The sequence below is a fragment of the Marinobacter iranensis genome, assembly GCF_029207565.1.
Lineage (GTDB): Bacteria > Pseudomonadota > Gammaproteobacteria > Pseudomonadales > Oleiphilaceae > Marinobacter > Marinobacter iranensis.
On record NZ_JANCMW010000009.1, the window covers coordinates 57672 to 115342 of the forward strand.

Sequence of the window (57671 nt, forward strand, 5' to 3'; positions counted from 1 at the left end):
ACTTCCGGCATCCGGGTCTGGGGGATGACCTCACGAACCGGTTTGCCAATGGCAGCCCCGGGGTCTCCCAGCCCCAACAAGTGAGAGTAGCTGCTGTTGATCCAGGTAATACGGCTTTCGTGGTCCACGGCAATGGCGCCGGCGCTGGCCTCCTCAAACATAGGAAACAGGGCCTCGATCAGGTCCCTGGTCAGGCCACTCTTGTTATTCTCGGTAAACAGCTCTGTCATGTACCCTGTACCACCGGGTTGGATAATATTCATGGCTATACCCATGGCACCCGGCGAACCGGGTGCAGTGACGGAAGTATATGGCGCCCCCGGAACGGGGGCAAACAATGCCGGCCCGGAACACGAACAGGCCGGCCAATGCGTGCGTCAGTCGGGGATCTGCACCTGGTCATTGCTGAACACAATGCGGTCGCCAACATCCGGATTGACCGCAATCGGGGTCAGGTTGGCTGTCGACAGTGGTGTTGCGATATCGCCTCGCGGCACGGTTCTGACCACCTGGCTGGGTGGCAGTGCCTGCTTGTCGGCAAGGTTTGCCCACACCAGGTCCAGGGCCTGGAAGAAGTAGTGATGCAGGGGCACATACCGGTCCGCTATGCCCGGGAATCCATTGAGGACATCCAGGTGGTGGGCATTGAGAATTTCGTAATACCTCAGCTTGCTGCGATTGCCCTCAACCCGCTGGTTCAGGCCGAAATAGGGCCGGGAGGTATGGTTGATGGGCAGGATGGCATCGGCACGGCCGGTCACGAAAACCGTGGGCTTGCCCCGCAGGTTGCCGGTCGCACGGACCTGTTCGATACCACCGTCAATGCGCTCCGACAGCTCCGCAGCGTCACCCGACAGTGCCGTTCCTGTAACAACATCGGTCCCAACCGCAAGACTCCTCAGGCACAACAGTGCATCCAGACCGTAGTCCTGCTGGCTGGTACTGGGCGAGGCACTGACTGCAAGGTTGGTGGGCTGCCCTTCGGCACCGTCATACACCAGGTTGACCCCGGCGCTGGGCGGAATACCATTGCTTGCCGAGAACAGCGCAGCCTCCTGGGCGGCACTGAGTGGCGTCACCGCGCCGCCGGCACCGGTGGCCGCCAGGCTGATACCACACAGCCTGTCTTCCACCCCCGCTTCGCCATAGGCGTTGGCGTAGGTCATGGAGATACTCTGGGCGACTGCCAGCCCGAAATGGACAGGCGCCAACAGGTTCTGCTCGGGCTGGATACCCACTTCCTCTTCCAGGATACGTAGCGCATCCGATGCGCGGTCATCCGTGGTGGCACCGGCAACCAGGCCTTTGTTGGCCAACGAGTTACAGATGTTCTCCGCGATGGTGAAGTTGTTGAACGTGGCGTTTAATGGCGCGACATCGCGGACTTCCGGCGCGATGTTCGCACAACCCTGGTACACCGCCAGAGCGGTGGTGTAGTCCAGCAGGCTGCGACTGTGCCCGGCAAGCGCGGAGCCATTGCCCTGGCGGATAGTAAAGCTGGTATCCACCTGGGGATTAACGTTGGGCTCCGACACCGCCACACCATCAATCAGCCCCCGATCGTCCTGTTCCGCGGCACGGACGGAAGCACCACCACCGTTGGAAACACTGGAGGCGATCACCAGCGTGTTCTTAGGCTTCACTTTCACAACCCTGCGGCCGTTCCCGGTTTCCTGCCCGAACTTCTCGTTCAGTACATAAAAACCGAACTCAATCGACTGGAGTACGTGCTGGCCCCAGTCTGCTTCAGGATTGACCCGGGAGTGGGCATGCTTGTAGGCGAAGCGGTCGGGCCAGGCGGCGTCAAAATCCGCGCGGGCCTGATCATCCAGGTTGGCCCGGAATTGCACCGGCTCGTCGGCCTGCGTCAGGGTGCCATCAATACGCTGGGCAGCATTGGTGGCCAGGTTGTGGGAACCGGTACCGGTGCCCTTGTCAGTGTAGACCACCGCGCATCCCTTTTTCAGGCCCCATTCCCCGGCAGTACCAATGGCGCCGTAGATGCCACGGGAGCCAGACGAAGGCGCCGTTACCATGCAGGCCTGTTTGGGGTCAAAACTGTCAGGTACCTGAACCATGACCGTGACCGGAACATTACTCCCTTTCACGGTCATATAGGCCAGGTGCTCCTCGCCTGGAATCAGACCTTCACCCCCACTGCCAACCTGGGGACCAAAAAAATTGCCGTAGCCGCCGCCCGGCACCGTATCCACCAGAGCACGATAGTTGTTGTAGATTGCCAGGGTCCGTAATTCTTCCGGCGTAGGATTAATGGGGTCATCAAAGGCCGGTACCGTCGCGCTGCCAAGGCCGCTGGCGCCTAGGCCACCGGTCAGGAGATCGTTGGTAACGCCGTCATACTGGGTCGAATAGATATCACCCTGAACAAAATCAGGGAGCTTATTGAAGGGAGACTTGCTTTCGTTACACGCGGTTGCTGTGAGCGTGACCGCGCCAATCAACGTGCATTGAAGTAGCGTTTTCATAGTTGTTCCCTGTTGTTTTTGTTAGACAAGGGAACCCGGCGCACAAGAGAGACACCAGGCACCACAGCTGTACCCATGCGCATCCTGTGCCAACCATGCAGGATATTGATTTTTATCACTTTTTTATGGAGTGGCGCTAAAATCCGAACGCGGCTTCCGGATTTCCGGACAACAACAGCGGGGTAAATCACTATAAGCGCCCGTCAGGGGCGCATAAGCAGTGATGTCCTGATATACGGACACCGTCCTGATTTCAGGACACCCTGATGCCAGCCCAGCGAAGGCTTCCAGGCACGCCAGTCAGATCGTGGTTTCGTAAGCGACCGGATTTCTGTTCCTAGAGCGTCACAAAGGGGGCAACGGTCAACGCCAGGATTATAGCGATGGCAAGGCAGGCGACCAGGGTAGTGACCGGCCTGCGACGAAACCGGTGCCAGAACCCACCGACCCGGCCTGCGGCCAGGTCCTGTTCGTAAGCCTCACGCTGACGCTGCAAGCGTTCGCGTTGATAGTTTTCCAGTAATTCCCTGGCACGTCGGGCCTCATCATCATCGTGGACCCAGAATCCCCCCATGCTGATCCCCCAACGGCTGGGTGGGGTTTCGTAATAGGGCACGTCGTGCGCTTCAAACAACTCGCGAATCTCATTCGCTTCGTCGTCGGGAACGTGACGCAGGTTCATGAGGTGGTTGGTCATGTTATGTCTGGCACCAGGTTATGGGATACCCTTATCCTAGCATTCCAGGGAGGCTCTCACCGCCCATTTCATCAGGATAATCAATGCCAGACAGCGCCATTCGACGATTACTGGAGTTTGACGAGCAGGTTCTGCGCGACCGCGACCAGAACCCGGCATTCCTGCATCGGCGGGACCGCCGGTTCGCACTGGACTGTCGGGAGAAAGGCGTCACCCCGGCCCCGGCCCGGTGGCTTGAGCACGTCAGGCGCCTGGCTAACCGTGGCCCGAACGGCGACCCACTGAAACCATGGCGGCGAATAACCGCCGGGTTTGTCCTGGCCGGCCTCATCACCGGGATACTGGCCATGCTGGGGCTGCTGTTTTACGACGGCGGCCAGCGAATCAACCTCACGGTAATCCTGGCGTTTGTGCTGCTGCAGTGTGTGCTGGCGGGGATCACCACGGTCCAGGCCTTCGCTGGTTGGCAACCCTGGCACTGGTTGCTGCGAAAGCTGTCAGTGTCCAGCCGCTCCGACGCCCTGCGAGCACTGCAACCATTGCTGATGGCACGGGCGGCCCATGCCGGCGGGCTGATGTTTGGCCTGGCCGGGCTGCTGACATTGCTCGTGCTCGTCGTGATCCAGGACCTCGCCTTTGGCTGGAGTACCACCCTCAATACCGGCGCCGACAGCTATTATCGGCTGCTGGCGGCCATCGCCTCCCCCTGGCAGAACCTTTGGCCCGCCGCAGTTCCGGATCTGGAACTGGTGGAAGCCACCCGCTTCTTCCGCAGCCAATCCGCCGGCACCACCGACCCGGCCCTGTGGGGAAGTTGGTGGCCGTTCGTGGCGATGACCTGGGTAACCTATGTCATCCTGCCCCGATTGATTCTTCTGGTACTGGCAATCGTTCACCCTGGCCTTCGGGCCCGCAAGGCATTGGCCAACCACCATGGTTTGATCGCCCTCCAGTACCGTATGGAAACCCCGACTGTGGATACGGGTAATCGTCACAACGACGCCGCCGACCAGCCGGATATAAACACCTCCACGAGATTGCAGCCATTACCCGACGCCCCGGCCATTATTCGATGGGCGGGAGCCGGCATGCCCGAACTACCGCAAGCCCTCTCCGCCGATTATCAGGAGGTGCTTTCGGCCGGTGGCAGCGCCTCGCTTGAACACGACCATAACATCATCAACCTGGCCAGCCAGGCGCTGGCCGATATAGGCGCGCCGGCTGTGATCATCGTTACCCGCAGTTGGGAGCCGCCCACTGGCGAGCTCTCGGATTTCCTGCAACAGGCCCGTCAGGTATGGCCCAAGGGTACCACTATCGCATTGGTTCCCATGGCACCGGAACCGGATCAGCCACCACCGAACCACCACATAAACCAGTGGCTCCGGTTTGCCGAGCGCGCGGGAGATGAGAGGATAGTAATCAGCACCCCGGCAATAACACCACCGGATACCCGCATCCACAACGCATTGCAGGACGAACACAGAGAATGAACGCCCCCGTGTTTGCCGTGGTCGGCCATCCCAACAAGGGGAAATCCAGCATCGTGGCCACCCTGTCCCAGAACGATGCCATCGCCATCGCCCTGGAGCCGGGAACAACCCGCAAGCGCCAGTCCTATCCCCTGAACGTCGACGGCAAGACACTCTATACACTGGTGGACACACCGGGCTTCCAGCGCCCTCGCCGTGTGCTGGAGTGGCTGGAAGCCCACAGTGTGTCGGCCTCTGACAGGGCGGAAACCGTGAAAGCCTTCGTGATCCAGCACCGGCAGGGCGATAGCTTTAACGATGAATGCGAGCTTCTGGCCCCGCTTACCGAGGGTGCCGGCATCATCTATGTAGTCGACGGATCGGTTCCCTACAGCGCCCAGCACGAGGCGGAGATGACTATCCTGCGCTGGACCGGCCGGCCGAGCCTGGCACTGATCAACAGCATCGGCGAGGACGACTACAGCGACACCTGGACGAAAGCACTCGGCCAGTTCTTTCAGATTGTTCGCAAATTCGACGCTGTTCGCGCCCCTTTTGAACAACATGTAAGCCTCTTGCGGGCATTCGGACAACTTGAACCAAACTGGGAACAACCGCTGGAAAAGGCAACAACCTTCCTCTCAGCGCAGCGACGCCAGCGCAGGACCGAAGCCGCCACGCTTATTGCCCGGTCCCTGGAAGAGATGATGTCATTCCGCGAGAAACGCACCCTGACCACGCTCCAGACCAGCGAGATCTCTGACTGGGAACTGGCCGAGCAGCTACGTTCCAGCTGGTATAAGAACCAGAGAAAACGGGAACAGCATCTTCGGATTGCCATAGAAAAGCTCTACGACCACCACCGCGTGGAGAGACAGGAAGCCGAACTGGAGTGGCACAGTGACCACGACCTGTTCAGCGAGGACAGCCAGAAGGCCTGGGGCGTCAACCGGCGCTATCTGGCCACCGCCGGCTTCGGTGCCGGTGCCGTGAGTGGCGCAGGTGTGGATGCTTTGGCTCTGGGGCACTCACTCGGAGCCGGCGCATTGGTGGGCGGGTTAATCGGCGCCGCAGGCAGTTATTTCTACGGCGACCGCCTGACCCTGCCTGTACTCAACACCGGCGTATTGAAGAACGGGCTCCGCACCGCCACCTTTGGGCCTGTACAAGACAGTCAGTTCGGCTATGTTGTATTGGGAAGGGCGATCAATCACTGGTGGCACATCAGTCTTCGTAATCACGCTGGTCGCGACCTGCTGGATCTGGAGCCCGCTGATAACCACTGGCTGGAAACCCTCGACCGCAGGCAACGCCAGATCATCCATCAGGCCTTCGAGCGTTGTCGCAAAAAGCGTTCTCTGGATGATAAAACCAGGATGGCATTTGCCGCAGCCGTTGAGCAGGCAATGACCGCCTACGACAATTGGCGGTTGAACAGGACCTGACCGGGGTGTGTATACTAAAAGGCTGCTCCATCAAATAATGAGGGATAAGTATGAAAATTGTACGAGTTGAGGACATCATCGGCACAGATCGCGAAGTCACCGGGCCAGGCTGGACCAGCCGCCGCATGCTGCTTAAAAAGGACGGCATGGGCTTTTCGTTCCACGAAACCATTATCCCTGCCGGGGCCGAGCTGAATCTCTGGTATAAAAACCACCTGGAAGCGGTGTACTGCGTTGCCGGCAATGGCACCATCCTCGACAAGGAAACCGGCGAAACCCACGAGATTTCCGACGGCACCCTGTACGCACTGGACAAAAACGACCCTCATACCCTGCGTGGCGGAACCGAGGACATGCGCCTGATCTGTGCCTTCAACCCGCCGGTGACCGGTCGTGAAGTTCATGACGAAGACGGCGCTTACACCCTGGACACCAGCGACATTTAAAGCACTGCCGTCGTGGGTGAATGTTCAGACCCCACCACACCGCCACCGGTAGCACGCCTGCTCCCGGTGGCGGTTCTGCTTTGGCTGGCCGGTGTTTACCTGCGCATACCGATACTGGTAGCGCCGCCGCTGGCACCGTTCATCAGCGACGAACTCGGCCTGTCCCAGGCCCTGACCGGCGCACTCACCACCCTGCCCATACTGATGCTGGCCGTCGGCTCCATGCCCGGTTCCCTGGCCATCGCACGGCTGGGCCCGCGAAACACCCTGGCACTGGCCATGGTCATCATGGTGATAGGCTCCGCCGGCCGCGGCCTGTCGCCGGATACCGTCACACTGATGCTTGCCAGCGCCGTCATGGGCCTGGGCGTTGCCATGATGCAGCCCTCCCTGCCGGCGTTGCTGCCCCGCTGGCTGGAACCCCGCCACCTCGCCATCGGCTCCGCCATCTACATGAACGGCATGCTGATGGGCGAATTCATCGGCGCCGGCATCACCCTCCCGGTACTGATGCCGCTGATGGACGACAGCTGGCGGGCCACCCTGCTGGCCTGGTCACTGCCTGCGTTACTGGTGGCCGCCGCCCTGTTCCTGCCCCGCCGGGAAATGGCACGGCCAGTAGAAAAACCGGCATGGCTACCTGACTGGAAAAATCCGCTCACCCTGAGAGTCGGACTGCTTTTGGGCCTGTCCGGCTCCCTGTTCTTTGGGCTGAACGCCTACATGGGCAATCTGCTGGAACAACAGGGCAACTTCGACATGCTGGCGGACGCCCTGTTCTGGTACAACTTCGCCCAGGTGGGCGCATCGTTGCTGATGCTGAAAATGGCAAGAAGCTGGGTAGGACGAAAGCTTCCTATCATCGTGACTGCCAGTTGCAGCATCGTCGGTACAGTTGGCACATTGCTACTTAGCGGCTGGTGGACCATTGCCAGCGCGACATTCATGAGCTTGACGGCGGGTATTCTGTTAATTCTGCTGGTGGCGTTACCACCGGTGCTGGTGGAATCCAAAGAAACCGGTCGACTATCGGCAGGAAACTTCCTGGTCGGTTACACCCTGGCGTTTTCAGTCCCAATGATAGGCGGTTTGTTGGCAGACTGGAGCAACGACGCCCGATACGCGATAGGTTTCATCATTGCCTATTGCGTCCTGGTTCTTCCGCTCACATTTACCCTGGACCTAAAACGACAAAAGGGCCAGCCCCAAAGCTGACCCTCAAAAGGAAGCCCACTCCCAACTTGCTAGCCGTGGGGTGGGGGTACTGTTTTCCGCCAGAAATGGGTGTCTGAGCGAAGCGAGTTCCATTTCCAAGGAAAACAGTACCCTCACCCCGCGGCCACCCCCAAGTTCAGATGTAATAATCCTTCAACGGCGGAAACCCGTTGAACTCAATAGCACTGTAGGTTGTTGTATAAGCACCAGTGGAGAGCCAATACATCCTGTCACCAATCGCCAGATTCAGCGGCAGCGGGTACTTGTGGTGTTCGTACATGATGTCGGCACTATCGCAGGTTGGGCCCGCAATCACGCAATCCTCACCTTCACCGGATTTTTCCGTATAGATCGGGAACTTGATGGACTCGTCCAGGGTTTCGATCAAGCCACCGAATTTGCCAACATCGGTGAATACCCAGCGGTGCAATGCCGTGCGGGACTTTCGTGAAATCAGCACAACTTCACTCACCAGAATACCGGCATTGGAAATCAACGAACGGCCCGGTTCGATAATAATCTCCGGCAAATCATCGCCAAAATCCTCATCCAGGAAACGCTTGATCTCCTCGGCATAGGTTTTCAGGTCGTTGGTACGGGTGATGTAGTTGGCCGGGAAGCCGCCCCCCATGTTGATCATCTTCAGCTCGATGCCGTCTTCTTCCTTCAGGCGTTCGAAGATCACCTTCACCTTGCCCAGGGCCGCGTCCCATGCGCCGATTTCCCGTTGCTGGGAACCCACGTGGAAGGAGACACCGTAGGGCACCAGGCCCAGGTCACGAGCCAGGATCAGCAGGTCCATGGCCATGTCGGTCTGGCAGCCGAACTTGCGGGACAGGGGCCAATCGGCGGTCAGGGTGCCTTCGGTGAGGATGCGTACATACACCTTCGAGCCCGGAGCCGCCTTGGCGATGTTACGCAGGTCCGCTTCGGAGTCAGTGGCGTACAGGCGAACGCCCTTCTCGTAAAAGGTGCGGATGTCCTTTGCCTTCTTGATGGTGTTGCCGTAACTGATGCGCTCGCCGGTCACACCCAGGGCCATGACTTTCTCGAGTTCATACACCGACGCAATATCAAAGCTGGCGCCCTTGTCCCGGAGCATGGTCAGCACCTGCGGGGCCGGATTGGCCTTGACCGCATAATAGACCTTCGCGTACGGGAAGCCTTCCACCAGTTCCTCGTACTGACGGTTGATGGTGGCGGTATCAATCACCACGCACGGAGTGTCCTTGGTATCGGCAAAAGCCTTGATACGGGCAAAGGTCTCGGCGTCGTAATAATCAGTGATGATGGCGTTGGCAGACTCGGTCATGGATAGTGTTTCCCTCCACGGGCAAACGGGCATAAAAAAAGGCACCTCAGCAACGCTGCAGTACCCGTTAATAGCGCGATCATCGGGCTTTTTTTGCGGGCGGGATATGAGCATATCTACCCATAAGCACGGGCCTGCAAAAGCCCTTTCATCATACCGCCACCGGCCACAAAGGCGCCGGCCCGGTCGGGCCATTCGGGTCTTCAGGTGCGGCCTGGCGCTGCAGGTAATCCAGAATCGCATTTTTCAAATCACTGCCCTGACCCAGTCCCTGGTTCCCGAATAACCGGTTGAACTCGAGTACGTAGGGATATGCTTCCACCAGGGCAATATCGAAGCCAGCGTGGTCCACTTCAAGCTCCCGCGCAAGTCTTAGCGCCAGGTCTGTCACCACCGCCGGAACCGGGCCGTTATCGATACGCCCACCCCGTGACACGTTGTTGTAGAAGCCCTGGTCCGCCTGGGTGCGCCAGTAGGCAGATACTACCCGGTCCCCGACAATAACCACCCTCACATCCCGATCAATCGGCAGGTATTCCTGGGCATACAACACGTTGGTCCGCTCACAATATCGCTGCCAGTCCGCCCGGTTCTCTATCAGCCACACGCCTTCCCCCATGCTGGCTTTCGGCAGCTTGGCCACAAATGGCAATGCCATGGCGTCCCATACCGCCTGCTGTTCATGGGGGCCATTGGCTTCAATCAGTGTCCACGGTGTGTGCTCGGGCGCCACGGTCTGAAAGGCCCGGGTCATTTCCACTTTGTCGTGGCCGATGCGGTAGCTGGCAACACTGGGGAAAACGCGGCATTTCAGGCCGTGTACCAGGGCGTTCAGTTGCCAGTATTCCGGGAACAGAACCCAGTCTGCGTCTTTCAGCAGCTCCTTGTGCGCCAGGAACTGTTCGGGCTTGAGGGTTTGGGTGTCCGGGAAGCCCAGGGTGCGGAATATATCGAAGGAGACCAGTTTCATTGTGATGGGCGCATGGTTGAGTTGGTCGCATTTTATACAGGTTTGGGTTGGGTGCAATAGGTGGTTATTTCGGTTTTGGTTTTGGTTTTGGTAAGACTGGGCGGGTTGGGGGAGGGGTATGGGGGTGTTTTATTTTCAAATGAAAATGAACTCGCTTCGCTCAGACACCATTTTCTTTATTGAAAAATAAAACACCCCCATACCCTTAGGTAACGCCAGTTGTCGCGACAATTTACCCTGGTTTTGGCTGGGTTTGTTCGAGAACTTGTTACCGCTGGAACGGGGTCCGCCCGTAAAAATTCAAAATCAAAGCGCCGCCAAACCCTGGCTTTCCGTAACGACATCACCATTTGCCAGTAGAGCGGGGGGGTGGGGGTATTTTTCCGCCAGGAATGGGTGTCTGAGCGTAGCGAGTTCCATTCCCAAGGAAAAATACCCCCACCTCCCCGATCCCCCAAAAATCACCAGTCTTACCTAAAAAACCCACCAGCCAACTGCTAACCTCAAACTTGTGAGTAAAGGGAAAACCGCCATGCCCGATTTTGATGACAGTGCAAAGGAGCTACTGAAAAGGCTCTGTGAGGATTACGAGTCCGGGGCTACTGCACTGGCACTGACGATGCTAAAAAATCTGGCCACGTATCTGCGGGAGGCCAGACCCGACCCTGAAGAGCTGGCACGTTTATTCGGTGAACTCCGCACAGCCCGCCCCAGTATGATTGTGATTGGCAACGCCATCGGGAAAGTGGAGTCGCGGTTGGCCGGGGGTGACACGCCACTGGCTGCAGTTAACCAGGTTACCGGCGAACTGGAAAACGCAGGATCGGCCATAGCGAAGCATGCCCGCCAGCTGATTCCAACCGATGCCATAATCATGACTCACAGCGCCAGCTCGGTAGTGCTGGGGCTGTTTCGTTTGCTCGCCCGCGAGCGGCACGGCTTTTCCGTCATCTGCACCCAGAGCAGCCCCGGTCTGGAAGGGCATCAACTCGCCCGTACTCTGAACGATATGGGCGTGCCGGTTACGCTGATTACGGATGCCCAGATGGGTTTGTTTGTCACCCAGTCAGATGTGGTGCTTATTGGTTGCGATACCTGGCTGTCGGATGGGCATTTCATCAATAAAAGTGGAACGCGGCTGCTCGCCCTGGCTGCCCGAGCCCACGACAAGCCCTTCTGGGTGCTCGGGGACAGTTTCAGACACAGTGATCAGGCCAGTGACGAGGTTATCCTGGAAGAAATGCCGGTCAGCGAACTGCATGCACCGGAAGGGGACTGGATTACCCCCCGGAATATCTATTTCGAAACCATTCCTGAATCCCTGGTTACGGGCGGGATCAACGAGCAGGGCGCTTTTTCGTTCCCTGGCTCGCCTCGGCGCTAAAGGGATCTTCCGGCCAGGGATGTTTCGGGTAGCGCCCGCGCATGTCCTTGCGCACCTCCGGGTAGGCATTGCGCCAGAAACTGGCCAGGTCGGCGGTGACGGCCAGGGGGCGTTGGGCCGGGGAGAGCAGGTGGATCACAACAGGTACCCGGCCACCGGCCACGGTGGGAGTTTCTGTCCAGCCGAACAGAGCCTGGAGCTTGGCCGCCAGCACTGGACCATTCTCCGCCGTATAATCCAGCGTCACCGACTGGCCGGTGGGAACAGTCAGGCGGGTTGGCGCCAGCTCTTCCAGTGCCTGTTGCTGCTGGTAATCCAGAAGGCTGGCCAGGGCCTGTCTCAGGTTGAGCTTTTCAAGATCACGCCAACGGGTCATCCCAGCCAGGAATGGGCCAAGCCAGGTTTCCAGGTTATCCGACAGCCAGCGCTCACTGACGCCCGGCCAATCGTCGGGAAAACAGTGGGCCAGCAGGGAAACACGGGCAAGCCACTGTTCCGCGGCTGGCGTCCATGGCAGGCTTTTTACCCCCTTTTTGCGCACTGCCGCCAATAGACCCTGCTGCACCAGTTCCGGAGATGGCGCCGGCAAAGCCGACTCTTCCAGTACCAGTTGCCCCAATTTTCTGACCCGGCGGGCCACTACAGTGCCGCGGCTATCATCCCAGACCGCTTCTTCCTGTTCATGAATGTGACTGGCCAGGTCCTGCTGCAGTAACCCGGGGTCAACCGGTGCCGCCAGATAGATGGTGGCTTCCCGGGCCTTGCCATCCAGTTCGGCAGTGGCCAGCCACGGATGTCGTGCCAAAGGATCGTCTTCCCGCAGGACCGCACCACGGCCGTTGCTGAGCTGATAACGGGGGGCATCGCCATGCCGTTTACGGGCAATCCTGTCCGGGTAGGCCAGGGCGAGCAGGCGGCCCACTTTGTCATCGGTGGGCATATCCGCCGGCCGGGCCAGGCCAGCGGCCAGCCGCGACACTGACTTGCCAATGGCTTTCACCCTGACCGCGTCCACACCATGGCGGGGGCCCTGGTCGCGAAGTATCCGCACTCGCTCCTGCATGTCAGCGCCCACTGACCGACCTGCCAGGTCCCGCTCTTCCAGCAACGCCGCAAGCTCTGACGCGAGATAGCCATGACCAATTTCACGTCCCCGGAGAATCATCTGGGCCAGCCGTGGATGCACACCCATATCCCGGGCGGCCTTACCGTGCCCGGTGATGGCGCCGTCGTCATCCAGCATGTCCAGCCACTGCAACAGTTCCACGGCCTGCTGCCAGTGTGCTGCAGGGGGCGGATCGATCCAGTCGAGCTGCTCCGGGGACCGTGCGCCCCACTGGGCCAATTCGAGCACCAGGGGCGCCAGGTCCGCCTCCTGTATTTCCGGCGGAGTAAACCCGGCCAGGCCAAACTGGGTGGATTCGCTCCACAGCCGGTAGCCGACACCGGGCTCAATCCGGCCTGCCCGGCCCTTACGCTGCTCCGCCGAGGCCTTGGACACCCAACCCGTCACCAGTCGTGTCATGCCACTGTTGGCATCGAACACCGCCCGGCGCTGCTGACCGCTGTCGATCACCACCCGTATCCCTTCGATGGTCAGGCTGGATTCGGCAATGGCGGTGGCCAGCACCACCTTGCGATAACCTTCCGGCGCCGGCGCAATGGCCCGGTCCTGTTCGTCGTTCTTCAGGTTGCCGTAGAGCGGCGCCACAATAACGTTGCTCTTTACCTGCCCCTGAAGCTGCCTCTCTGCCCGCCGGATTTCGCCGGCCCCGGGCAGGAATACCAACAGCGAGCCCGTTTGTTCCGCCAGTGCTTCGTGGACCACCGACACCACCTGTTCCACCACCCGGCCATTGCGGGGAATTGGCCGATAGGCCACATCAACTGGAAACGCCCGCCCCTCGCTACTCAGTACCGGTACATCCCCCAGCAAACGGGCGACGGGTGCGGTATCCAGGGTTGCCGACATTACGATCACCCGCAAGTCCTCCCGCAACGCCTGCCGCGACTCACGCACCAGTGCCAGGCCAAGGTCGGCTTGCAGCGATCGTTCATGAAATTCGTCGAAAATCACGACCGCATAGGCTTCCAGCGCCGGATCGTTCTGTATCAGCCGCGTTAGGATGCCTTCGGTAACTACTTCAATCACGGTCGCGGAGGTCACCCGTGTATCCAGTCGCGTCCGGTACCCCACCGTCTGCCCCGGTTGCTCCCCCAACTGGCCCGCCATGTACCGCGCCGCCGATCTGGCTGCCAATCGTCTTGGTTCCAGCATCAGAATTTTCCGGCCCTTACGCCAGGCAGCATCCATCAAAGCCAGTGGCACCCTGGTGGTTTTACCGGCGCCTGGGGGTGCCTGCAGGAGGATGGTGGTTTCGGACTCCAACGTTTTTAGCAGGTCCGGGATGATGTTGTTGATTGGGAGCATGGTTATGCTTTTATTTGGCTACGTTCAGGACTGGTCGGGTTGGGGAGGGGCGTGGGGGTGTTTTATTTTTCAAGTGGAAAATGAACTCGCTTCGCTCAGACACCATTTTCTGTTTGAAAAATAAAACACCCCCACACCCTTAGGTAACTCCGTTTATTCTCTAAAGGGTACTATGGTCTAGCCTTGTCTTGCGCGAAACATTGATGCTCTTACCTCAACAGACGCGACAACTGCCAGTTACATGAGAGTGGGGTGGTGGGGTATTTTTCCGCCAGGAATGGGTGTCTGAGCGAAGCGAGTTCCATTCCCAAGGAAAAATACCCCACCACCCCGCTCCTCCACCCAACCTGTCAGTCCTGAACAGGGCGAAACCACGCAACTAATCAGGACTGCGAAGCCCGAGGATGGTTGGCCCTGGCCCACTCGTAGATCTCGCGAAAGGCCTCCACCAGGTCTTCCGGGTTGTGAGGGGGTTGGAGCACGGCAGCCATTTCACCTTCCGGGTTGATCAGAGCATAGTGACCGCTGTGGTCCACCAACAGATCACCGTCCACCTCCCGGTGGGAAAAGGCCGCATTCAGGCTCTTGGCGAGTTCTCTCAGCGTTTCCAGGTCACCCGTCAGGCCATGGAAGTTCTCCCCGAAGAAACCCACGTAGTCCCGCAGTTTTTTCGGCGTATCGTGTTCCGGGTCTGCGGTGATCAGCAGGTATTGCGGCTGGGGAAGGTCAGCCGGTAGCATCTTGTCGGTCTTGCGCAGGGTCGCCATGGCGGCCGGGCAGATGTCCGGGCAATTGGTGTAACCCACGAACGCAAAGGTCCATTTTCCCCGCAGGCTTTCATGGGTCACCGTCTCGCCCTGCTCGTTTACCAGTTCAAAATCCGCCACCTGCCGGCCCTGGTCATAGACATAGGCATTAATCTCGCTGAGTTCCGGCGCCGGTGATGGTTCCTCACTGCCCGCCAGGAATACCTGGCGACCCACCACAAGACCGAAGATCAGCACCACAACCAGCAGCAGGATAATCAGCGTCAGGCGAATCGAGCGGTTCATGAAATCTCCGGCAAATCAGTAATCAGAAAAACACAAAGTGGTCCACCAGTAGCACCACGAACAGGGCCATCAGGTAGGTAATGGAATACTTGAAGGTGTTCAGCGCCACCCGGCGATCATCGCCCCTGAGCAGGCGCACGGCATATTGCAGGAACCGCAGGCCCAACGCCAGGGCGCCTACCAGGTAAATCATGCCGGACATACCCGTCACGAAGGGCAACAGGCTGACGGCAAGCAACATCAGGGTATAGAGCAGTATGTGCAGCTCGGTGTATTTATTGCCATGGGTCACCGGCAGCATGGGGATGCCGGCCTTGGCATATTCTTCCTTGCGGTGTATCGCCAGTGCCCAGAAGTGCGGCGGCGTCCAGGCGAAGATGATCAGCACCAGCAGCAGGGCATGGCCTTCCACCTGTCCGGTTACGGCGGTCCAGCCCAGCAGAGGTGGCATGGCTCCTGCCAGGCCGCCGATGACGATATTCTGGGGCGTCATACGCTTGAGGAACAGGGTGTACACGCCCGCGTACCCAACCAGCGATGCCAGGGTCAGCCAGGCTGTGAGGGCGTTAACCTGCCATACCAGGATAACCATGCCGGCAACCGCCAACACCGAGGCAAACAAGAGCGCGTCCAGCGGCGAGATCTTCCCGGTGGCAACCGGCCGCTTGCGGGTGCGGGCCATGACCGTATCGATCTTCTGGTCAACAACGTGGTTGACCACGGCAGCTGCCCCGGCCAGCAGGGCGATGCCCAGGTTGCCGTACAGCAGCACTTCCCAGCCCGGGACCCCCGGAGTGGCCAGCAACATGCCGATGACCGAGGTGAGGATCATCATGGCCACTACCGTGGGCTTGGTCAGCTCCAGAAAATCCCGCCAGGAAATACCGGCAGCGCCGGACTCAGTGTTTGTCCCCTGCGCCGGCAGTGCCTTTGCGTGCTCGCTCATGCCGTCACCTCTCGTTCAGTTGTTGTTGTGTGTTTCGTGTCCGCTGTTTCCGGCAGGGCCCGCTGGTGGAATCGCCACAACAGATTGATCACTGCCAGCAAAAGCCCTGCGCCCATCGCATTGTGCGCCACTGCCACAGACAGGGGAATATGGAAAACGATGTTGGCCAGCCCCAAGGCGATCTGTGCTCCCAAAACCACGGCCACCAGTTGAACATGCCCTGCCAGCGGTGTGCGCTTTGTCCTGCGCCACAGTAATGCCAGAAAAACAGAGAAGTACGCAAGTACTATCATCGCTCCCAGGCGGTGACTGACATGAATGGCCACCCGACCATCAGCCGTCAGTTGTCCCCCGAGGTAGTTCGGCCCTACATGCTGGGTCACATCGAAACCGTGCTGGAAGTCCATGTCTTCAGGCCACCACTCACCCTGGCAGGTGGGCAGGTCGGTACAGGCCACGGCTGCATAATTGGCCGCTGTCCAGGCACCCAGGGCTATCTGCATGACGACCAGCATCAGCCCCCCGTATAGCCAGGGCCGAAAACGGTTCAGCCCTCCAGGCACAGCCTCGCTGAACCTTTCACCGGTTTGCTGCTGTTCGCCACGCAGGCGCAGGGTCAAAAGTGCCAGCAGACTCAGGGTGGTAAAACCACCCAGTAAATGCAGGGCCACCACCTGTGGCCAGAGCTTCAGTGTTACGGTCCACATGCCGAAAGCGCCCTGGAGCAGGATGAATGCCGCGATAAACAACGGCAGCCGGAATGGCACTCCCTCTCGCCGATGACGGACGGCATAGCCTGCAAGGCCGAATACCACCAGCCCCAGCGTGCCTGCGGCGTAGCGGTGAATCATCTCTGGCCAGCCTTTCTCTACGTCTACCGGCGTATCAGGAAAACGGGCATTGGCGATGGCCATACGCGACTCATCATGCGGTACCGTCAGGAACCCGTAACAGCCCGGCCAGTCGGGGCAGCCCAGGCCAGCGTCAACCAGCCGGGTCCAGGCCCCGAGCATAATCACCACCACCGCCAGCAGCGTCGCAAGCAGTGACCAGCGAGCCATCAGGCGCGCCTGGCGGGAAGGGCTGTTTTGAGTCTTGTTCAACGATGCGTCTCCCGGTAATGTCGATCAACCTATCTGCGACAACTTCAGAAGATGCTTGAGATCTTTCAGAATGTCCTTGCCAGTGTGTTCAGTTCCATAATGCATGATCACGTTACCAAAAGGATCCACCAGAAGAACCCGCGGCTGCTGGTCCGGGTTAACATCGGCGGGCCACTTCGGGTTACCACCATCGCGGATACTCAGGCGCTCCATGGAACTGTACTCGTCGTTCCAGCGTGCCGACAGATCATCCGGAACAGCCCCCAGCCAGGCAGACCGGTTCACCCGGTTGGCGTTTTTGCCCAAGGCAATATTGACCTGGCGGGTCAGGTACAGGAGTTTCTCGCAGTCGGCGGCACAGGTATCGGAGACCACCACCATCATCCATTCGGCATCGGGAATATCGGGACCGAAACGGTCAGTCAGAGGGTTGCCATTGGCTCCCTGCAACTGCATTTCGCCCAGTGGCGCCGGGGGCTGGATCAGCTCGCCATTGTTGCTATGGCCGGAGGGGTTCAGCCAGCCGGTGTAATACATGATGGTGGCAAAAATCATCGGGCCGAAGCCGATTGCAAACAGCAACAGGGCTGTTCGTCGGCCGCGACGAACCTGTTCAGGGGAAACCTTGTCATCGGGGTCTTTCTGGTTCATTCGCTCAGCCGTTGTCATTGTCATTACTGGCTCCTGTTTTGCGATAGCTCGCTACGAGCGTCAATATAACCAGCGCGACGGCCAGTGAAAACCATTGCAGTGCATATCCGTAATGAGTTTGCGGCCCCATCCTGTCCGGTGCCCAGTCGGCACGATACGCTCCCGGCTGTTCCGGCCCGGAAAGCCTGAGCACCAAACCGGCGATGTCATTCTGGATTTCAAGTGCCTGGGCGTGCGAGAGGGACTGCGTTCGCTTTGGCCAGCCCCCGGCGTCCGGGGGCACGGTCTTAAGCACAGGAGGTTCGGGAAACTCGCTCAGGCGCCCCTCAACGCGAAGCGTGCCGGTCGGCTGGCTGATATCCGGTAGCTGATCCCGCCGCCGTGGGGCCTGGACCCAGCCACGATTCACCACTACAGGGCTGCCTTGCTCGGGAAAGAACAGTGTCAGTACCTCATAGCCAGCGGCACCATCACGTGTGCGATTGTCCAGCAGCCACGACACCTCACTGTACCGGCCGGTTACCGTTACTGGCTGGCCAGTCGCGATTCCCAATGCCTGCTGCTCCGGCCAGCTCAGGTTACCCGCCTGCCGTTGCCACTGTTCCAGCCGTGCCTGCTTTTCACCGGCCCGCTCCAGTTGCCAGATACCCAGGCCCACAAGAAGGGGCAGGAAGAAACCGGCCAGAACCAGAAGACGCCAGTCAAAATGCCATTGGCGTCGTGAACGAACAGCTGGATCAGACATGCTCTGCTATAGTGGCCTCAGGATCTATATTCGCGTTTACAGGATTTCTCATGCTGAAGATTCTCATTGTGGTACTCATGCTGGCCGTTTTGGTGAGCCTGTTCAGCGGGCTGTTCTTCCTTATCCGGGATGGCGGGAAAACGAACCGTGTTCTGAATTCCCTGGCATTGCGGGTTGCCCTGAGCGTGCTGCTGTTGGCAGTCATTCTGATTTCGGTATGGCAAGGGGGCCTGACCCTGAATCCGACCCCCTGACAGGCGCTGTCAGATTACATAGACGAAGACAAACAGCCCGAGCCAGACCACGTCCACAAAGTGCCAATACCAGGCGGACGCCTCGAACCCGAAATGGTAGTCGCCCGTGAAGTGCCCCTTATGTATGCGTATTAACATGATCGTCAGCATCAGGGTGCCCAGTATCACGTGAGCGCCGTGGAAGCCGGTAAGCATAAAGAAGGTACTGCCGTAGATACCCGACTGCAGGGTCAGATTCAGGTCCTGATAGGCATGAATGTACTCATAACCCTGGACACAAACGAAAACCAACGCCAGGGCAATGGTGGCACCCAGCCAGAGCTTGACCTTTTTGCGGTGGTCTTCCTTCAGCGCGTGGTGGGCCACCGTAATTGTAAAGGAGGACGTGACAAGCAGAATGGTGTTGACCAGGGGCAGCCCCCAGGGACCGATGACACCTTCTGGTGGCGGATAGGCCTCCGGATTGGGTGTGTTGATCAGTGGCCATGTCGCCTGGAAGCCTTCCCAAAGCATGTTGGAACTGCCGCGATCACCCTCACCCCCTAGCCAGGGAACCGCGAAAACCCTTGTATAGAACAGGGCACCGAAAAAAGCCGCGAAAAACATTACTTCGGAAAAAATGAACCAACTCATGCCCCAACGGAAGGAACGATCCATTTGTGGGCTGTACAGCCCGGACCGGCTTTCCTTTATGACGGTGCCGAACCACCCAAACAGCATATAGGCCATGATCAGGGCGCCAATGAAAAACATCACCCAGGAGCCGGTGGTGCTTTCACCCTGCTGACCGTTCACCATAATCGAGGCGGCGCCGTATAGGGTAACCCCCAGGCCGACGGTAGCGACGATCGGCCACTTGCTCTGTTCCGGAACGTAGTACGTCTGGTTTTCCGCCATGACAATCTCCGATGGCTTATCCGTTATCGTTTGTTGTTGTGGTTGCCAGTCAGCCTCTGTTTCACTTCACTTCCGGCGGCGTGGCGAAAGTGTGATAAGGCGCTGGAGAAGGCACTGTCCATTCAAGACCTTCGGCACCGTCCCATGGATTGGCGGATGCTTTTTCACCGCCTTTAATGCACTTGACCACAATCACCAGGAACAGGATCTGGGTGGCACCGAACATGAAGGCACCGACGCTGGACACCATGTTGAAGTCCGCAAACTGCAATGCGTAATCGGGAATGCGTCGCGGCATACCCGCCAAACCGAGGAAGTGCATCGGGAAGAAGGCCAGGTTCATGCCGATGAATGACAGCCAGAAGTGCGTCTTGGCCAGGGTTTCGTCGTACATGTGACCGGTCCATTTGGGGAGCCAGAAATACGCCGAGGCAAAGATGCCGAAGATCGCACCCGGAACCAGTACATAATGGAAGTGGGCAACCACGAAGTAGGTGTCGTGATACTGGAAGTCAGCCGGGGCAATCGCCAGCATCAGGCCGGAGAAACCACCGATGGTGAACAGGATGACGAAGGCCACCGCAAACAACATCGGGGCCTCGAAGGTCAGCGAACCCCGGAACATGGTGGCCACCCAGTTGAACACCTTCACGCCGGTGGGTACGGCGATCAGCATCGTTGCGTACATGAAGAACAATTGCCCGGCGATGGGAATGCCCACGGTAAACATGTGGTGGGCCCAGACAACAAACGACAGCAGGGCAATGGCACCCACCGCGTAGACCATGGAGGCGTAGCCAAACAGGGGCTTACGGGAGAAGGCCGGGATAATGTGTGACACCGCACCGAAGGCCGGCAGGATCATGATGTACACCTCGGGGTGCCCGAAGAACCAGAACACATGCTGGAACAGCACCGGGTCGCCGCCACCGGAGGCATCAAAGAAGCTGGTGCCAAAGTTGATGTCCATCAGCATCATGGTGACCACGCCAGCCAGAACCGGCATGACTGCAATCAGCAGGAAGGCGGTAATCAGCCAGGTCCAGACGAACAAGGGCATTTTCATCAGGGTCATGCCCGGCGCCCGCATGTTCAGGATGGTGGCGATCACGTTGATGGCCCCCATGATCGACGACACACCCATGATGTGAACGGCGAAAATGAAGAAGGTGGTACTTGGCGGGCCGTAGGTGGTCGACAGTGGCGCGTAGAAGGTCCAGCCGAAGTTGGGAGCACCGCCCTGCATGAACAGGGTGGACACCAGAATCAGGAAGGCACAGGGAAGGAGCCAGAAGCTCCAGTTGTTCATCCGTGGCAGCGCCATGTCCGGGGCGCCCACCATCAGCGGTATCATCCAGTTGGCAAGGCCAACAAAGGCTGGCATGACCGCGCCAAAAACCATGATCAGACCATGCATGGTCGTCATCTGGTTGAAGAATTCCGGTTCAACGATCTGCAGGCCCGGCTGGAACAGTTCGGCCCGGATCACCATGGCCATGGTTCCGCCAAGCAGGAACATCGTGAAACTGAATATCAGGTACATGGTCCCGATATCTTTGTGGTTGGTCGTCAGCAGCCACCGTGTAATGCCCTTTGCGGGGCCGTGGTGATGATCGTCCTGGGCGTGGGTATCTGCAACCGCACTCATGAAAAACCCCCGTTACCGCCTTGTTGTTCTGGCTGGTGATATCATTAATCTGGCGAAATTGGTGGGGGCAGGTTGCAACCTCGGTTGCAGCCTGCCCGGTTCATCATTCCTGGTTCTTGTACTCAAACACTTCTTTCGGCGTCACCATGTCCCCGGTGTCGTTACCCCAGGCATTACGCTCATAGGTAATGACCGCAGCAAGGTCGACTTCGCTCAGCTGCTCGCCAAACGCCTGCATGGCGGTGCCGGATACGCCGTTAACCACAGTGTCCAGGTGCGCCTGCATGTCTCCGGTCGCGATTGCGCTGCCCTTGAGGGCCGGGAATGCCGGAGGCGCACCACTGCCATCGGCCTGGTGACAAGCGGCACAGGCGCTGGCATAGGCTTTCTCACCACGGGCCATCAACTCTTCCAGAGTCCAGTCCTTCTCGGTGAGCTCACGTTCCCGTTGGGCGGCCTCTTTCTGCTCGGCCACCCAGGCATCGTATTCGTCCTGGGGAACCGCTTTCACCACAACAGGCATAAAGCCGTGTTTTACACCGCACAATTCGGTGCACTGACCACGATAGATGCCCGGCTCGTCGACTCTGGTCCAGGTCTCGTTAACAAAGCCGGGGATGGCGTCCTTTTTTACACCAAACGCGGGTACCCACCAAGAGTGAATAACATCGTTTGCCGTCACCAGCAGGCGAATCTTGGCTCCCACGGGAACCACCATCGGCTTGTCCACTTCCAGCAGGTAATTCTCGGATTTATCAGTACGATTATAAATCTCGTCATCGCTGGTGGCGATGTTGGAGAAGTAGCCGAAATCATGCTCTATATAGTCGTACTTCCAGCGCCACTGGTAGCCGGTGACCTTGATGTCGACATCGGCTTCGCTGGTGTCGTACATATCCACCAGCGTTGCGGTGGCGGGAATGGCCATCACTACGAGAATCACAAGAGGTATGATCGTCCAGAGAATTTCGACAAGGGTATTCTCATGGAAGTTCGCCGGCTTTCTGCCCGGGGACTTACGGTGGGCAAAGATTGACCAGAACATGACCCCGAACACCACGATGCCGATGACAACGCAGATCCAGAGGATCGTCATGTGAAGGCTGAAAATTTCGTTACTGGTACCGGTGACCCCGGGACTCATGTTCAGCGTCCAGTCCGCCATGGACAACGCTGGCGTCATAAGCCCGCCCAACAGGACACCTGCCCGCTTAGCGTGCACGCGCATAAACTGTGTCTCCACAGAGTGTTATTATTGTCGGATTTTGCGTCCAATCCCTCCGTTTCGGACAGTGCTCGCACACACCATTCGAGCCAGAGTGGAAGTCTGCTATGGATAATACACGACCAAGTATAGACACAGATCAAAAAAATGCGAAAGTCCGTAAAGCCACAAACCGACTAAAGAAGGAATTTTGTCCATTCCCGTGAAACCATCCCCTAAGCTCGCCACCATTGACCGCAGACTCTGGGCACTGGCTTGGCCACTGATGCTCACAAACCTTACCGTGCCGCTTCTGGGGCTTGTGGACACGGCCGTACTGGGTCATCTGGATACACCGGAATACCTCGGCGCTGTCGCCGTGGGCGCAAACCTGTTCAGCATTCTCTACTGGACCTTCGGTTTCATGCGCATGGGCACAACAGGTCTTGCCGCACAGGCCTGGGGCAAGCGGGATGAATTTTCCCAGATTGCCCTGCTGCTGCGCTCGTTGCTTCTTGCCATCGGTATAGGTCTGTTGCTGATCCTGCTCCATCAGCCGCTGATCAGCCTGGGCCTGACACTGATGAACCCCAGTGAACGGGTGGCCACGCTGGCCGCTGAATACGCCAGCATTCGTATCTGGAGCGCCCCGGCTGTGCTTTGCCAGTACACCCTGGTGGGCTGGCTGATTGGCACCCAGCTACCCCGGGGCCCGATGATCATGCTGATTGTGGCCAATGGGCTCAACATCGTCCTCGATGTTTTTTTCGTGACAGGGTTAGGCTGGAACAGTCGTGGCGTTGCCATGGCGACCGTGATGGCCGAATATTCCGCAGCCGCTATCGGGTTCCGCATGGTGTTGCAACGGATGCCGGCTGGCCAGCGATTCGAGCGGGCCCTGTTCGGTCAGTTGCGGGATTACCTCAAGATACTGCAGGTAAACCGCTATATCATGGTGCGCACCGTTGCCCTGCTTCTGGTGCTGGCCTTCTTCACCGCCCAGGGCGCGCGACAGGGCGACACCATACTGGCGGCCAACGCGGTGCTGATCACCTTCCTGCTGGTGATTTCCAATGGACTTGATGGCTTTGCCAATGCGGCGGAAGCACTCATTGGTGAAGCTGTGGGAAAAAACAGCCGGAGCCAGTTCCGCGACGTGTTCCGCGTGGCCTTCCGATGGTCGCTGTGGGGCTCCGTACTGTTCACAGTCGCGTTTGTCCTTGGCGGACGCTTCCTTATCAGCCTTCTGACGGGCATTGAAGAGGTACGCACCACCGCCTGGATCTACCTGCCCTGGCTGTGGTTGCTGCCGCTGGTGTCGGTATGGGGCTTCCTGCTGGATGGCGTGTTTATCGGTGCTACCCGCACCCGGGATATGCAGAACACCATGCTGTTCTCGGCACTGGTGGTGTTTCTGCCGGTGTGGTGGTTGACGACCGGCTGGGGTAACCACGGCCTGTGGTTTTCACTGATCTGCCTGATGTTGGCACGGGCCATTTCCATGGGCTGGCTGTTTATAAGCCATTCGCGGCATGATCGCTGGTTTTCGGAGCAGTAAGCGATAGCGACTCCCAATCCTTGAACAAACTGTTCAGGTTTTAATGTGGACGCCAGAGCAGCCTGTTAAATCTCGTCTACACTTGTGAGAAAAGGCAGGCATGTTGCGGTAGCCAGCCGCTTCCCAATGCCCCTGATGACCCCATGCGTATAACGGGAGGCGCCTTGCGACCCCATTCCGTTCAGAGACCGGCATCTCCTGAAATGACACCAAAGGTAGTTCTCGACATCATTGATCAGGCCCGCAGGCAGGAAGCCCGTTCCGGCACCTTTCTCGAGCAGATGCGGGAAAGGGCATCGTCGTTGCCTGCCACTATAACCATTGACGGTTACCAGCCGGCGACCTGCCTGTTCCAGTTTGCCATCGAGTACATTGAAATGGCGCCCCGGCTGATTGAGTGTGTGGAAGCCTGTGCGAAGGAAGCCGGCAAGGCGGGGTTATTTGCGCCGTTTGTAAATGCCGCAATTGGTTATTTTACCCAGCCATCGGTTCTTCTGGTCCGTTATGATGGCCTTGACGGCCTCCTCATACGTGCCTACCTCTGTCACCGCCTGATGGAGGAGATGTATGAGAACAATCGTTCCACCCGTGTCAGCGAGTTGGTGGATGTGGAAGCAACACGGGCCAACCTGCTGGCCCATCAGTTGATCGGCGAACCCTTCGCCAATGAACTGGACCAGTCGATCACCGTGACCGTGTTGCAGATTGCCGGCTCACCGGACTATTACGAACTGAACCTGGATCCGTTCGTGGAACAGACAAGGAACGCTGCATGGGACTGGATGAGACATTATTGGGAAAATCTGCTGGTGCGCAATCACATACGCCTGTCCCTGGGCACGGGCCTGTAACTTTCTGCTTGGCCGTAAAACGTTTATGCTTGCCCGCTGATCCTTAATCCTTACCTGATGGGAGATAGATGTTGCTCGACAATGCGGATCTGGGAAAACTGATTGTTCGGCTCACCCTGGGCGGCCTGCTACTGTTTCATGGCATTGCCAAGCTGTTCCATGGGGTTGGCTTTATCGAAGGCCAGTTGGCCAGCCACGGCATTCCGGCGTTCTTTGCCTGGGGCGTTTTTATTGGCGAGCTGCTGGCACCACTGATGGTGATCCTGGGCTACCAGACCCGTATTGGCGCGCTGCTGATTGCCTTCAACATGCTGGTGGCCATTGCCCTGGTACACAGCCACGAACTGGTAGCACTGGGAAACAATGGCGGCTGGGCACTGGAACTGCAGGGCTTCTTCCTGTTCATCGCTGTGGCTGTTATTTTCCTCGGACCGGGGCGCTACAAGCTGAAAAACTGAAGCCAGGAACCAGAAAACCCAACTAAACTGACGAAACCAACAGCCAGTCCCGATACCGTCCTGAAAAATACGTAGCCGTTCGCTGCGCGTGGAGAAGACTACAATGAGCGACAGGAAATCGGACATCCGCCCGGGCCGTTATCGTCACTACAAAGGCATGGACTACGAGGTCATTGGTGTTGCCCGTCACAGCGAAACCGAGGAGCAGATGGTGGTCTACCGCTGCCTGTACGGCGACCACGGCCTCTGGGTAAGACCACTGGCAATGTTCCGTGAAACCGTGGAAGTGGCTGGTGAGCAGGTGCCCCGTTTCGTCTACGTGGGCGATGAATAACGGTCATCACCGTTTTGACTGCAGCATTCGTTTCCGGCACATTAGCGCGCTTTCCTGAACCGCACCCTGCTTCAGGGCGCTGAAAGCCATTTCCGAAATCCCGGAGTTTGCCATGAATGCCGTTGTTGCTGCGGTAGTGATCATGCTCGTGCTGAGCTTGTGCCGCATCCACGTTGTTGTTGCCCTGATCATCGGTGCCGTCGCCGGTGGCCTGATCAGCGGCCTGTCGCTGGACGCCACCATTGCCGCGTTTAACGAAGGCCTAGGAGGTGGCGCAACGGTCGCCCTCTCCTACGCCACTCTCGGCGCGTTCGCCGTCGCCATCGGCAAATCCGGCCTCGCCCACGCCCTGGCCGACAAGGCCCTGGGCCTGGTGGGCCAACAGGACGACGGCAAGGCTGCCGGCGGTATCCGCCTGTTGATTATCGGCCTGCTGCTGGCCATCGCCATGTCGTCCCAGAACATCCTGCCGATCCACATTGCCTTCATCCCGCTGGTGGTGCCACCTCTGCTCTATGTAATGGCAAAACTGAACATGGACCGCCGCCTGGTCGCCTGTGTACTGACCTTCGGCCTGATTACCCCATACATGTTCCTGCCCGTGGGCTTCGGCGGCATCTACCTGAACGAAATCCTGCTGGCCAACGTGGGCGAGAACGGCATCGACGCCACCGGCCTCAACGTGATGTCCGCCATGGCCCTGCCGGCCCTTGGCATGCTCTGTGGTTTGCTGGTGGCGGTCTTCTTCAGCTACCGCGGCGAGCGGCACTACAACCTGGACGCCATCGCCCGCACTGAACGGGTGGATGTGAAATACAACGGCGGGACCTTATTTATGGCCCTGCTCGCCATTGTGGCGGCGTTCGTGGTGCAACTGTGGCTGGGCTCGATGATTCTCGGGGCGCTGGCGGGCTTCGTGTTGTTCAACCTGTCTGGCGTCGTCAAATGGAAAGAGGCTGATGACCTGTTTACCGAAGGCATGAAAATGCTGGCGATGATCGGCTTCATCATGATCGCCGCCTCCGGCTTCGCGGAAGTCATGCGCGAAACCGGCGAAATCGCCACCCTGGTGGAAGGTTCCGTCTCCACCATCGGCGACAACAAGGCCCTGGCGGCATTGCTGATGCTGGTAGTGGGCCTGCTGATCACCATGGGCATCGGCTCGTCCTTCTCCACCATCCCCATCATCGCGGCCCTGTATGTACCTTTGGCACTGGAACTGGGCTTCAGCCCCCTGGCCATCGTGGCCCTGGTAGGCACCGCCGGCGCCCTGGGCGATGCCGGCTCTCCGGCCTCCGATTCCACCCTCGGCCCCACCGCCGGCCTCAATGTCGACGGCCAGCACAACCACATCTGGGATACGGTGGTGCCTACGTTCCTGCACTACAACCTGCCCCTGTTGGGCTTTGGCTGGGTGGCGGCTATGGTTCTTTAAGCTTGGGCGTTGCCTGCTTTTTTATAGCCTGGTTGGTGTGGGGGCTGCGAGGGGGTAGGGGGAGTTTTTTCTCTTGAAATGGAACTCGCTGCGCTCAGACACCCATTTCTGGCGAGTAAAAATCCCCCTACCCCCTCACGGGCTAACACCCAAGGTATCGCCAAGGACACACAAAATGTCATTGCCCTTTCAAGCGCTATTCTTATGGTTTAAACCGGAGGGTGTTGGGGTGCTTTCTGCCGGGAAAAAGGTGTCTGAGCGCAGCGAGTTCTTTTTCCCAGAAGAAAGCACCACGACGCCCTCCAGGCCCCCAGAACCAGCATGCTACAAAAGGAGGGCAAACTCCTAGGCATCAGTCGTCCTTGGAAGAAAAGAACACCACCTGTTTGACCGTGTGGTCGTCCTCGTTGCCGCGTTTGTTGACGCGGGTTTCCAGCTCAGGGTTGGCCGGAGGCGTGGGAGCATCAGACACCGCGTCGGTGAAACCACAGGCCACGCATTCGCGGACCTGGTCATCATCGTCGGTGGTGAACATCATGATCTTGTCCATCTCCGCACAGCGGGGACAGACAGCGCCGGCGATGAAACGTTTGGGGGTCGGCATGGGGATCTCCGTGTATCAGAGTTTGGTTGTCGGATTACGGCTTCGCCCAATCCGACCTACCATGAACTCGAGCCTTTCGTAGGTCGGGTTAGGCGAAGCCGTAACCCGACAAACCCGTTTCCTGTCAAATCACGCAGCATCGTCCGTAATACCACTCTGTTTCAACAACGCATCCACCTGCGGCTCTCGACCACGGAATGCCTTGAAAAGTTCCATCGGTTCCTGGGAACCGCCTTTCTCAAGGATGTTCTGCAGGAAGGCCTTGCCGGTTCCCGGGTCGAAGATGCCCCGTTCCTCGAACAGCGAAAAAGCATCCGCCGCCAGTACCTCCGCCCATTTGTAGCTGTAATAGCCCGCCGCATAGCCGCCAGCGAAGATGTGGGAGAAGCTATTGGGGAAGCGGTTGAACGAGGGTGCTTCCACCACCGCGATTTCGCTGCGTACCTTGCGGTGCATGTCCAGGGGGTTGGTGGGTGCCTCCGGGGAAAATTCCGCGTGCAGGCGGAAGTCGAACAGAGAGAATTCCAGTTGTCGCACCATCGCCATGCCGGACTGGAAATTCTTGGCTGCCAGCAGTTTCCTCAGCAGGTCTTCCGGTAATGGCTCTCCGGTTTCGTGGTGCGAGGCAATCAGGGCCAGGGAGTCCGGGTTCCAGCACCAGTTTTCCAGGAACTGGCTGGGCAGTTCCACCGCATCCCAGGCCACGCCGTTGATACCGGATACGTCCAGTACATCCACCTGGGTCAGCATGTGGTGCAGGCCATGGCCGAACTCGTGGAACAGGGTGGTGACTTCGTCATGGGTCAGCAGCGACGGCTTGCCGTTCACCGGCGGTGTGAAGTTGCAGGTCAGGAACGCCACCGGCAGCTGCAGCTGGCCACGCAGGTTGCGCCAGCGTACCCGGCAGTCTGCCATCCAGGCGCCGCCGCGTTTGCCCTGGCGGGCGTACAGGTCAAGGTAGAACCAGGCCAGTGGCTCGCCGTTACGGCTGATGCAGTAAGCGGTGGCATCCGGGTGCCAGGTTTCCACGTCCGGTTTGGCCTCGATCTGAACGTCGAACAGTTTTTCAGCCACGGCGAACAGGCCGGGCACCACCTTGTTCACCGGGAACCAGGGGCGTAGGGTTTCCGGGGAAATGTCGTAGCGTTCCTGGCGCAGCTTTTCGCTGTAATAGCCGATATCCCAGGCCTGAAGGTCGTCAACGCCATGGGTATCTTTGGCAAACGCCTTCAGATCGGCAAATTCCTGCTCGGCCATGGGCTTTGACTTGGCCGCCAGCTGGTTCAGGAAGTCCAGAACCTCGTCCACGCTGCGGGCCATCTTGGTGGCCAGGGAGCGCTCGGCGTAGTTGTTGAACCCGAGCAACTGCGCCATGGCATGGCGGCGTTTGAGGATTTCCGACATCACCGGGGTATTGTCCCAGGTGCCAGCGTCCGGGCCCATATCGGAAGCGCGGGTGACGAACGCCTCGTAGACTTCCCGGCGCAGGCCCCGGTTGTCACAGTAGGTCATCACCGGGTAAAAGCTGGGGAAATCCAGGGTGATCACGTAACCGTCGAGGTCTTTCTGCTTCGCTGCCTGCTTCGCGCCGTCGAGCGCAGATTCGGGAACACCCGCCAGTTCTTCCACATTGGTGATGTGCTTGAACCAGTGCTGGGTGGCATCCAGTACGTTGTCACTGAAGCGGTTGGACAGCTCCGATAGCTCCATGGACAGATTGGCGTACTGTTCTTTTTTCTCCTGGGGCAGGTCGACACCCCCAAGATGGAAATCCCGCAGGGTGTTGTCCACCGACTTGCGCTGGGCTTCGCTCAGCGCCTTGTATTCATCGCTTGCTGCCAGCTTCTTGTAGGCTTCGCAGAGCTCCGCGTTCTGGCTCAGCTCGGTGCTGTATTCAGTCAGTTTTTCCAGGCAGTTCTTGTACACCTTACGCAGGTCGTCACTGTTCATTACACCGTTGAGGTGGGAAATCACGGACCAGGCGCGTTCCAGCCGGTCTTCAGTCGCCTGCATTGGTTGCGCCAGGGTTTCCCAGGTGGGATCGTCCTGCTGTGCCAGCTGTGAGATTTTCATGCGGTTTTCGCTGAGAATCTGGTCGATTGCCGGTTCCATGTGCTCGGTGCGAACATGGTCAAATCTCGGCAACAGGTCATCGGTCAATAACGGGTTGTTCATAAGTCCCCTTCTCAGCCATTAATTTGTAGGGTAGCTTCGAGTGCTAAACTTCGGGGTAAGGCACCTGTGGGGAGGCCTTTCCAAAACACGCTCCTTCGGCACATCCATGTGACGCTTGGACTCCGCCATCCATGGCTCCGTACAGTTTTGGAAAGGCCTCCCCACAGGTGCCCCGAGCCTCCGGGTAAACGCTATATAGGTATATGTAATGTCGAATGTACGAACACACAAGGGTAACACGCCACAATTTGGAGAACGCGCCTGGATTGATCCCAGTGCGGTGGTCATCGGGGACGTCCAGACAGGGGATGACGTTTCCGTCTGGCCAATGACGGTAGTGCGCGGTGACATGCACAAAATACGCATCGGCGACCGCTGCAGTGTCCAGGACGGATCCGTGCTGCATATCACCCACGCCAGCGACTTCAATCCCGGTGGCTGGCCGTTGATCATCGGGGATGACGTGACCGTTGGCCACAAGGCACTGTTGCACGGCTGCACCGTGGGCAACCGGGTGCTGGTTGGCATGGGCTGCATCATTATGGACGGCGCCGTGGTGGAAGACGAGGTGATTGTCGCCGCCGGCTGCCTGGTACCGCCGGGCAAGACACTGGAGTCCGGTTACCTGTATGTCGGATCGCCCTGCCGCCAGGCGCGGGCGTTGTCGGATCAGGAAAAGACCTTTTTTAAATACACGGCGGCCAATTACGTCAAACTCAAGGACGAATACCTGAAAGAGATTTGTGATTGAAGCGACTGCTTTTTACCACGATTCTGCTTAACGGCCTGTTTCTGGCGTTGCTGCTGCCTCACTACCCGGGGATGCCGTGGGTAGCGGCAGAGGCGTTGCTACTGTGCGGGCTGTTTGCGCTACTACCAGGTGGCGTAGGCAAGCGCGCCGGCGCGGTGGCTGTGGGTTCGTTGTACGGTCTACTCGCTTTCTTTGCGCTGAGCGACCTTCTGGTGCGCGAAAGCATTGGGCGGCCGTTCAATCTCTATCTTGAGTTCGACGTTGCAGGTTCCGTGTTTGACCTTATGCAGAGCAATCTGGGAACCACTCTGTCGGTGATACTGATTGTCATGGTCCTGGCCAGCTTTGTGGGGTTGGCTGTTTGTGTAGGCCGCTTGTTGGTGCAGGTGGGCCAGGGCGTTCCCCACCGTACCGCAACAGCGACAACCACTCTGGGCCTCGTTGCACTGGTTGTCGCTTCCCTGCCGCAGCCATTCGTGGGCCTGAGTGCGGCCCGTACAGCCGCTCAGCAGGTCGAGTTGGCCATGGATACCCATCGGTCAACGGTGTCTTTCCGGCAACATCTGGAGGATAACCCCGAAGCCGTGCAATCCCAGCCATTACAGAAGCTCGGAGAAACCGATGTGATTCTGGGGTTCATCGAGTCCTATGGCATTTCCTCGGTCACGGATCCTCGTTATGGGGCACTGATCCGGCCGCGCCTGGCGCAAATGGAACAGACCCTGGCGGACGCCGGCCTGCACATCGTGACGGGCCGCCTGCGGTCCCCCGTTCAGGGTGGCCAGTCCTGGCTGGCGCACACCACGCTGCTCAGCGGCCAGTGGATCGACACCCAGCTTGATTACGAGATATTCCTCGCCAGTGACTACCCTACACTGATTGATGACTTGGCCAATACTGGCCATGACACGGTAGCGGTAATGCCCGCCATTACCAGGGACTGGCCGGAAGGTCGCGCGTTCGGCTATAACCGGATCTACCAGTCAACCACCATGGACTACCGCGGGCCGGCCCTGAACTGGGTAACCATGCCGGACCAGTACACCTGGTCGTGGTTTCAGCGCCAAGTACGGGAGCGAGTGGATAAACCGGTTTTCGCGGAAGTGGCACTGATCAGCAGCCATGCTCCCTGGGTACCCGTGCTCCCGGTACTGGATGACTGGGACAGCATTGGTGATGGTGAGGCCTTCAATCGCTGGAAGGATGCCGGCGAAGCCCCCGCCAGCCTCTGGAAGGATCCCGAGCGTGTGCGCCAGCACTACGCCCGCTCCGTGGACTATGCCCTGAACGTAGCCACCGAATATGCCAAACGTCACGTGGATAACAAAACCCTGCTGGTGCTGACCGGCGACCACCAGGCAGCCCCACTGATTACCGGCGACGATGCCAGCAGGGATGTCATCGTTCATGTCATCAGTGCCGACCCCGATTTACTGGTCCCGTTTGTCGGCAACGACACCAGCCCGGATGGGTTGCACGGTTTCCGGTGGGGCGCACACCCGCAAAACGATCTGGAAGGGCCGGCCATGGCCCGCTTCAGGCCTTTTCTTCACCGGCACTTCAGCCTTCCTTCGGTGTCCGCAAAAATTTCAGCCAGCAACCCTATTGAAAAATGACCGGTCGGTCCTACATTCGAAAATAGCAGAAGTTCACGGAAACCATCCGGCTGGCGCCACCGGTATGGAGCTGTTCCGCGAGCGAAGCTGACACCAAAGTGTGATTTCAGATTCGTAGGAGGAGTTTCATATGGCTAACATAACCCGTTGGAATCCGGTCAGTGAATTTGACGACCTGATGAACCGTTACAACCGGCTGTTCGGCCTGGCACGCGGCAATGGCGAACGGGAAGGCAAGGATCTGTTCAGCCGCAGCGACTGGGCACCGGCTGTGGATATCAAGGAAACACCGGAAGCCTTCAACATCGAGGCGGAGCTACCAGGCATGTCAAAGGACGATGTGAAGGTAACCGTACAGGACGGTGTGTTGAGCATTCAGGGTGAGCGCAAGCATGAGGAAGAAACCAACGACAGAAAGCACCATCGCATTGAGCGGGTCTACGGTAGCTTCCTGCGCCGCTTTACCCTGCCGGAAAACGTGGACGAAAACAGCATCCGGGCCAATTTCAAGGACGGCATTTTGTCCCTCACGCTGACCAAGGCCGAGCCGGCTGAACCCAAGGCCATTGAGGTGGACGTTCAGTAAACCGGCAAGGCTGGCAACGGCAGAGCCGGGGCTCAGTTCCCGGCGTCTGCCGTTGTTTTCGCTCCGGCTTTCCTGAGTGTCTCTGCGTAGGCGGTGCTGCGACGATGCCGTGATACCAGGTCGAGGATGGTTTCACCATTCCCATCCACGGCGTTAAGGTTCCGCCCCGCTTCCACAAAGAAACCGACAAAACGCTCGAAGTCTTCCGCAATCATGGCCTGGTAGGCCTTGATCAGGGCATTGAAGTCGGCATCGATGCTGCTGTCGTAGGGCGTGATCGCCAGGAAACTCTTTACCCGCTCATCACTCCATTCCTCTCCAATGACTTTCGGCTTGTCTGGTCCACTCATATTCGCTCTCTGGCAACGTTGTATTGGTAAATGTGTTCATTTCGGGCTGCACAGTATAAAGATCTGAACGCGCCGGGGTTATATAAATTGACTATGAGGAGCTTCCCGGCAAGCATAAGCCCCTGTTAAGGCATGATTTCCACCGGCAATGCATTGGTATCCAGGCGCTCATCGCACTCCGGGTCCCGGATGGCAATCTCGACCCGTCGGTTCTTTGCCCGGTTTTCCTCGCTGTCGTTGGGCGCCAGCGGGTTGGTTTCCGCCCGCCCTGCTGCCACAACCCGCTCCGCCGGCACCTGGCGATTCATCACCAACTCGTGGACCACTGAAACCGCGCGGGCGGCGGACAGGTCCCAGTTGGAACGATAGCGGCCACTGGATATGGGGCGGTCGTCCGTGTAGCCGGCCACCAGCACGTCGCCGGTGCAGCTGGACAGCACATCCACCACCCGCTCGATGATCGGGATCATCTCCGGCTTGATGGCCGCGTCTCCGGAACGGAAGGTGGCTTCTTCGGAGAAGCGGATGACGACCTGGCTTTCATCGTAATTGACATTCAGCGCTCCCGAAGCCACCTCAGCCTCCAGCTCTTCAATCATGCGGCTGGCCAGTTCGATCACGCCGGCAGGAATTTTGGTGGGGGCATCCGCTCCCGCGCGCTCGTCAATGAACTCGGGTTCGTCAGTATCGGTCTCCATGGGTTCCGGCAGGGACACTGTATCTGACTCGATCAACGTCAGCGGCGAGCCGCCTATCTCCTCGCCAAGCACCTGGTTGCTGCCAAAGGCAACCGCCATGGAATTGGCCATGGCGCGGTATTTTTCAATATCCATTTCCGCAAAGGACAGCAGCAGGATGAAAAAGGTCAGCAACAGGGTGGCCAGATCGGCAAAAGTGACGATCCAGGCCGGGGACCCGCGGCCATGCATTTTCTTTTTGACAGGCTGACGAACAACCAAAACCTACGCCTCCCGCTCCGGCGTAAGGTCGGTGCGCTGCTCCGGTGTCACGAAGGAAGACAGCAGTTCAGTCATTACCCGCGGGTTCTCGCCACGCATGATGTTGCGGATGGACGTGGTGATCAGCACCTGGTTGCGTGCTTCGTCTTCGCCCTTGAGCTGCAGCTTGTCGGCCAGGGGCAGGGCAATCAGCTGGGCGATAAAGGCGCCGTATAGAGTGGTCAGCAGCGCAATCGCCATGGCCGGGCCAATGGACGAGGGATCATCAAGGGTATTGAGCATCTGCACCAGCCCCACCAGTGTGCCCAGCATGCCAATGGCCGGTGCGGACTCGCCGATGCCACGAAACACCCTTTCGGAAACTTCGTAGCGCTCGACCGACTGCTGGGTTTCCTGAGCCAGCGCCTCTTCGACCAGTTCCGGCGGGTGACCATCCACACAGAGGTTTATCGCCTTCTGCAGGAACTTGTTGTTGGTGGCATGGTTCTCCAGGCCCAGGATGCCCTCCTTGCGCACCACCAGAGCCAGCGCGCCCACTTCCCGGATCAGTTCCGCGGGCCGCTCGACACGTTCGGTGAAAGCCGCGGCGAATGCCAGGCGGAAGGCGCTCATCACCGACGGAAGCCGGAACTTGATCAGGGTGACGGCAAAGGTACCACCCAGCACGATCGCCAGCCCGGGAAGGTTGAAGAAGGTAAGTATCGAGGCGTTGGCCAGCATGGCGAGCAGAACAATCAGTATGCCTGCCACCAGCCCCACAAGGGTGAGAATATCCATCAGAGACCTTTAATCAGAAGCCTATAGGGAGACCTTTAGAGAAACCTTAGGGAACCGTGTACACCTGCTGAGCATAGCCCATGCGCCCGGGTTGGGCTTATTCGTTTCGCAATTCGTCGATCACCGGCCGGGTGTCCGGGCTGACACTGCGCCATACCCGGAACGACTCCGCCGCCTGCTCGACCAGCATGCCCAGGCCATCAAACACCCGTATGGCCCCCTGGTCCAGCGCCCACTGGTTAAACGTGGTGGTCTGCAGAGAATACATCATGTCGTAGACGACCGTGTCGGCACCGATCACATTTGCCGAAACCGGCGGCAGGTCACCCTGAAGGCTGGCGCTAGTGCCATTGATGATGATGTCGAAAGCCTCCGCTGGCTGTTCGAACCCACAGGCGTTCAGGTGGGTCTGGCCTGCAACGGCTTCAAACAGAGTGACCAGTCCCTCCGCTTTAGCCACGGTACGGTTGGCAATCACCAGAACCGCAGGCTCTTCCGCCAGTATCGGCCCCAACACGCCGCGAACGGCTCCGCCGGCGCCCAGCATCAGGATACGTTTTCCGGCCAGGGGGATGCCGTGGTTTACCTTCAGGTCCGTCACCAGTCCCTTGCCATCAGTGTTGTCCGCAGTCAGTAAGCCCTTACTGTCCTTATAGAGCGTATTGGAGGCGCCCGCCAGTTCCGCCCGCTCGGTGCGACGGTCCGCTATTTTCCAGGCCTGCTCCTTGAAGGGCACGGTGACGTTCAGCCCCTTGCCGCCGCGCTCGAAGAAGCCGGTTACGGTAGCGGAAAAATCGTTTTCCGGCGCCTGGATGGCGGTGTATTCCAGTTGCTCACCGGTCTGGCGGGCAAACAGGCTGTGAATACGGGGAGATTTGCTGTGGCTGATGGGGTTGCCCACCACGGCGTAAAGGTCGTTATTCATCAGTGGTCTCCAGCCAGTCCCTTCCAGTAAGAAAATAATCCGTCAGCCGCGCCTCTTCCGAGCCCGCCTCCGGCACATAGCTGTATTCCCAACGCACCAGCGGCGGCAGGGACATCAGGATGGATTCGGTGCGGCCGCCGGACTGCAGGCCAAACAGGGTGCCACGGTCGTACACCAGGTTGAACTCCACGTAGCGGCCCCGGCGATAGAGCTGGAAGTCACGCTCCTGATCGCCCCAGGGTATGCCCTTGCGGCACTGCACGATGGGCTCGTAGGCCTCGATAAAGCTGTCGCCCACCGACTGCATCAATCCGAAGTCACGGCCGAAGTCACCGGTGTTGTGGTCATCGAAGAACAGCCCACCCACGCCCCGGGGTTCGTCCCGGTGCTTCAGGTAGAAGTAGTTGTCACACCACTGCTTGTACTCACGATACAGCCGCTCGCCAAAAGGATCACAGGCCGCTTTCGCGACCCGGTGCCAATGCACACAGTCCTCATCAAACCCGTAATAGGGTGTCAGGTCGTAGCCACCACCAAACCAGTACACCGGCTCGGCATTCTCCGGTGTTGCCACGAAAAACCGCACATTGGCGTGAGAGGTGGGCACATAGGGATTGAGGGGGTGCATCACCAGCGACACCCCCATGGCCTGCCAGGGCGCGCCCGCAAGGTGGGGACGGTGTGCCGTGGCCGATGCAGGCATGGTCTCGCCCATCACATGGGAGAAGTTAACGCCGCCTTTCTCGAACACCCCACCGTCGGTGATCACCCGGCTGATGCCGCCACCACCCTCGGGCCGGTCCCAGGCATCGGTTTCGAAACTGCCCTTGCCGTCAACCACCGCCAACCGCTGGCAGATCTGTTCCTGCAGGCCGAGCAGATACTCTTTCACGGCATGGCTGTCGGGTTGTTGTGGCATGGGGTCTCCTAGCGCAGTTGTTTTCCGCTGACGATATCGATGATACGGCTGGGCTGACGATTACCGCCCAGCTCTCCCGGCACCAGCCAATCCAGCTGCCCCTTGAAATACCGGCGCACCTGCCAGGACGTCCGTGCCGGCTGGCGACCAGCAGGATTACAGGAGGTGGATACCAGGGGAAAGCCGACCGTCTCGCACAGGGCGCGCACTACCGGATGACCACTCACACGCACGGCGATGGAACTGTGACGGCCCCGAACCTGTTCCGGGATCTGCCTCAGGACATCCGGCAACAGGCAGGTTACCGGGCCGGGCCAGTGGGCCAGAGCCTTGTGCTGCTGCTCCGGCGGCAACGGGTCCAGCAGGAACCGTACCTGATCGACAGAGGCCGCCACAAGGATCACGCCTTTCTCCACCGGACGTTGTTTGAGTTCGAGAATGCGATCCACCGCCTCCGCATCCCAGGGATCGCAGCCCAGGCCCCAGACCGCTTCGGTGGGATAGGCAATCACGCCGCCACCCAGCAGGGTGCGGCGGGCGCAATGAAGGTGCCAGTCAGACAGGGGTTGCTGTGGTTTTTTCATGGAGTCTTCAAGTCAATACACGTGGCTCAGGCAATCCGCTGGAACCCACCGGGCGCAGCATCCACAAGCCCCTGTAGTTCCAGGAGAAGTAGCGACTGCATCAACTGGTCGGCGGGAAGGCCGGTCACTGAACACAAATCATCGGTTGACTGCGGATCATACCCTAAAGCCTCCAGCACCGCGATTTCCCGGGAGTCCAGGCCTGCGGTGGCCGGTGTCTCCTTTATTGTGCCGGAGGGCGATTCAGCGTTCTGACCGCTCCACCAGGCTCCCAGTTCCTCACAGATGTCATCCACGGTTTCGACCAGCTTCGCCCCCTGCCGGATCAGGTCATGGCAGCCCCGCGCCAGGGGATTGTGAACCGATCCAGGAATGGCGAATACTTCCCGCCCTTGTTCAAGCGCCAGGCGGGCGGTGATCAGGGAGCCGCTTTTCAGCCCTGCCTCCACCACCAGGATGCCCCGGGTGAGGCCACTGATAATCCGGTTGCGGCGGGGGAAGTGCCCTGCCTTGGCAGAGGTTCCGGGCGGGTATTCAGACACAATAACGCCGTCACCGGCAATGCGTTCACTGAGCGTGCGATGACGATAAGGGTAGGGCCGGTCAACACCATTGCCAATCACCGCCACCGTTGGAAAACCGGCATCCAGGGCGCCGGCATGGGCCGCGCCATCCACACCCAGGGCCAGCCCACTGGTGACCAACAACCCTTTCCTGCCCAGGGCAGCGGCGAATGACCGGGCATGTTCCAATCCGGCGCGGGTGGCATTGCGGCTGCCAACAATACCGATCTGTTCCCGCCCCAGCAGGGCACGATCACCCCGAACATAGAGCACCAATGGGGCGTCGTGAATGTGTTTCAGGGGGCTGGGGTAGTCGGCATCGGCCATGGTGAGGATATCGGTGCTGGTTCGCAGGCAATCCCGATAAACACTCCCTGCACCGGCGACAACCGGGTGGGCGGTATTCCGGCGGCGCCAGGCTTCAAGGGCCTCCACCGTTTCCGCCGCCAGCCCCAGTGCTTTCAGGGTGGCCGCATTGTGGGTCAGGAGATCATGAAGATCCGGGAGCTGTTCGAGAACCGCCTGCTGGCGGCGGGCACCGAATTTCGGCAGGCAGGACAGGAATATCCAGAATCCGCTTTCCGACTGGAACAGTTCCTGGTCCGATGGGGCAACACTAGAGAGGGGCATGGCATCCTTCCGTGGATCAGATTTTGGTAACAGGCCTCGCCTTCCTGACGGGACAGGTTTGAATTATGCCATAAAAAAAGGAGCCGGCGGTGCGGGCTCCTTTTTTCAGCATCAGCTATCTGCCCGTCAGGGGTTGGTCACCTTGTCACCCACCGACAATGGGCGGGTGGCCTGCAGGATAAGGCCATAGCTCATTTTCTCGTAGGTCTGGAACACCATCATCAGCCCTGCACGCTCGGAGGGCAGTTCGATGGTCTCATTGGTGACCGGGTCCCGAACCAAGTTGCCACTTTTCAGGACAGCCATGACATTACCGGGCTTCAGGCCTTCGCGCTCTCCACGGTTGATGGCAACTACATCAAACTGACCGATCTGGCTCACACCACCGTCGACCGAAATCATCTCAGCCTCAATCTTACTATCCGGTGAACTCGGCACAAAGCTGGTGGTAATACGGCGCTCTTCACCCACCAACAGGCGGTCTCCGATGCGGACTTCCTCGCTGGACTGCTTCAGACGGAGGGTAAGCACATCGTCGTTTTCCGCAATCACTTCGCCGCGGGCTATACTGCGGGCTTCAAGGCCCAGGAATTCCCCGGTTTCCGGGTCCCGGAATTCCTTGCTGCGGCGGAACACGCCTAAATTGTCAGCCGGCTTCTCACCACGGGCGTAGATGCGGTCGCCAGCACCGGTAATAATGCGGCCATCCTCGCCCTCCAGCACGTAAGGCGCTCCATTGAGCTCCTCAACGTCAACGATTCGGGTGTCGGTCAGGAAACTGCTGATCGCATCCAGCGGTATGGCGGGAATCGGCGTGTCGATGGGCTCGGACCTGACCTTCGGCGACAACTTTACTACCCGATCACTGGACACCTTGGTGACGCGGGGCTTGCCGTCGATGTAGACCAGCGCCAGCTCGTCACCCGGATAGATCAGGTGAGGGTTCTGAACCTGTGGATTCACATGCCAGATTTCCGGCCAGTACCAGGGGTTATTCAGAAAACGAGCGGAAATATCCCACAGGGTGTCACCCTTCACGACAGTGTAACGCTCGGGATGATCGGACCTCAGCTCCGGGGCGGCCTGGGCCCAGGAGGTTAGCAGCAGCATGCTTGCTGCCAGAGCGTACAGCAGTTTCCTCATTGTTTAAGTCCTTGATCGCGTGCCTTGAATCGATAGATTCTGTTCTTGGTATGCAGCCGGTAATCTGCCTTTTATACCACTACTATAGAAGATGTCTCGCAAATTGTGATGTTATCTTTTGTTCTTCCAGTAAATTCTACGTTACGGTCGAGAGCTTTTAACTATCAACTGATCAGTTTGTACTCAATGAGCGAGTTGAGGGATAATAGCACTATAAACGGCAATAACCCGTTGAAACCGGCTCTTTCATCCCGATCATAATAGTCACGGGATGGAAAAATGCGCAGTACGCTGTCGCATTTCGGAGACTGTATTCACACCGTTACAAAAGATAACGGTGAAAGTCAGATTCAAAGACCAAAAGTACGAGCGCCATGATACTAGAAATTCTGGAATACCCGGATCCCCGCTTGCGCACGATCGCCAAGCCTGTGGACGAGGTGACCGACGAGACCCGCAAGCTGATCGACGACATGTTCGAGACCATGTACGATGCGCCCGGCATTGGCCTTGCGGCCACCCAGGTCAACGTACACAGGCAGATCATCGTGATGGATCTGTCCGAGGACAAGAGCGAACCACGGGTATTTATCAACCCGGAAGTGGAAGTGCTTGAAGGCGAACTGGAAGACATGCAGGAGGGCTGCCTGTCCGTACCGGGTTTTTACGAGGATGTCTCGCGCATTGAGCATTGCATGATCAAAGCCATTGACCGGGACGGTAAGCCGTTCGAGCTGGAGGCCCGCGGCTTGCTGGCAGTCTGCATCCAGCATGAGATGGACCACCTTAACGGCAAGCTTTTCGTGGACTACCTCAGTTCCCTGAAACGCACCCGGATTCGCAAGAAGCTGGAAAAGCTCCACAAGAAAAGCGCCTGAAGCCAGGACAGAGTAAACCGGGACCGGGTGCAAACCCGGTCTTTTTGTATTCAACGGACCAGGAAACCATAGCCCGTGCGACTTGTTTTTTCCGGCACCCCCGATTTCGCAGCCACCGCGCTGAAGGCCTTGCTTGCAACCCGTCACCAGGTGGTTGGTGTGTACTCCCAGCCTGACCGGCCCGCCGGTCGTGGCCGCAAACTGACCCCCACCCCGGTCAAGCAGGTGGCCCTGGACGCCAATATTCCCGTATTCCAGCCCCAGTCCCTGAAAACCGCAGAGGCTCAGCAGGAACTGCGGGCGCTAGACGCAGACGTAATGATCGTGGCCGCCTATGGCCTGATCCTGCCCCGGGCTGTGCTGGATACCCCACGCCACGGTTGCCTCAACATCCACGCCTCGCTGTTACCCCGCTGGCGTGGTGCCGCCCCGATCCAGCGGGCCATTGCCGCCGGCGACCGCGAAACCGGCATCACCATCATGCAGATGGACGCCGGGCTGGACACCGGCGAGATGTTGCTGAAGTCCATTACCCCTATCACCGAAAACGACACCGGCGGCAGCCTCCACGACCGCCTGGCGGACCTGGGCGGTGAGTCCATCGTCAAGGCACTGGAACACCTGGAAAAGGGCGAGCTGAACGGCGAAATCCAGGACGAGTCACGGGCCTGCTACGCCAGCAAGCTTAGCAAGGAAGAAGGTCATATCGACTGGACCCTGGATGCCTCCGCCATCAGCCGGCTGATTCGTGCCTTTAATCCCTGGCCAGGCACCTACACCGACCTGGACGACATGCACATCCGCATCCACCAGGCCGAGGTTCTGGACGACACCAGCGACAAACACCCCGGCACGGTGATCCGCCGCGACCGGGACGGCATCGACGTTGCCTGTGGCCTCGAATCCCTGAGGATCACCCGCCTGCAACTGCCCGGCTCACGCCCGCAATCGGCCAACGATCTGATCAACGGTGGCAAGGAGATATTGATGCCCGGCCAGGAGCTGCACTGAATGAATGGCCAGGGCCAGCCGTTGCGGGCCATCGCAGCCCGGGTTCTGCAATCCATTGAGAATGGCCAGTCGCTGTCCCAATGCCTGCCACCGGCACTGAACGACGTTGCCGACAATGAACGCCCGCAACTCCAGGCGCTCTGTTATGGCACCTGTCGCTGGTTCCACCGGCTTGATGCCGAATTGCAGGCCCGCCTGAAAAAGCCGCTACGCAAACCGGACCGGATGGTGCACCATCTGATGCTGGTGGCCCTGTTCCAGCTGCGCTTCAGCCAACAGGCCACCTACGCGGTACTGAACGAAACCGTGGAAGCCTGCCGCACCCTCGACAAACCCCACCTGACCGGACTGGTGAACGGAGTCCTGCGGGCAGCGGAACGGGAAGGGGAGCCAGCGTTACCGGACGACAGCGCTCGTTACAGCCATCCCCATTGGATGCTGGAAAAACTGCGCCACAACTGGCCCGACGACTGGCAGGCCATCCTCGACGCCAACAACGCCCAGGCGCCCATGACCCTGCGGGTAAACGCCCTTCGCTTCAGCCGCGACGACTATCTTCAGCACCTGGCAGACGCCGGCATCGAAGCAAGCGCTACCCGGTTTGCACCTCATGGCATTCAACTGGCCTCGCCCGCACCGGTGGACCGCCTGCCCTGGTTCGCCGATGGTGCGGTCAGTGTCCAGGACGAAGCAGCCCAACTCAGTACCACCCTGATGGATCTGGCACCCGGCCAACGTGTGCTGGATGCCTGCGCCGCCCCGGGAGGTAAAACCTGCGCTATCCTTGAAAGCTGCGGGGGGCTGTCCGAAGTGGTCGCTCTCGATGAATCCGCCGATCGGTTGCCCCGTGTGCAGGAAAACCTGGAACGGCTGGACCTTGTGGCCACCCTGAAACAGGCGGACGCCGCAGACATTGAACAATGGTGGGACCAGCAGCCATTCGACCGTATCCTGCTGGACGTTCCCTGCAGTGCCACCGGCGTGATACGCAGGCATCCCGACATCAAGTTGCTGCGCCGGGAATCCGACATTGTGCCGTTAGCCAGCATTCAATTGGGCCTGCTGGAAGCCATGTGGCAGGTGCTCGCCCCCGGTGGGCGTCTGGTCTATGCCACCTGTTCCGTGTTCCCGCAGGAAAATCACCGTATAATCCGTCGATTCCTGAAACAGCAGAGTGATGCGGCCCTGATACAGCCGAATGTGCCGTGGGGACGTGATATGGAAACCGGCCGCCAGATGCTGCCTGCTCCCGAAAGTCACGATGGATTTTTTTACGCCGTGCTGGAGAAACCTGAACCATGAAGATCCTGATTCTCGGCGCCGGCCAGGTGGGCGGCACCCTGGCGGAAAACCTCGCCAACGAAGCCAACGACATCACCGTGATCGACAGTGACAGCACCCGCCTGCGGGAACTCCAGGATCGCCTGGATATTCGTACTGTCCAGGGCAAGGCGTCCTTTCCCACGGTGCTGAGGCAAGCCGGCGCAGAGGATGGCGACATGCTGATCGCCGTTACCAACAGTGATGAGGTCAACATGGTGGCCTGCCAGGTGGCCAAGTTGCTGTACAAAACCCCAACGACCATCTGCCGGGTCAGGGCCAATGCCTATCTGGCAAAACCGGAACTGTTCTACCAGCGCGAGCAGAAAAAGGACCTGGACAGCCTGCGGGGCTTTCCCATCGACGTCCTGATCAGCCCGGAACACCTTGTCACCAAACACATCACCCGGCTGATTGAATACCCGGGCGCCCTGCAGGTACTGGAATTCTCCAAAGGCCTTACCCAACTGGTTGCCATTCGCGCCACAGAAGGGGGGCCCTTAGTGGGCCACGAGCTGTCTTACCTGCGCACCCATATGCCCAAAATCGAGACCCGGGTGGCGGCCATCTTCAGGAAAGGCCGCGCCATCATGCCCCAGGGCGACACGGTAATTGAAGATGGCGACGAGGTGTTCTTCATTGCCGCATCGGACCACATCCGTTCGGTGATGAGCGAACTCCAGCCACTGGAAAAACCCTACAAGCGCATCTTCATCTGTGGTGGTGGCAACATTGGCCAGCGACTGGCCCACACCCTGGAGTCCCGCTACCAGGTGAAACTGCTGGAGCGCGACCACGAGCGTTGCGTGATGCTCTCTGAAAACCTGCGCAAGACCGTGGTACTGGAAGGCAATGCCGCCAACAAGGACATCCTGCTGGAAGAAAACATCGAGAACACCGATGTCTTCTGCGCCGTCACCAACGACGACGAAGCCAATATCATGGCCTCGCTGCTGGCCAAACGCCTGGGTGCCCGCAAGGTACTGACCCTGATCAACAACCCGGACTATGTCGACCTGATTCAGGGCGGCGATATCGACGTGGCCATTTCGCCCCAGCAAACCACCATCGGCAGCCTGCTCACACACGTGCGCCGTGGTGACGTAGTAAACGTTCACTCACTGCGCAGGGGTGCTGCCGAGGCTATCGAAGCCATTGCCCATGGCGACCACCGGTCCTCCAAGGTGGTGGGCAAGCGCCTTGATGAGATCAACCTGCCGGAGGGCACCACTATCGGCGCCATCGTCCGCCATAGCGAAGTCCTCATCGCCCACGACCACTTGCGGATCCAGCCCGATGACCACGTCATCCTGTTCCTGGTGGACAAAACCCGGATCCGGGATGTGGAGAAACTTTTCCAGGTCGGGCTGACCTTCTTCTAGCGCAAAATCAGGCCTGTGAAGCTGACTTAGAAATACGCGATTGGCAGGCGTATAATGCCCTTTTTTTCCGGAGTGCCCCGGCCAGATGCCCGGGCGCCACACACAGACTGACCAGCAGGCAAACGTCGTGACAGACAAGGCAACTTCCGCAAACACGCCGGACATCAAAACCTTTCAGGGCCTGATTCTCGCCCTGCAGAATTTCTGGGCGCAGCACGGCTGCGTGGTGCTACAGCCACTGGACATGGAAGTGGGAGCCGGCACCTTCCACCCCGCCACCTTCCTGCGCTCCATTGGCCCGGAAACCTGGAATGCCGCCTACGTTCAGCCCAGCCGCCGCCCCACCGACGGCCGCTACGGCGAAAACCCCAATCGCCTGCAGCACTACTATCAGTTCCAGGTGGTGCTGAAGCCATCCCCGGACAACTTTCAGGAGCTGTACCTGGATTCCCTGAAGGCCCTGGGCCTGGACCCGCTGGTTCACGATATCCGGTTCGTGGAAGACAACTGGGAATCACCCACCCTGGGCGCCTGGGGCCTGGGCTGGGAAATCTGGCTGAACGGCATGGAAGTGACCCAGTTCACCTACTTCCAGCAGGTAGGCGGCCTGGAATGCTATCCGGTGACCGGCGAACTCACCTACGGGCTTGAGCGCATCGCCATGTATCTGCAGGGCGTGGACAGTGTGTACGATCTGGTGTGGACCAAAGGCCCGAATGGTGTGGTCACTTACGGCGACGTGTACCATCAGAATGAAGTGGAGCAGTCCACCTACAACTTTGAACACGCCGATACCGAATTCCTGTTCCACAGTTTCGACGTACACGAGCGCGAAAGCGCCCGCCTGATCGAAGCCGGCCTGCCACTGCCCGCCTACGAACAGGTACTCAAGGCATCCCACACTTTCAACCTGCTGGACGCCCGGCACGCTATCTCCGTGACCGAGCGTCAGCGTTTTATTCTGCGGGTTCGCACCCTTGCCCGGGCGGTTGCCCAGGCGTATTTCGACAGCCGCCGCAACCTTGGCTTCCCACTGGCACCGGAGGCACTGCGCAAAGAAATGCTGGCGGCAGCCGAGGCCGCCGATGAAAAGGCCAACGGCAAAAAGGGTAAGAAAGCGAAAAAAGCTCAGCAGGAACAGGGGAACGCATAATCATGGCAACACAGGATTTTCTGGTCGAACTGGGCACCGAAGAACTGCCCCCCAAGGCCCTCAAGCCACTGTCTGACGCTTTTACCCGTGGTATCACCAACGGCCTGGAGGAGGCTGGCATCCGCTTTGGAAAAGTGGAAGCCTTTGCCGCACCACGCCGGCTTGCGGTACGGGTTCGCGACCTGGAAGACGCCCAACCGGACAAGCCCGTGGAAAAACGCGGGCCGGCCGTGAAAGCGGCCTTCGACGATTCCGGTAACCCCACCCGCGCACTGACCGGTTTTGCAACCTCCCTGGGCGTAACGCCAGACCAGCTCGATACCATGGAAACCGACAAGGGTGCCTGGGTGGTCTACCGCACCATCGAGAAAGGCCGACCGACCGTTGAACTGATGCCGGAACTGGTGGACCAGTCCCTGGCAGCGCTGCCGATTCCCAAGCGCATGCGCTGGGGCGCACATCGGACGGAATTCGTGCGGCCGGTTCACTGGGCGATCATGCTGCTCGGCACCAAGGTGATCGAGACCCCGATCATGGGGCTGACGCCGGGGAATAAGACCCGGGGCCACCGTTTCCACTGCCCGAAGTCGCTGATCGTTCCCACCCCCGGTGACTACGAAGTGGTACTGCGTCAGGAAGGGTATGTAACCGCTGACTTCGCCGAACGCCGCGAGCAGATCCGCGACGGTGTGATGGCCATCGCCAGGAAGGAAGCCGGCGGCCAGGCCGTTATTGATGAAGACCTGCTGGACGAAGTTACCGCCCTGAACGAATGGCCGGTGCCTTTGATGGGCCGCTTCGAGGAACGCTTCCTGGAGGTACCCGCCGAGGCGCTGATTTCCTCCATGAAGGAGCACCAGAAATATTTCCACGTTGTCTCTGCCGACGGCAGAATGCTCCCGCTGTTCATCACCGTCGCCAACCTGGAAAGCAAGGACCCGCAACAGGTGATTTCCGGCAACGAGAAGGTGATCCGTCCGCGACTGTCCGACGCTGCGTTCTTCTACGACACAGACCGCAAGACGACGCTGGAAAACCGCATCGATCAGCTCAAACCGATCGTGTTCCAGGACAAACTCGGCAGCATCTACGACAAGTCGGTACGGGTTGCCGCACTGGCCAGGAAGATCGCAGACGCTATTGGCAGCGATCCGCTGCTGGCCGAACGCGCCGCCATGCTGGCCAAGACCGACCTGGTCACCGAGATGGTACTGGAGTTCACTGACCTCCAGGGCATCATGGGCCAGTACTACGCCGCCAACGACGGTGAGAACGAAGACGTGGCCAGTGCGCTGAACGAGCAGTACATGCCGCGCTTTGCCGGCGACGACCTGCCCGCCACCCTGACCGGCTGCGCCGTGGCCATCGCCGACCGTATCGATTCCCTGGTGGGCCTGTTCGGCATCAACCAGCCGCCGTCCGGTACTCGCGACCCCTTCGGCCTGCGCCGCGCGTCCCTGGGTGTACTGCGCATTATCATCGAACGGGAGCTGCCGCTGGACCTGCAGACCTGCTGCGAATGGGCGGCGGAAAACTTCACGATACTGACCGAGCAGAACACCGCCTCCACCGTGGTGGACTACATGCTGGAGCGCTTCCGCGCCCACTATGAAGAGCAGGGCATCAGCGCTGAAGTCTACCTGGCTGTGCACGCCCGCCGGCCCACGCGCCCACTGGATTTCGACCGCCGGGTAAAAGCGGTGGAAGCCTTCCGCCAGTTGCCGGAAGCCCTGGCCCTGGCCGGTGCCAACAAGCGGGTGTCCAACATCCTCACCAAGCAGGGCGGTGACAGCATTGGCGAAACCATCGATACCGACCTGCTTCAGGACACCGCTGAGATCACCCTGGCGGAACAGATCCGCCAGCAGGCCGAAAAGGTACTGCCACTGTTCGAAAAGGGCGACTACGCCACCGCCCTGAGCTCCCTGGCCAGCCTGCGGGAACCGGTGGACAACTTCTTTGACGAAGTGATGGTGATGGCCGAGGACGAAGCCGTGCGTAGCAACCGCCTGGCCATGCTCAACCTGCTGCGGAACCTGTTCCTGCGGGTGGCGGATATCTCGGTGCTGCCAACCGCCGGCTAACCAGGAGCACCGGAGGGCCACCGAATCGGCCCTCCGGTACTCAGCCTGGCATGGCAATCTCAGCAACTGTACGGATGCCGTTTTGTTATCCGGGGGCTGGTAAATAACCGCCCAATCCGTATAATACCGGCCGTTGATCGGCGTGTGGCGCAGCTTGGTAGCGCACTTCGTTCGGGACGAAGGGGTCGCAGGTTCGAATCCTGCCACGCCGACCACTTTCCCGCATTGCAGTCCCTTCTTTACGACGAAATCCTCCCCTTTAAGCGACTCATTTCTTCCAACTGACATAAAGCTTTCACATTGGACATGTACAACGGAGCTCTCATCCCAACGGAGCAGCAGTAATGTCCGACCATTCCTCCCTTCTGGTAGAGAAGCTCTGGCGCCTCAAACGCCGCATCGACAAGGGCCAGTGCCCAGGCGTCGACTTTGTCCATCTCAATGTCTTGCTGAGAGAACCCAATTACCGCAACGACGTGCTGAAGCGCGTGGAAGCGAACGGAACGCCGGAACTCCAGGCCCTGGCCCGTGAAATCATGGCCAATGACAATGGCCAGCCGCTGTTGGCGAAATCCGGTAATCAACGGCTTGAGACAGCCACTGTAAAGTCAGTTGAAGATCGTGGATGGTTCCGCAGGCATGTGTTCGTGCTATTACCGGTGATGGCGGCGGCGGTTGCCACCGTGGCCGGATTCACCGCGTTCGAGAACCGGGCCGTGCGGGTGGCTGACGACATTACCGCAGACACCGTCTGGGAAAGTGGCCACCGCTATATCCTTGAGGACACCATCTTCGTTGACGGGGCGAATCTCACCATCGAGCCAGGCGTCACCATAGAAGGCGACTCTGGATCCGCATTGATCGTAACCCCCTCCGCCAAACTGTTTGCCCGTGGCAGCAGAAACCAACCCGTGGTGTTCACCAGCAGCAAGGAACCACGCCAGCGGGCCCGTGGTGACTGGGGTGGAGTGGTGCTTCTGGGAAAAGCCCCGGTTAACCAGCCGAACGCTGCCATTGAAGGCGTACCCGAAAGCGACTCCCGGGGGCAGTTCGGTGGTAACGATAAACAGCACAGCTGCGGCGTGGTGCAATACACCCGCATTGAATTCGCCGGCTTCGAGGTCTACCAGAACAACGAGCTGAACGGGCTGACCCTGGGTGGTTGTGGCTCCAACACCATCATTCAGCACGTTCAGGTCCATCGGGCGCTGGATGACGGTATCGAGATGTTCGGCGGCACCGTCGACCTGAAAAACATCCTGGTGACCGGTGCCGCTGATGACAGCATTGACTGGGACTGGGGCTGGAGAGGCCGGGTACAGTTTGCCATCATCCAGCAGCACCGCGATGCCGGCGACAACGCTTTCGAAGGCGACAACAACGGCTCCAGCCACTCCGCAGTACCCCGGTCCGAACCTACCTTCTACAACGTAACCCTCTACGGCAGTGGCCGCTCGGCGAAGGAGCACCGGGCCATACTGTTGCGTGAAGGCTCCGGCGGTCATTTCCACAACATGATCATCGACAGCTACGCGATTGAAGCACTGGATACCCGGGACGAGGTCACGGCGTTGGTGGGTATGAACTTGCTGACCTTCAGCCACAACCTGCTTGCCAACAATGGCCGGCTCGGCAACCTGACGATCGCAACTGAAGCGGACGATGATGACTTCGGGTTCAACGAGGAACTGTGGATAAGAAGCCCGGAGCAGCAGAACACTATTCAGGTGGAAACCGGCCTGCAGCCCTCGGTGAACAGCGAATCCTCACCTCACTTCCGTCCCCGGAGCCCTGCCGGATCCATGGCCGCGAAACGTCCACCGAAAAGCGAGTTTTTCGATGAATCCGCTGTGTACCAGGGCGCGATAAACCCAAAGGCAACCTCGACCTGGCTTGATGGTTGGGTTGCGTTCCCGGAAGCCTAAAGTGGCATAGCATGCTTTTGGCGGACGGCCGTCAGGCTCCGTCGTCCGTCAAAGGCGCCTTCCTCGTTACACCAACCCCAAATATTCCGTGTGTCAAAATAATGGAAACTGGTAGCCCGAGGGTCTAAGGTGAACATATTCCGTCTCATTCTAAGGTTAAACATCGTCAGTTTAATGCCACTCGATATTTGAACGGATAACTTTGTTTCATCAGCTATCTCAGGACTTGTCTACCGAGCAACGTCTGGAGTGACCATGGCAACTGCAGTTTTAAGGCTGGATCAGCCAGAAATTACGGCACCTGGGCTTTTCGAGTTTCGAATTCGGCACCGCCATATTATCTGCCTCCTCATTCTGATTGCGCTCCTGGCATTCGGTACCCTTGTGGTATACCAAACCGGTGGCACAGCTTACGCCTATCCATACCTCATGCTGGTTCCCGTCTTGTTGGCGTCTGCCTGGTATCGAATACCCGGCGCCGTGATAACAGCCCTGGCAGCCGCTCTACTGATGGCCACCATCCCCTTGAATGTCGCCGCCTCAGTAATGCAGGAGCCAAGCAACTGGCTGATTCGATTGGGCCTTTATCTGGGCTTGGGAGTGTTTTCCGGAAGCCTGTTTGAATCGCTGTATCGTCTGAATCGAAAACGGGAGATGGTTCTCTACACCGATAGCGGCACCGAGTTACCAAACACACTCGCCCTGAGAAAGTTTCTCTACAAAACACTAGGTCAACAGAAAGCGCAGGCGCCGGGCATTGGCGTAATACTGATTCGTATCACTGACATTACCGATGTTCTTGAAGTAATGGGCGTGGATGCATCTGATGAATTAGTAACAGCATTCAGCACCCGCCTTATAAAAACCGTCCCTCCCTCAGCCTCTGTATATCGTTTCAGCAATGCAGAACTGATGGTTGTATTACCACGTTCGGATCTGATCCATATGCGTCAGGTAATACCGAAGCTTACCGATGCAAGTGAAATCAACCTGACCGTCAGGAACATTTCCCTGCGAACGCAAGTAGTAATGGGCAGCAGCCTTTCCTCCCGGCATCCCGATGTAAACAGTTTGATCAGCGAGGCACGAATGTCCCTGTTCGCTGCTATCGATAAACATCGCAGTCACTTTCACTACTCACCTGCGATCCAACGCAGAACTCTGCGGACTATCCAGCTAATTGCAAACGTCCGCCAAGGCCTGGAGCGGGGCGAATTCGAATTGCACTTTCAACCCAAAATTCAGCTCTCCAATGGCAGTGTCTGTGGATGCGAAGGCCTTATCCGTTGGTGCAATGGGGAAGGTGGGTTTATCCCCCCGGGCAGTTTCATGCCAAAGGTGGAGAACACCACGCTGATCTCGCCGGTGACACGGTTTGTGGTCAAGGAAGCGTTTCGGTTTGCCGAATCGCAGTCCGGTACAGTGAGTGTCAATTTCTCAGTGCGCAATCTGTTTGATCCGGATTTAATATCGGTGCTTCAAGAACTGTTGGTGCAAACAAAGCTCGCGCCCCATCAACTGGAAGTGGAAATCACCGAGAGCGCCCTTTTACATGACCTACATGAAGCAAAGCGTGCCATAGAACGTATCCGAAGCTTTGGTATCGGCGTCAGCATTGATGACTTTGGAACCGGGTTTGCCTCTTTCGCGTATCTTCAACATCTGCCGCTTACGGGCCTCAAGATCGACCGCGCATTTATCCCCGACATTGAGCACAACGCCCGTACCCGTAAACTTGTCAGCTGTATGATCGACGTTGGCCATGCTCTCGATATGGTCGTAACAGCGGAAGGCGTTGAAACAAGAGGCCAACATGATGTACTCAGGTCCCTTGGGTGTGATCAGGCACAGGGCTTTCTCTATTCCCCGGCCCTGCCTCCAGAACACTATTCTCGCTGGCTGGAAAATTACATTGCCAGATAAGGCCTAACCAGGGCTCTGCGAGCCTATCAGCGCTAAGACATTGATTTTACCCACGGGAAGGCTTGGAGCAGTTCACGCCTCTCTGGAATCGCCATCACCGCTTCGATGCTGCTGCGCCCACAGGTGGGCGTAGTGGCCATTGAGGGCCAACAGGTCGGTGTGGTGCCCGCTCTCGACAATACGTCCGCCATCCATCACCAGGATGGTATCGGCATCCCGGGTGGTGGACAGGCGGTGGGCAATCACCAGGGACGTGCGCTGGCGGCTGACCTCCTTCAGTGCGCCAAGAATCGCCTGTTCAGACAGTGAATCCAGTGAGGACGTGGCCTCGTCCAGAATAAGCACCGGCGGATTCTTGAGGATTACCCGGGCAATGGCCACCCGCTGTTTCTCTCCACCCGAGAGTTTCAGCCCCCGTTCGCCGACTTGTGTCTGGTAACCATCAGGCAGGCTGTGGATAAAGATTTCCAGGTGGGCCATGCGGGCAGCCCGGTAAACCTCATCTTCGGTAGCCTCGGGCCGGCCATAGGCCAGGTTGCGGTAGAGGGTATCGTTGAACAACACCGTGTCCTGGGGCACCACGCCAATGGCGGCACGCAGGCTATCCTGGGTTACCGTGCGAATATCCTGTCCATCGATGGAGATACTGCCCTGATCCACGTCATAGAACCGGAACAGCAGGCGAGCGAGGGTAGACTTGCCAGCGCCGCTGGCACCCACCACCGCTACAGTGTGGCCGGCCGGAATGGAAAAACTCACATCCCGGAGAATCTGGCGGTCCTGTCGATAGGCAAAGTGGACATGGTCAAACCGAACCTCGCCTTTTTCCACCGCCAGTGCTTTGGCACCCGGCGCATCCTCAATCACCGGCTCATCACCCAGCAACCCGAACAGCCGCTCCACATTCACCAGCGCCTGACGGATTTCCCGATACACAAAACCCAGGGCATTCAGCGGGATAAACAGCTGCAGCAGGTAGGCATTGATCATGGTGAAATCCCCCAGGGTAATCTCACCACTGGCCACCTCCTGCACCGCCATCGCCATGATGACAATCATCGCCACGCCGATAATCAGGGCCTGGCCCGAGTTAAGCGCCGCGAGAGACAGCCGGTTTTTGAGCCGTGCCTGCTCCCAGTCGTCCAAATCCTTATCGTACAGCTTGGCCTCGAAGCGCTCGTTGTTGAAATACTTGACCGTCTCGTAGTTAAGCAGGCTGTCCACCGCACGGGAGTTGGACTGGTTGTCCCGGGCATTGGCTTCGCGCACATATTTCGTGCGCCATTCAGTGACCTTGATGGAAAACACCACATACACCACCACTGCCACCAGAATCGCCAGCACATAGCCTACGTTGAACACCACAAACAGGATGCCGGCCACCAGCAGGATTTCGAGCAAGGTGGGGACGATATTGAACAGGGTGAAACGCAGCAGGAAGCTGATGCCGTTGGTGCCCCGCTCAATGTCCCGGGCCAGGCCCCCGGTTTTCCGGTCCAGGTGAAAGGCCAGCTCCCGGTTATGCAGGTGTTCGAAGACCCTCAGAGATACACGCCGCATGGCTCGCTCTGCCACTCGAGCGAACACCGCATCCCGCAGTTCGCTGAACAGGGTGCTGCCAAACCGGAGCAGGCCGTAAGCCACCACCAGTAAAACCGGAATCCACAACAGCACCTCGCCACTTTTGTTCTGATCCAGATAGTCGACGATGTACTTTAAGGCCACCGGTGTGGCGACCGTAGCCAGTTTGGAGAAGATAAGAAATCCCAGTGCCAGTATGACTCGACCACGGAATTCGGCCAGATAGGGCCATAGGCCGGCAATGACTTTCCAATCCGGTTTGTGGTCAGCGGGGTAATCGTTGTCAGCGTAGGCTCTCACTGTTGAGAATAACTCCAAGGTTGGGGAGCGCGCGTGGGTGGCAGGGTCTTCCGGGACCGTCAAAAGCCAGGGATGGCTTTTGTCGAGCGTACAGGGACGTATTTACAGCGTGTCCCGGAAGACCCTGCCACCCACGCGTGCTCCGCCCGCATGTATGATAGGTCTTGTTACGAGTAAAAACCGTATTGTTGCCAGAGTTTACAGCACCCCTTATCGAGGAGGCACATCATTAACACCCGCCACCGCAAGGCCCTGAAGCTGGTCATCGATTTTATCAGTCCTTACAAAAGGGCCGTTGCCGGTGCCCTCGTTGCACTAGTGATTACGGCTGGAATCACACTTGGACTTGGTCAAGGGCTACGGATCCTCGTTGATCAGGGCCTTGCCACTCAATCACCCGCTATGTTGTCAAAAGCCGTGGGGTTGTTCTTTGTTCTTGTGATCGGGCTGGCGATCGGCTCCTTTGCCCGGTTCTATCTGGTTTCCTGGATTGGGGAAAGGGTAGTCGCGGATATTCGCAAACAGGTCTTCAATCACCTGATCGACCTTCACCCCGGCTTTTATGAAAAGAACCGAAGCCTGGAAATCCAGTCGCGGTTCACTGCCGATACCACCGTGCTGCAATCCGTGATTGGCTCCACCGTTTCCATCGCCTTGCGTAACGCATTGATGCTGGTGGGCGGGCTGATTCTGCTGTTTGTGACCAATGCCAAACTGGCCAGCATCATCATCCTTGGCTTTCCGCTGGTGATCATTCCTATCCTGGTATACGGGCGCCGTGTCCGGAAGCTTTCCAGGCTGAGCCAGGACCGGGTCGCGGAGGTGGGCAGTTACGTGGGGGAGAACCTTACCCAGATCAAGACCGTGCAGGCGTTCAATCACCAGCCCCACGACCGCCGGTTCTTCGCCCGTGTGGCGGAGAATGCCTTCGACATTGCGCGGGTCAGGATTCGCCAGCGCGCCTGGTTGACTACCATCGCCATTACCCTGGTGATGGGGGCCATCGGGGTGGTGATCTGGATTGGCGGGCTGGATGTGATCTCTGGCCGCACCAGCCCCGGGGAGCTGGCGGCGTTTGTGTTCTACAGCCTGCTGGTAGGCTTGGCTGCCGGGGCCATCAGTGAGGTGATTGGTGAGTTGCAGCGGGCAGCCGGGGCAGCCGCGCGAATTTTTGAACTGCTGCAGACACCCAGTGAAATCCCCGTGGAGACCACCGCAAACCAGGCACTGCCTGAAACCATACGTGGCGATATCGAGATCCGGAACCTGACCTTTTGCTACCCTTCGCGACCCGATGTCAGCGTTTTAAAGGATCTTTCCCTGAGCATTCGTGCCGGGGAAACTGTGGCTTTGGTCGGCCCTTCCGGAGCAGGCAAATCGACGCTGTTTGATCTGTTGTTGCGGTTCTACGATCCCGCTGCAGGGCAGATTCTGGTCGACAATACCGACAGTCGCCAGGTGGCGCTGGAGGACCTGCGCCGCTGCTTCGCCCTGGTGCCCCAGAACCCTGCGCTGTTTCACGGCACCATTGCCGACAACATTCGCTATGCCCGCCCGGACGCCAGTGACGAGGCCATGGTGGAGGCGGCCCGCATTGCTCATGCCGATGACTTTATCCGCCGACTGCCCCAAGGCTATGAGACGCCCCTGGGCGACACCGGGATGGGGCTCTCAGGGGGCCAGAAGCAGCGGCTGGCGATCGCCCGGGCATTGCTTGCGGATGCGCCTATACTGTTATTGGATGAGGCCACCAGCGCCTTGGACGCGGAAAGCGAACACCTGATCCAGCAGGCAATGCCGGGGCTGATGTCCGACCGCACAACGCTGGTGATCGCACACCGACTCGCCACCGTGAGGCACGCCGATCGTATTATTGTGCTGGAGTCCGGCATTCTCCAGGATATCGGCAACCACGACGACCTGGTTGCCCGCAACCCGCTTTACCGGCGGCTTGCTGAACTCCAGTTCCGGGAAGACATCGGGAGCCGGAGTACGTAGAAACATCGAGGGCGGGTTTTCAAACCGGGCCGTCATTTCGTGTATGCTGGTAAGACGAAACCGAATTCGAGGAGAGGCAAAGTGACGAACAAAGAATTGCAGGCACTTAAAGAACGTTATGTCGCGGCCGGTGCTGCCAGCCCCAACGAGCAGTTTGCCGATCATGCGACCAATGCCGAACTCTGGGATGCCGATGGCAAGCGAATGATCGACTTCGCCGGCGGCATCGGTGTACTGAATATCGGCCATCGTCACCCCAAAGTGGTCGAAGCGGTGAAAGGCCAGTTGGACAAGCTGATGCACACCTGCCAGACGGTCATACCCTATGAGGGCTACGTCAAGCTGGCGCAGAAGCTCAGTGAAGTGGTTCCGGTAAAGGGACACGCCAAGGTGATGCTGGCCAATTCCGGCGCCGAGGCCCTTGAGAACGCCATGAAAATCGCCCGCGCGGCTACCGGCAAAACCAACGTTATCTGCTTTGACGGTGGTTATCACGGGCGTACTTTCTACACCATGGCGATGAACGGCAAGGCCGCACCTTACCAGACCGATTTCGGGCCAATGCCGGGAACCGTTTTCCGCGCTCCCTATCCGGTCCCATATCACGGTGTCAGTGAGGATGAGGCGCTTCGTGGCCTGAAGATGGCAATGAAGGCGGACTCGCCAGGCAGCGATACAGCCGCTATCGTGATTGAGCCGGTGTTGGGTGAGGGCGGTTTCTACGCCGCGCCCGCCAGCTTCCTGAAGGCGATTCGCAAGATCTGCGATGAGAACGACATCCTGATGATTGCGGATGAAGTCCAGAGCGGCTTTGGCCGTACCGGCAAAATGTTTGCCATTGAGCACAGCGGCGTTGAGCCGGACATGATCACCATGGCCAAGAGTATGGCCGATGGTATGCCGATTTCCGCCATTGTAGGCACCGACAAGGTTATGGATTCTTCCGGCCCGAACTCTCTCGGCGGCACCTATACCGGCAGCCCGACCGCATGCGCGGCAGCCCTGGCGGTATTTGATGTCTTCAAGGAAGAGGACATTCTGGGCAAGAGCCGGCGCCTGGGTGACAAATTGCGCAAACGCTTTGACCAGTGGCAGGAACAGTTCCCCCACGTGGACAACGTACGCAACCTGGGCCCCATGGCCGCCATCGAACTGGTCAGCGACAAGACCAGCAAGGAGCCGAGGGCAGACCTGGCCGCTGCGGTGACCAAAAAAGCCAAGGAAAACGGCCTGATCCTGCTCAGCTGCGGTATGTACGGCAATACCCTGCGCTTCCTGATGCCTGTCACTATCGAGGACAATATCCTTGAAGAAGGCCTGGCAATCGTCGAGCAGGCATTGAAAGAAGTGGGCTGAACGCCTCTGCGGCTGGGTGGGTTATAGACCTGCCCCTGCTACCGAAACGCTGATCCGTGTTGAGCTGGTCAGCGTTTTTTTATGGCTACAGCAACAGCCGCTGTTTAACCCCTATATCAGTTTGCGGATTTCCTTCCACAACCGCCGATAAGCATCCGCAGCCGCCGAAGACCGGTCCATCAACTCCACCGGCTGGCCACTCTCACCCATCTTTTCCACGACACTGGCGTTGGGGATAAGAGCGTTCAGCCCGTTTTCAAGATGCTGTTTTCGATGAATCACCATCTCCCGGTGCAGATTCTTGCGCCGGTCCACCATCGAGAAGAACGGATGTAAACGCCCGGGTTTGAGTTTCTTGTCTTTAGCGAAGGCCTGAAGTTGATGCCAGCTGTTGAGCGCAAGCCAGGTGGGCACCACTGGCACAAAGACGCCGTCTGCGGTTTTAAGCACCTGCTCAGACAGCCGCGACATGGAAGGCGGGCAGTCCAGCACCACCAGGCTGGTTTCCTCCGACAGGGGTGCCAGCCAACTCTTGAGGGTATTGTTGCTGTCGTCCTTGTCCAGCCGAACATCAAGATTGCGGAAACTGTTATGAGCGGGAATAAAGTCGAGATCAGGGTAGGCACTGGCACGAATAAACTTGCCAATTGGCGTCTTGCCGTCCATCAATGCAGCCAGTTTGCGGCCTTTCACATCGTCCGTTCCCGCCAGGTACCAGCTCGCTGCCCCCTGTGGGTCCAGATCCCATAGCAGGGTGGGGATGCCCGCCTGGCTGGCGAGATAGGCAATGTTTACAGCCGTAGCGGTTTTACCCACACCGCCTTTAAGGCTGTAAAACGCAATGATCTTCATGCTTCCTCCTAAAGCCCCGTTGAGATAACGGCTGCAAGCTTAACCGATCCCATTGGCAAACGTGTTGCAGTTACATGACACGTATCGTTTAACTACATGTTGTTCAGGGACATCTGCAGATGGCGGCCAGGTAGCGCTCACGGTGCCGGCCTGGCCATTCTTCGATTACTGACGGTTTCATCGTATACTGCCTGACAACTTTTTCGGTATGCTGGACCTCTACTGGCAGCATCACTTCCCCGAACCATCAGGCTGATTTATGACCTCCCCGGAAACCCAGACAACACCGACACACAAACCCAGACCCTGGGTGGACCTGCTTGTCAGTATCA

General features: G+C 58.7%; 51 protein-coding genes and 1 tRNA gene (2 of these 52 cut by a window edge). 26 read left to right on the forward strand and 26 right to left on the reverse strand.

The features are described from left to right. From NLU14_RS14280 to NLU14_RS14290, 3 genes are all read right to left on the reverse strand, one after another. Positions 1 to 263 carry the beginning of a sigma-54 interaction domain-containing protein gene (locus NLU14_RS14280; RefSeq protein ID WP_275707630.1) on the reverse strand. Its footprint begins 1183 nt before the window's first position, so only the first 263 of its 1446 coding nucleotides appear in the window; it begins with the start codon at positions 261 to 263; its stop codon lies beyond the left edge, outside the window. A gap of 114 nt (positions 264 to 377) precedes the next feature. Next, positions 378 to 2486: a 3-hydroxybutyrate oligomer hydrolase family protein gene (locus tag NLU14_RS14285; RefSeq protein ID WP_275707631.1), complete on the reverse strand. Its 2109-nt coding sequence runs from the start codon at positions 2484 to 2486 to the stop codon at positions 378 to 380. 337 nt (positions 2487 to 2823) lie between these two features. After that, positions 2824 to 3183 (reverse strand): DUF6164 family protein, encoded by a 360-nt coding sequence (locus NLU14_RS14290; protein WP_275707633.1) that lies wholly within the window; start codon positions 3181 to 3183, stop codon positions 2824 to 2826. An 83-nt stretch (positions 3184 to 3266) separates the two neighbouring features. Between NLU14_RS14290 and NLU14_RS14295 the strand changes: the two genes are divergently transcribed. The 4 genes from NLU14_RS14295 to NLU14_RS14310 are packed head-to-tail and all read left to right on the forward strand — an operon-like array spanning position 3267 to position 7761. After that, on the forward strand, positions 3267 to 4676 hold the full coding sequence (locus NLU14_RS14295) for a DUF2868 domain-containing protein (RefSeq protein WP_275707635.1): 1410 nt from the start codon (positions 3267 to 3269) through the stop codon (positions 4674 to 4676). Next, a complete protein-coding gene (locus tag NLU14_RS14300) occupies positions 4673 to 6100 on the forward strand; it encodes a GTPase/DUF3482 domain-containing protein (RefSeq protein ID WP_275707637.1) in 1428 nt (475 codons plus the stop codon). Before NLU14_RS14295 ends, NLU14_RS14300 begins: the two co-directional genes overlap by 4 nt. A 50-nt stretch (positions 6101 to 6150) precedes the next feature. Next, positions 6151 to 6546: an ectoine synthase gene (locus NLU14_RS14305; RefSeq protein WP_275707639.1), complete on the forward strand. Its 396-nt coding sequence runs from the start codon at positions 6151 to 6153 to the stop codon at positions 6544 to 6546. A 12-nt stretch (positions 6547 to 6558) separates the two neighbouring features. Beyond that, positions 6559 to 7761, forward strand: coding sequence for an MFS transporter (locus NLU14_RS14310; RefSeq protein ID WP_275707641.1), 1203 nt, complete (start codon positions 6559 to 6561; stop codon positions 7759 to 7761). Positions 7762 to 7897: 136 nt separating this feature from the next. Here the strand turns inward: NLU14_RS14310 and NLU14_RS14315 are convergent, their stop codons facing one another. Further along, positions 7898 to 9073, reverse strand: coding sequence for a type III PLP-dependent enzyme (locus NLU14_RS14315; protein WP_275707643.1), 1176 nt, complete (start codon positions 9071 to 9073; stop codon positions 7898 to 7900). Between the two features lie 151 nt (positions 9074 to 9224). Continuing rightward, a complete protein-coding gene (locus NLU14_RS14320) occupies positions 9225 to 10043 on the reverse strand; it encodes an ATP-grasp domain-containing protein (protein ID WP_275707645.1) in 819 nt (272 codons plus the stop codon). Positions 10044 to 10575: 532 nt separating this feature from the next. Here NLU14_RS14320 and NLU14_RS14325 point away from each other — a divergent pair. Further along, a complete protein-coding gene (locus tag NLU14_RS14325; protein ID WP_275707647.1) occupies positions 10576 to 11427 on the forward strand; it encodes an eIF2B alpha/beta/delta subunit family protein in 852 nt (283 codons plus the stop codon). Here the strand turns inward: NLU14_RS14325 and hrpB are convergent. The 6 genes from hrpB to NLU14_RS14355 form a co-directional block, all read right to left on the reverse strand. Beyond that, positions 11381 to 13858: an ATP-dependent helicase HrpB gene (hrpB, locus tag NLU14_RS14330; RefSeq protein ID WP_275707649.1), complete on the reverse strand. Its 2478-nt coding sequence runs from the start codon at positions 13856 to 13858 to the stop codon at positions 11381 to 11383. The two genes, NLU14_RS14325 and hrpB, sit on opposite strands and share 47 nt — an antisense overlap. 383 nt (positions 13859 to 14241) lie before the next feature. Continuing rightward, positions 14242 to 14910 (reverse strand): SCO family protein, encoded by a 669-nt coding sequence (locus tag NLU14_RS14335; protein WP_275707651.1) that lies wholly within the window; start codon positions 14908 to 14910, stop codon positions 14242 to 14244. A gap of 22 nt (positions 14911 to 14932) precedes the next feature. Next, complete coding sequence (gene cyoE / locus NLU14_RS14340; protein WP_275707653.1) at positions 14933 to 15856, reverse strand: heme o synthase; 924 nt, start codon at positions 15854 to 15856, stop codon at positions 14933 to 14935. Continuing rightward, positions 15853 to 16917, reverse strand: coding sequence for a COX15/CtaA family protein (locus tag NLU14_RS14345; RefSeq protein ID WP_275707834.1), 1065 nt, complete (start codon positions 16915 to 16917; stop codon positions 15853 to 15855). Before NLU14_RS14345 ends, cyoE begins: the two co-directional genes overlap by 4 nt. Positions 16918 to 16983: 66 nt before the next feature. Further along, positions 16984 to 17634 carry a hypothetical protein gene (locus NLU14_RS14350; protein ID WP_338040803.1) on the reverse strand — a complete coding sequence of 217 codons (651 nt, stop codon included), beginning with the start codon at positions 17632 to 17634 and terminating at the stop codon, positions 16984 to 16986. After that, positions 17615 to 18355, reverse strand: coding sequence for an SURF1 family protein (locus tag NLU14_RS14355; protein ID WP_275707655.1), 741 nt, complete (start codon positions 18353 to 18355; stop codon positions 17615 to 17617). Before NLU14_RS14355 ends, NLU14_RS14350 begins: the two co-directional genes overlap by 20 nt. A gap of 50 nt (positions 18356 to 18405) precedes the next feature. On the opposite strand from NLU14_RS14355, the gene NLU14_RS14360 reads away from it, so the two are divergent. Continuing rightward, a complete protein-coding gene (locus tag NLU14_RS14360) occupies positions 18406 to 18609 on the forward strand; it encodes a twin transmembrane helix small protein (RefSeq protein WP_007152938.1) in 204 nt (67 codons plus the stop codon). A gap of 9 nt (positions 18610 to 18618) precedes the next feature. Here the strand turns inward: NLU14_RS14360 and NLU14_RS14365 are convergent, their stop codons facing one another. From NLU14_RS14365 to coxB, 3 genes are all read right to left on the reverse strand, one after another. Continuing rightward, positions 18619 to 19506 carry a cytochrome c oxidase subunit 3 gene (locus tag NLU14_RS14365; protein ID WP_275707657.1) on the reverse strand — a complete coding sequence of 296 codons (888 nt, stop codon included), beginning with the start codon at positions 19504 to 19506 and terminating at the stop codon, positions 18619 to 18621. 61 nt (positions 19507 to 19567) lie between these two features. Beyond that, entirely contained in the window at positions 19568 to 21154 is a 1587-nt protein-coding gene (ctaD, locus tag NLU14_RS14370) for a cytochrome c oxidase subunit I (RefSeq protein WP_275707659.1), read from the reverse strand. Between the two features lie 103 nt (positions 21155 to 21257). After that, a complete protein-coding gene (gene coxB, locus NLU14_RS14375; protein ID WP_275707661.1) occupies positions 21258 to 22382 on the reverse strand; it encodes a cytochrome c oxidase subunit II in 1125 nt (374 codons plus the stop codon). 262 nt (positions 22383 to 22644) lie between these two features. Here coxB and NLU14_RS14380 point away from each other — a divergent pair, with 262 nt between their 5' ends. The 5 genes from NLU14_RS14380 (at position 22645) to NLU14_RS14400 (ending at position 26994) form a co-directional block, all read left to right on the forward strand. Next, positions 22645 to 23916 (forward strand): MATE family efflux transporter, encoded by a 1272-nt coding sequence (locus tag NLU14_RS14380; RefSeq protein WP_275707837.1) that lies wholly within the window; start codon positions 22645 to 22647, stop codon positions 23914 to 23916. Positions 23917 to 24119: 203 nt separating this feature from the next. After that, complete coding sequence (locus NLU14_RS14385; RefSeq protein ID WP_275707663.1) at positions 24120 to 24767, forward strand: hypothetical protein; 648 nt, start codon at positions 24120 to 24122, stop codon at positions 24765 to 24767. Positions 24768 to 24838: 71 nt separating this feature from the next. Then, positions 24839 to 25225, forward strand: coding sequence for a DoxX family protein (locus tag NLU14_RS14390; protein WP_275707839.1), 387 nt, complete (start codon positions 24839 to 24841; stop codon positions 25223 to 25225). A 103-nt stretch (positions 25226 to 25328) separates the two neighbouring features. Then, a complete protein-coding gene (locus tag NLU14_RS14395) occupies positions 25329 to 25559 on the forward strand; it encodes a DUF1653 domain-containing protein (protein WP_275707665.1) in 231 nt (76 codons plus the stop codon). Between the two features lie 112 nt (positions 25560 to 25671). Further along, on the forward strand, positions 25672 to 26994 hold the full coding sequence (locus NLU14_RS14400; RefSeq protein ID WP_275707667.1) for a Na+/H+ antiporter family protein: 1323 nt from the start codon (positions 25672 to 25674) through the stop codon (positions 26992 to 26994). 352 nt (positions 26995 to 27346) lie between these two features. Here the strand turns inward: NLU14_RS14400 and NLU14_RS14405 are convergent, their stop codons facing one another. Next, complete coding sequence (locus NLU14_RS14405) at positions 27347 to 27598, reverse strand: YheV family putative zinc ribbon protein (RefSeq protein WP_275707669.1); 252 nt, start codon at positions 27596 to 27598, stop codon at positions 27347 to 27349. Between the two features lie 129 nt (positions 27599 to 27727). Next, positions 27728 to 29773, reverse strand: coding sequence for an oligopeptidase A (prlC, locus tag NLU14_RS14410; RefSeq protein ID WP_275707671.1), 2046 nt, complete (start codon positions 29771 to 29773; stop codon positions 27728 to 27730). A 208-nt stretch (positions 29774 to 29981) separates the two neighbouring features. Here prlC and NLU14_RS14415 point away from each other — a divergent pair, with 208 nt between their 5' ends. The 3 genes from NLU14_RS14415 to NLU14_RS14425 all read left to right on the forward strand — a co-directional run bounded on the left by NLU14_RS14415 (position 29982) and on the right by NLU14_RS14425 (position 32726). Next, the gene (locus NLU14_RS14415; RefSeq protein ID WP_275707673.1) at positions 29982 to 30524 is read left to right on the forward strand and encodes a gamma carbonic anhydrase family protein; all 543 of its coding nucleotides are present in this window, start codon (positions 29982 to 29984) and stop codon (positions 30522 to 30524) included. Continuing rightward, on the forward strand, positions 30521 to 32140 hold the full coding sequence (locus NLU14_RS14420) for a sulfatase-like hydrolase/transferase (protein WP_275707675.1): 1620 nt from the start codon (positions 30521 to 30523) through the stop codon (positions 32138 to 32140). Before NLU14_RS14415 ends, NLU14_RS14420 begins: the two co-directional genes overlap by 4 nt. Before the next feature lie 130 nt (positions 32141 to 32270). After that, the gene (locus tag NLU14_RS14425; RefSeq protein ID WP_275707677.1) at positions 32271 to 32726 is read left to right on the forward strand and encodes an Hsp20/alpha crystallin family protein; all 456 of its coding nucleotides are present in this window, start codon (positions 32271 to 32273) and stop codon (positions 32724 to 32726) included. 32 nt (positions 32727 to 32758) lie between these two features. Here the strand turns inward: NLU14_RS14425 and NLU14_RS14430 are convergent, their stop codons facing one another. From NLU14_RS14430 to NLU14_RS14465, 8 genes are all read right to left on the reverse strand, one after another. Then, entirely contained in the window at positions 32759 to 33076 is a 318-nt protein-coding gene (locus tag NLU14_RS14430) for a PA4642 family protein (protein WP_275707679.1), read from the reverse strand. A 125-nt stretch (positions 33077 to 33201) separates the two neighbouring features. Continuing rightward, the gene (locus tag NLU14_RS14435) at positions 33202 to 34005 is read right to left on the reverse strand and encodes a flagellar motor protein MotB (RefSeq protein WP_275707841.1); all 804 of its coding nucleotides are present in this window, start codon (positions 34003 to 34005) and stop codon (positions 33202 to 33204) included. A gap of 33 nt (positions 34006 to 34038) precedes the next feature. Beyond that, positions 34039 to 34812: a MotA/TolQ/ExbB proton channel family protein gene (locus NLU14_RS14440; protein ID WP_275707681.1), complete on the reverse strand. Its 774-nt coding sequence runs from the start codon at positions 34810 to 34812 to the stop codon at positions 34039 to 34041. A 97-nt stretch (positions 34813 to 34909) separates the two neighbouring features. After that, a complete protein-coding gene (aroE, locus tag NLU14_RS14445) occupies positions 34910 to 35737 on the reverse strand; it encodes a shikimate dehydrogenase (RefSeq protein WP_275707683.1) in 828 nt (275 codons plus the stop codon). Next, positions 35730 to 36656, reverse strand: coding sequence for an oxygen-dependent coproporphyrinogen oxidase (gene hemF, locus NLU14_RS14450; protein ID WP_275707685.1), 927 nt, complete (start codon positions 36654 to 36656; stop codon positions 35730 to 35732). The genes aroE and hemF overlap by 8 nt, the downstream gene beginning before the upstream one ends. A gap of 8 nt (positions 36657 to 36664) precedes the next feature. Further along, positions 36665 to 37240 carry an L-threonylcarbamoyladenylate synthase type 1 TsaC gene (gene tsaC / locus NLU14_RS14455; RefSeq protein ID WP_275707687.1) on the reverse strand — a complete coding sequence of 192 codons (576 nt, stop codon included), beginning with the start codon at positions 37238 to 37240 and terminating at the stop codon, positions 36665 to 36667. Between the two features lie 26 nt (positions 37241 to 37266). Continuing rightward, positions 37267 to 38433, reverse strand: coding sequence for a DNA-processing protein DprA (gene dprA / locus NLU14_RS14460; protein ID WP_275707689.1), 1167 nt, complete (start codon positions 38431 to 38433; stop codon positions 37267 to 37269). 126 nt (positions 38434 to 38559) lie between these two features. Further along, positions 38560 to 39576 carry a LysM peptidoglycan-binding domain-containing protein gene (locus tag NLU14_RS14465; protein WP_275707691.1) on the reverse strand — a complete coding sequence of 339 codons (1017 nt, stop codon included), beginning with the start codon at positions 39574 to 39576 and terminating at the stop codon, positions 38560 to 38562. Positions 39577 to 39950: 374 nt separating this feature from the next. Here NLU14_RS14465 and def point away from each other — a divergent pair, with 374 nt between their 5' ends. From def to NLU14_RS14510, 9 genes are all read left to right on the forward strand, one after another. After that, positions 39951 to 40454 (forward strand): peptide deformylase, encoded by a 504-nt coding sequence (gene def, locus NLU14_RS14470; RefSeq protein ID WP_275707693.1) that lies wholly within the window; start codon positions 39951 to 39953, stop codon positions 40452 to 40454. 75 nt (positions 40455 to 40529) lie between these two features. Further along, the gene (gene fmt, locus NLU14_RS14475) at positions 40530 to 41465 is read left to right on the forward strand and encodes a methionyl-tRNA formyltransferase (RefSeq protein WP_275707695.1); all 936 of its coding nucleotides are present in this window, start codon (positions 40530 to 40532) and stop codon (positions 41463 to 41465) included. Then, on the forward strand, positions 41466 to 42767 hold the full coding sequence (rsmB, locus tag NLU14_RS14480) for a 16S rRNA (cytosine(967)-C(5))-methyltransferase RsmB (RefSeq protein WP_275707697.1): 1302 nt from the start codon (positions 41466 to 41468) through the stop codon (positions 42765 to 42767). After that, the gene (trkA, locus tag NLU14_RS14485) at positions 42764 to 44167 is read left to right on the forward strand and encodes a Trk system potassium transporter TrkA (RefSeq protein ID WP_275707699.1); all 1404 of its coding nucleotides are present in this window, start codon (positions 42764 to 42766) and stop codon (positions 44165 to 44167) included. The genes rsmB and trkA overlap by 4 nt, the downstream gene beginning before the upstream one ends. 127 nt (positions 44168 to 44294) lie before the next feature. Further along, positions 44295 to 45320: a glycine--tRNA ligase subunit alpha gene (glyQ, locus tag NLU14_RS14490; RefSeq protein WP_275707701.1), complete on the forward strand. Its 1026-nt coding sequence runs from the start codon at positions 44295 to 44297 to the stop codon at positions 45318 to 45320. A gap of 2 nt (positions 45321 to 45322) precedes the next feature. Beyond that, positions 45323 to 47404: a glycine--tRNA ligase subunit beta gene (gene glyS / locus NLU14_RS14495; protein WP_275707703.1), complete on the forward strand. Its 2082-nt coding sequence runs from the start codon at positions 45323 to 45325 to the stop codon at positions 47402 to 47404. 138 nt (positions 47405 to 47542) lie between these two features. Beyond that, positions 47543 to 47619, forward strand: a tRNA-Pro gene (locus NLU14_RS14500). 129 nt (positions 47620 to 47748) lie between these two features. After that, a complete protein-coding gene (locus NLU14_RS14505) occupies positions 47749 to 49329 on the forward strand; it encodes a hypothetical protein (RefSeq protein ID WP_275707704.1) in 1581 nt (526 codons plus the stop codon). A 255-nt stretch (positions 49330 to 49584) separates the two neighbouring features. Beyond that, entirely contained in the window at positions 49585 to 51252 is a 1668-nt protein-coding gene (locus tag NLU14_RS14510) for a putative bifunctional diguanylate cyclase/phosphodiesterase (RefSeq protein ID WP_275707706.1), read from the forward strand. 72 nt (positions 51253 to 51324) lie between these two features. On the opposite strand, the gene NLU14_RS14515 is transcribed toward NLU14_RS14510, so the two are convergent. Beyond that, positions 51325 to 53133, reverse strand: coding sequence for an ABCB family ABC transporter ATP-binding protein/permease (locus NLU14_RS14515; protein ID WP_275707708.1), 1809 nt, complete (start codon positions 53131 to 53133; stop codon positions 51325 to 51327). A 252-nt stretch (positions 53134 to 53385) separates the two neighbouring features. Here NLU14_RS14515 and NLU14_RS14520 point away from each other — a divergent pair, with 252 nt between their 5' ends. Beyond that, positions 53386 to 55131: an ABC transporter transmembrane domain-containing protein gene (locus NLU14_RS14520; protein ID WP_275707843.1), complete on the forward strand. Its 1746-nt coding sequence runs from the start codon at positions 53386 to 53388 to the stop codon at positions 55129 to 55131. An 81-nt stretch (positions 55132 to 55212) separates the two neighbouring features. Continuing rightward, positions 55213 to 56487: a 4-aminobutyrate--2-oxoglutarate transaminase gene (gene gabT, locus NLU14_RS14525; RefSeq protein WP_275707710.1), complete on the forward strand. Its 1275-nt coding sequence runs from the start codon at positions 55213 to 55215 to the stop codon at positions 56485 to 56487. A 111-nt stretch (positions 56488 to 56598) separates the two neighbouring features. On the opposite strand, the gene NLU14_RS14530 is transcribed toward gabT, so the two are convergent. Then, the gene (locus tag NLU14_RS14530; protein WP_275707712.1) at positions 56599 to 57339 is read right to left on the reverse strand and encodes a ParA family protein; all 741 of its coding nucleotides are present in this window, start codon (positions 57337 to 57339) and stop codon (positions 56599 to 56601) included. Positions 57340 to 57598: 259 nt separating this feature from the next. Here NLU14_RS14530 and NLU14_RS14535 point away from each other — a divergent pair, with 259 nt between their 5' ends. After that, positions 57599 to 57671: the start of a VC0807 family protein gene (locus tag NLU14_RS14535; protein WP_275707714.1), read on the forward strand. 692 nt of this gene lie beyond the right edge of the window; only the first 73 of its 765 coding nucleotides appear in the window; its start codon is at positions 57599 to 57601; its stop codon lies off the right edge, out of view.

Excerpts from the sequence above, each read along its gene's own strand:
- NLU14_RS14285 (WP_275707631.1), bottom strand. The coding sequence starts at position 2,486 with ATGAAAACGCTACTTCAATGCACGTTGATTGGCGCGGTCACGCTCACA.
- NLU14_RS14290 (WP_275707633.1), bottom strand. The coding sequence starts at position 3,183 with ATGACCAACCACCTCATGAACCTGCGTCACGTTCCCGACGACGAAGCG.
- NLU14_RS14295 (WP_275707635.1), top strand. The coding sequence starts at position 3,267 with ATGCCAGACAGCGCCATTCGACGATTACTGGAGTTTGACGAGCAGGTT.
- NLU14_RS14300 (WP_275707637.1), top strand. The coding sequence starts at position 4,673 with ATGAACGCCCCCGTGTTTGCCGTGGTCGGCCATCCCAACAAGGGGAAA.
- NLU14_RS14305 (WP_275707639.1), top strand. The coding sequence starts at position 6,151 with ATGAAAATTGTACGAGTTGAGGACATCATCGGCACAGATCGCGAAGTC.
- NLU14_RS14315 (WP_275707643.1), bottom strand. The coding sequence starts at position 9,073 with ATGACCGAGTCTGCCAACGCCATCATCACTGATTATTACGACGCCGAG.
- NLU14_RS14320 (WP_275707645.1), bottom strand. The coding sequence starts at position 10,043 with ATGAAACTGGTCTCCTTCGATATATTCCGCACCCTGGGCTTCCCGGAC.
- NLU14_RS14325 (WP_275707647.1), top strand. The coding sequence starts at position 10,576 with ATGCCCGATTTTGATGACAGTGCAAAGGAGCTACTGAAAAGGCTCTGT.
- hrpB (WP_275707649.1), bottom strand. The coding sequence starts at position 13,858 with ATGCTCCCAATCAACAACATCATCCCGGACCTGCTAAAAACGTTGGAG.
- NLU14_RS14335 (WP_275707651.1), bottom strand. The coding sequence starts at position 14,910 with ATGAACCGCTCGATTCGCCTGACGCTGATTATCCTGCTGCTGGTTGTG.
- cyoE (WP_275707653.1), bottom strand. The coding sequence starts at position 15,856 with ATGAGCGAGCACGCAAAGGCACTGCCGGCGCAGGGGACAAACACTGAG.
- NLU14_RS14345 (WP_275707834.1), bottom strand. The coding sequence starts at position 16,917 with ATGGCTCGCTGGTCACTGCTTGCGACGCTGCTGGCGGTGGTGGTGATT.
- NLU14_RS14350 (WP_338040803.1), bottom strand. The coding sequence starts at position 17,634 with ATGACAATGACAACGGCTGAGCGAATGAACCAGAAAGACCCCGATGAC.
- NLU14_RS14355 (WP_275707655.1), bottom strand. The coding sequence starts at position 18,355 with ATGTCTGATCCAGCTGTTCGTTCACGACGCCAATGGCATTTTGACTGG.
- NLU14_RS14360 (WP_007152938.1), top strand. The coding sequence starts at position 18,406 with ATGCTGAAGATTCTCATTGTGGTACTCATGCTGGCCGTTTTGGTGAGC.
- NLU14_RS14365 (WP_275707657.1), bottom strand. The coding sequence starts at position 19,506 with ATGGCGGAAAACCAGACGTACTACGTTCCGGAACAGAGCAAGTGGCCG.
- ctaD (WP_275707659.1), bottom strand. The coding sequence starts at position 21,154 with ATGAGTGCGGTTGCAGATACCCACGCCCAGGACGATCATCACCACGGC.
- coxB (WP_275707661.1), bottom strand. The coding sequence starts at position 22,382 with ATGCGCGTGCACGCTAAGCGGGCAGGTGTCCTGTTGGGCGGGCTTATG.
- NLU14_RS14380 (WP_275707837.1), top strand. The coding sequence starts at position 22,645 with ATGCTCACAAACCTTACCGTGCCGCTTCTGGGGCTTGTGGACACGGCC.
- NLU14_RS14385 (WP_275707663.1), top strand. The coding sequence starts at position 24,120 with ATGACACCAAAGGTAGTTCTCGACATCATTGATCAGGCCCGCAGGCAG.
- NLU14_RS14395 (WP_275707665.1), top strand. The coding sequence starts at position 25,329 with ATGAGCGACAGGAAATCGGACATCCGCCCGGGCCGTTATCGTCACTAC.
- NLU14_RS14400 (WP_275707667.1), top strand. The coding sequence starts at position 25,672 with ATGAATGCCGTTGTTGCTGCGGTAGTGATCATGCTCGTGCTGAGCTTG.
- NLU14_RS14405 (WP_275707669.1), bottom strand. The coding sequence starts at position 27,598 with ATGCCGACCCCCAAACGTTTCATCGCCGGCGCTGTCTGTCCCCGCTGT.
- prlC (WP_275707671.1), bottom strand. The coding sequence starts at position 29,773 with ATGAACAACCCGTTATTGACCGATGACCTGTTGCCGAGATTTGACCAT.
- NLU14_RS14415 (WP_275707673.1), top strand. The coding sequence starts at position 29,982 with ATGTCGAATGTACGAACACACAAGGGTAACACGCCACAATTTGGAGAA.
- NLU14_RS14425 (WP_275707677.1), top strand. The coding sequence starts at position 32,271 with ATGGCTAACATAACCCGTTGGAATCCGGTCAGTGAATTTGACGACCTG.
- NLU14_RS14430 (WP_275707679.1), bottom strand. The coding sequence starts at position 33,076 with ATGAGTGGACCAGACAAGCCGAAAGTCATTGGAGAGGAATGGAGTGAT.
- NLU14_RS14435 (WP_275707841.1), bottom strand. The coding sequence starts at position 34,005 with ATGCATGGCCGCGGGTCCCCGGCCTGGATCGTCACTTTTGCCGATCTG.
- NLU14_RS14440 (WP_275707681.1), bottom strand. The coding sequence starts at position 34,812 with ATGGATATTCTCACCCTTGTGGGGCTGGTGGCAGGCATACTGATTGTT.
- aroE (WP_275707683.1), bottom strand. The coding sequence starts at position 35,737 with ATGAATAACGACCTTTACGCCGTGGTGGGCAACCCCATCAGCCACAGC.
- hemF (WP_275707685.1), bottom strand. The coding sequence starts at position 36,656 with ATGCCACAACAACCCGACAGCCATGCCGTGAAAGAGTATCTGCTCGGC.
- tsaC (WP_275707687.1), bottom strand. The coding sequence starts at position 37,240 with ATGAAAAAACCACAGCAACCCCTGTCTGACTGGCACCTTCATTGCGCC.
- dprA (WP_275707689.1), bottom strand. The coding sequence starts at position 38,433 with ATGCCCCTCTCTAGTGTTGCCCCATCGGACCAGGAACTGTTCCAGTCG.
- NLU14_RS14465 (WP_275707691.1), bottom strand. The coding sequence starts at position 39,576 with ATGAGGAAACTGCTGTACGCTCTGGCAGCAAGCATGCTGCTGCTAACC.
- def (WP_275707693.1), top strand. The coding sequence starts at position 39,951 with ATGATACTAGAAATTCTGGAATACCCGGATCCCCGCTTGCGCACGATC.
- rsmB (WP_275707697.1), top strand. The coding sequence starts at position 41,466 with ATGAATGGCCAGGGCCAGCCGTTGCGGGCCATCGCAGCCCGGGTTCTG.
- trkA (WP_275707699.1), top strand. The coding sequence starts at position 42,764 with ATGAAGATCCTGATTCTCGGCGCCGGCCAGGTGGGCGGCACCCTGGCG.
- glyS (WP_275707703.1), top strand. The coding sequence starts at position 45,323 with ATGGCAACACAGGATTTTCTGGTCGAACTGGGCACCGAAGAACTGCCC.
- NLU14_RS14505 (WP_275707704.1), top strand. The coding sequence starts at position 47,749 with ATGTCCGACCATTCCTCCCTTCTGGTAGAGAAGCTCTGGCGCCTCAAA.
- NLU14_RS14510 (WP_275707706.1), top strand. The coding sequence starts at position 49,585 with ATGGCAACTGCAGTTTTAAGGCTGGATCAGCCAGAAATTACGGCACCT.
- NLU14_RS14530 (WP_275707712.1), bottom strand. The coding sequence starts at position 57,339 with ATGAAGATCATTGCGTTTTACAGCCTTAAAGGCGGTGTGGGTAAAACC.